Here is a 55,796-nt window from a genome sequence, read left to right as displayed (position 1 = left end):
TTCTCGGCTTCGAGATTGAATTTATTTAAATCCAAATGGTAATAATCAATTCCTTTTGCAATTGGTTTAGATTGCATATCATCAAATCGGAAAGCGATATTTTGTAAATTGACATCATTCAATTTTACCTTCCAACCCAATTGTTTAATGGCGGTTGAATCTAAATTCGGCGTTGTGATCTGTTTGTCTTTTGCACCTAAACGAAGATTTCCTTTTAGATTTTTCACTTCGAAAGAATCAAAATCTAAAAGTTGTTTATTCAAATCGATTTCATTCACAGCCAATTCTAAATTCCCTAAGCGAATTCCGGAATCTAATTTCGAATCTTTATTATCGTACAAAACATCAATTTTTGACAAACTGATTTTGTCTAATTTTAATTTGAAATCCTTTCTTTTCGAAATCGTATCAACCGTTTTTACTGAAACCTCAGCGATTTTTTCGACCAGATCCTGATTCAAAACTAATTTCAATCCGTTTAAATTAATATTTGGAATATTGAAATCCATTTTGTCCAAATCAAACTTTTTGAATTTAGTGTCAAAATGAGTGAGTTTTAACCGAATATCATTTTTAGAAAAATCATCTTTAAAATTGAATTTGACATTATCAAGATTGACTTTTACAACCGAAATTTTGAAGGGTTTGCTATTGGGATCTTTAGGTTCATTTGATTCGAATGCTTTAATAATATAATCAAAATTAAAAACGCCCGATTTGTTTCTCGAAATATTGGCCGAAACATTTTCAAGAGAAATAGAATTAATTTCGAGTTCACTGCTCATCAATTTCAACAAATCAACATCAACTTCTAAACGCTTTCCGGCGAGCAAAACGTCTTTTTTTTGATCTTCAAAATAGAATCCTTCCAAGACAACATCTTTGGGAAATTTTATAGAAATATAGTCTAAAGCGACTTTGGTTTTTATTTTTCCTTGTAGATAAGTAACAGCCTTGTCTTTGACAAAATTCTGAATTGGTGGAGTCTGAATGAGAATTATAAGAAGTAGTAAAAGAGCAATTATAGAAGCCACGCACCAAAGCAACACACGTAGTGTTTTTTTTAGAAAATGAATTTGCTTTGTATTCATGGCTCAATAAAACACGTTTAAAATTAAAGTTGGTCATACATTTCCAAACTACCCAATAAAAAATGAACTACATTTGTTTGCAAGACTTTAACTCAACTTTTAGTATCTAAAAAATCTAATCTATGCTAAGCCAATTAATCCCTTTTGAATTTTCTATTGTTTACTTTGTAAAATAGTTGTTTAATACATACAATTTACAAAATTGTAAAAAATATACTCCAACAGTTTATAGAATTATCCCAAAATGTTCTAAAATTCAACTATTATGTAGTTATTTTCTTTCTAGAAATATATATTTAAATACTTTAAAACTCTATGTGAATGAATTTATCCTGTAAAGAATTCATCTTCTGTTTTAAGTTGAATAAAAATTTCTGGTGCTGTTCAGAATTGGGATTAAAGGGGCGATGTTTCAAACTTTTTTGAATACTTTCTACTGCTTCCATTGTATCAAAAGCCATCTCAGAAATTGACGATTCCTTGAAACGTTTCCAAATATAGTCAATTGCCACCTGACTCGGATGCAGCATATCTTCGGCATAAAAACGGTAATCACGCAGTTCGTCCATCATGATTTCGTAGCTGGGAAAATAGATTTTAGATTGCAGATTGGAGTTTTCAGATAGCAAATTGTGAATCACTGTGATTAAATGTGCTTTACTTCTTTGATTTTCGACAAAACCGTCTTTGAGGTGGCGTACTGGTGAAATGGTGAAAATCAAATTGCAATTTGGATTTAATTTTTTGATTAAATCGATAGTATTTTGAATGGCTTTTTTGATAGTTTCAACCAATAATAATTCTTTTGTGAATTGCTTTTGAGGTACTTTATGGCAATTGGCTACGATGTTATCGCTTTCTATATTTCGATACACCCACGAAGTTCCGTATGTAATGATGATGTGTGTCGCAGCTATTAATTGTTGTCTTGTTGTTTCAAGAATCTGGTTTAAACTTTCAAGAAATTGTTCTTTGTTTGTATTACTCAAATCCGAATGCACTTCGAAACTATGCCAACGTTCGTTATGAAAAAAAATATCTTCTTCGGTAAATGCTTTTTCACTAACCACTCTCTCGATAATTTTCTCAATAGAAACTGGATTGAAAATAATTCCAAAAGGATTAGTCTCACTTTGAAATTTAAAATATTTAAATTTATTACCCATATTCTCGGCAAAACAAGATCCCAATGAGACTATTTTGGAGTTGTAGTCAATTGGATTGGAATTTTTCGGAATATCGATTTTGGTTCGGAAGTTCATTTTTTTTTCTAATCTGTCAATTCTCGGGCAAAGTCATTTGGCAAAGCTCTCTTTTCTCGCAAAGACGCAGAGGCGCAAAGTATAAAGCGGTTTTCTTTGCGTCTCTGCGCCTTTGCGAGACACAAATTTAACAAAATATTACTTTACCTATAGCGAGTAAAAAGACTAAAGATTATTTACGATTCTTGTAATTCCGTTTTTTATCAATGATTCATTGAAATTAATCAGCAATCCTAATTTCATCTCCGTCACTTTTAGATAAGTCAAAAGTTGTTTAGGATGTACTTTTGCAAGCTCTTCAACTGATTTTATTTCTACAATCACTTTGTCTTCAATTATCAAATCAGTTCTAAAGCCGATATCCAAAAATACTTCATCCCAAATAACTGGTAATGGCTTTTGTCTTTCAACATTTAAACCTCGTTTAGTTAATTCATAATAAAGGATTGCCTCATAAACCGACTCCAATAGTCCAGGCCCTAGTTTAGTATGAATTTTATAAGAAACATCAACAATAATCCTAGAAATTTCGTTTTCAGTCATATTTGCATTTCTTGCCAATATACTAAAAATCTTGCAAAAAAATATTAACTGAACTGGAATAAAGAGTTTAAAAAAAATCTCGCAAAGACACAAAGCCGCAAAGATTAAACTTATTCCTTTGCGTCTCTGCGACTTTGCGAGACAATATTTTCAAAAAAACTGCGAGTTATTTCACAAACTCAATCGCTTTTTCCAAAGCTTCTGCAATTCCATCAACATTTTTACCTCCTGCGGTAGCAAAGAAAGGCTGACCTCCACCACCACCTTGAATGTATTTCCCTAATTCTCGAACCACTTGGCCAGCGTTAAGTTTTTTATCGGCAACTAATTCTTTAGAAATATAACAAGACAACGTTGGTTTCCCTTCATGAGCGGTAGCCAATACTAAAAAGATATTTGAACCCAAGTTTCCTAATTCATAAGCCAAGTCTTTAGCTCCTTCCGGACTCAAATCAACTTGTTTGGCTAAGAACTGGATTCCGTTAATTTCTTGTAATTCTTTAGCCAATTCGCCTTTCATATTTTTAGCTTTATCTTTCAATAAAACTTCCAATTGTTTTTTCAAAGAAGCGTTTTCGTCTTGCAGTGATTGAATCGCTTTTACAGGATCTACGGCATTTTTCAATACTTCTTTGATTTCTGCAAAAGATATCAATTGAGATTCAAAAAACTCTTTGGCAGCATCACTTGTAATCGCCTCAATACGACGAATTCCGGCAGCAACAGCTCCTTCTGAAACAATTTTGAAATGCCAAATATCACTTGTATTCGGAACGTGTGTCCCGCCACATAATTCAACAGAATCTCCAAATTTAATCATACGAACTAAATCGCCATATTTTTCTCCAAACAAAGCAATTGCACCTTCTTCAATCGCTTGATCTTTTGGAATGCGTCTTTTTTCAATTAAAGGCAAGCTCTCTCGGATTCTGGCGTTAACAAATGCCTCTACTTCTTTAATTTCTTCATCAGTTACTTTAGAGAAATGAGAGAAGTCAAAACGTAAAGATGCATTACGCACCATAGAACCTTTTTGCTCAATATGTGTTCCTAGTATTTTGCGTAATCCTTGGTGCAACAAATGTGTTGCTGAGTGATTAGCAGAAGTTTTTGCTCTTTGCTTTTGATCTACAACTGCTGTAAAACTTTCGGTTAAATTATCAGGCAACGATTGTGCAAGATGTATCGTTTGATTATTTTCTTTTTTGGTATCAATAATGTAAATGATATCTCCGTTTTGTGCTTCGAGATATCCTTTATCTCCTGTTTGCCCTCCGCTTTCTCCATAAAAAGGAGTCGCATTGAAAACCAACTGATAGATTTCACCATCTTTTACACTATCAACTCTACGGTATTTTGTGATTTTAACGGTGTGTTTCAAACGGTCGTAACCTACAAATTCCTGTTCATCATCTTCAATCAAGATATTCCAGTCACCAGCAGTCACTTTGGATGCTGCACGAGAGCGCTCCTTTTGTAATTGCAATTGTTCCTGGAAACCTTTTTCGTCCAATTCCAATCCTTTTTCAGATAAAATCAAGGCTGTTAAATCAATTGGAAAACCGTAAGTATCATACAATTCGAAAGCTTTTTTACCATCAATAACATTCCCTGAATTGTTATTAATCACTGCATCAAGTAAAACTAAACCTTGGTCTAATGTTCTCAAAAATGAACTTTCCTCTTCGCGAATTACATTCGAGCATAATGCTTTTTGTGAACGGATTTCTGGAAACGAACCACTCATTTGAGTACTCAATGTTTCGACTAATTTGTAGATAAAAGGTTCTTTGGTATCTAAGAAAGTAAATCCGTAACGAATAGCACGACGCAAAATTCTACGGATTACATAACCAGCTCCAGTATTTGATGGCAATTGTCCATCAGCAATTGCAAAAGCTACTGCACGAACGTGATCTGCAATAACACGAATCGCGATATTTACCTTTTCTTCGGCTTCGTCTTTTGCTTTTACAGTATATTTTGTTCCGGTAATAGTTTCGATTTCACGAATTAGTGGCGTAAATACATCTGTATCATAATTTGATTGAACTCCTTGCAAAACCATACAAAGACGCTCAAATCCCATTCCGGTATCTACGTGTTGAGCAGGCAATTTCTCTAAAGAACCATCGGCTTTACGATTGAATTCCATAAATACATTATTCCAGATTTCAACTACGTGTGGATGATCAGCATTTACTAACGATTTCCCAGAAACCAAAGCTTTTTCTTCAGCAGAACGAATATCCACGTGAATTTCAGAACAAGGTCCACAAGGTCCCTGATCTCCCATTTCCCAGAAATTGTCTTTTTTGTTTCCAAGAATGATTCGGTCTTCGTCAATTAATTCTTTCCAAATATCCCAAGCTTCCTGATCAAAAGGCACATTTTCGTCTGGATTTCCTTCAAAAACAGAAACGTAAAGAATGTCTTTTGGTATTTTATACACTTCGGTCAATAATTCCCAAGCCCAGTGAATTGCTTCTTTTTTGAAATAATCGCCAAAAGACCAGTTCCCCAACATTTCGAACATCGTGTGGTGGTAAGTATCAATACCTACTTCTTCAAGGTCATTATGTTTTCCTGAAACACGAAGACATTTTTGCGTATCAGCAATTCTTTTACTTTTTGGTGTTCCAAGCCCTAAGAAATATTCTTTGAACTGCGCCATTCCGGAGTTATTGAACATCAAAGTTGGATCATCTTTAAGAACGATTGGAGCTGATGGAACGATTAAATGTCCTTTGCTCTCGAAAAAATCTAGGAATTGCTTGCGTACGTCTTGTGATTTCATATTTAAATTAGAAAATGTGATAATTTGAAAATGTGGTAATTAAAAAATGTGACAATGTGATAATTAAAAATTATCTAATTATTAAATTGACACATTATCAAATTACCTAATTATTTATTCTTGAAAAAAAGCAGCCAACATCTGAAACATTTATTAATTTTGTTCGACTTACCTTATAACTAATTTGCAAAAATAGGGTATTTTAAAATATGGCGAAAGTAAAATATTATTACGATTCAGTTAATCTGGCCTATCGAAAAATAAAAACCAGAAAAAGAAAAAAATTTGGTTATGCTGTCCTGTTTTTATTGGCTTCGGCGTTGTTTGGTTTTTTGACATTCGTAATACTTTTGAACACACCATATTTTGACACCCCAAAAGATCGTACATTAGAACGTGAATTAGAAAATTTGAAATTGAATTATGCCATTTTAAATAAAAAAATGGACCAGATTGATGATGTCGTTGAAGATCTTGAAGAACGTGACAACAATGTTTACAGGACTTATTTTAATACTGCCGCAATTCCTACGGAAGAGAGAAAATCGGGGTATTCTAAAATAAATCGTTATGCGGCTTTGCAAGGCTACGACAATTCGACATTGGTAATAAATACAACCGAACGAATTGATGCTTTGAGTAAAGAATTAGCGATTCAATCGAAATCATTGGATCAGATTTTGAAATTAGCCAAAGCTAAAGACAAATTGTTATCGGCAATTCCGGCGATTCAGCCTGTAAAAAATGAAAATTTAAAACGAATGGCTTCTGGTTTTGGTTATAGAACCGATCCATTTACCAAGGCTAGAAAAATGCACGAAGGAATGGATTTTACAGCTAAATCGGGGACTCCCATTTATGCCACAGGTGATGGTATTGTGGAAAGAGCTGATAATACCGCTTCGGGATATGGAAATCATATTGTGATACGACATGGATATGGCTACGAAACTCTGTATGCTCATTTAAGCAAATACAATTGCAGACCAGGAAAATCGGTAAAACGAGGAGATGTCATCGGATATGTTGGTAGCACAGGAAGATCGGAAGCGCCACATTTGCATTATGAAGTTCATAAAAATGGAAAGGTCGTCAATCCGCTTAATTTTTATTATGGCAATATTTCGGCTGTGGAATACGTTGCTATTTCAAAAATTGCTAATCAGGAGAATCAGTCTTTAGATTAGTTGTTTAATACTTAGTCCCTAGTTGGATATAATAAAAAGAAAATATAGAATTATAGAATATACAGGTTATAGAATTGTAAACTAAGGACTAATAGCTAAGAACTAAAGACTAGGAACTAAAAAATAACCTCTAAGAACTAAAATAAAAATGCACATAGAATTATCACCAGATAAACGATATTACAGTATAGGCGAAGTAGCCAAAGCTTTTAATGTGAATGCCTCTCTGATTCGTTTTTGGGATAGCGAATTTGATATTCTGAGACCAAAGAAAAATGCAAAAGGAAATAGAATGTTCACTCCTGAAGATGTTAAAAATCTGCAATTAATTTATCATTTGGTCAAAGAAAGAGGATTCACTTTGGAAGGCGCAAAGATTCATTTGAAAGAAGGTCAAAAGAAAACAATGGATAAATTTGAAATTATAAGTAAATTAGAATCCATAAAAATGCAATTAATTAGTATTAAAAACGAATTACAACAATAAATTAAAACAAACAATCAACTTTAAATTTAACAAACATGGATTTTAAAAAATTTTTACCTTGGATAATTGGAATAGTAGTAATTATTGGAATTTACAGCTGGGTCAAAGGAATAAACAACACAGCTGTTAATCTGAGCCAAAATGTTGAGCAATCATGGGGAGATGTCCAAACGGCTTACCAAAGACGAAATGACCTTATTGGAAACTTGGTAAATACTGTAAAAGGAGCTGCCGATTTTGAAAAAAGCACTCTAACAGCTGTTATCGAAGCTCGTGCAAAAGCAACTTCTGTTACTGTTGACCCAACAAACATTACTCCAGAACAATTAGCAGCATTTAATTCTGCTCAAAGTGGCGTAAGCAGCTCTTTGTCAAAATTATTAGTTACTGTAGAAAAATATCCAGATCTGAAAGCCAACGAAAACTTCTTAAAACTACAAGACGAATTGGCTAGTACAGAGAATCAAATTCTAACAGCCCGTACTCGTTTTAACGAAGCTGTTAAACCATATAATACTCATATTAAAACATTCCCGAACTCTATTTTTGCAGGAATGTTTGGCTTCAAAGAAAAAGCATATTTCCAATCAGTTGCTGGTGCAGAAAAGCCTGTTGAAGTAAAATTCTAAAAACCTGACCCCGCTTCGGCGGGGTTTTTAAAACCAATGCGATGTCAAAAGTAGAAGATTTTTTAAGCGCAGAAGATGAACAAGAAATTGTTGAAGCTATTCGTTTAGCCGAAAAAAACACTTCTGGGGAAATTAGGGTTCATATAGAAAAAACAACTTCATTAGATGCCTATGATCGCGCCTTAGAAGTTTTTGAGCAATTAAAAATGGATGAAACCGAATTGAAAAATGGCGTTTTAATCTATTTGGCAATCGAAGACAAAACTTTTGTGATTTGTGGCGATAAAGGAATCAATGATATTGTCACCAACACTTTTTGGGACAGCACTCGTGACATCATGATTGCACAATTCAAACAAGGAAATTTTAAACAAGGATTGATCGATGGTATTATGAAAGCTGGAGAAAAACTCAAGGAGCATTTCCCTTGGCAAGAAGGTGATACCAACGAATTATCTAACGAAATATCAAGAGGATAATGGAAAGAATGCAGATGGCAGTTAACAGAAAAAAAAATACAGCAAGTATAAAACACAAAACAGGATGGAAATTATTTGTATTCCTAGTTTTATTTCTAAATAGTGGTTTTCTATTTGCTCAATTTGATATTCCGGAAAAACCTAGTTTTCAAACTTCGGTTTATGATTATGCTAATGTTTTAAGTCCAGAGGAAAAATCTCAACTTGAAGAGAAACTGATCAAATATTCAGATTCTACCACTACTCAAATTGTAATCATCACAATTGAAAGTTTAAAGAATGAAAACATCAACATCTTAGCCACCAATTGGGGACAAAAATGGGGAGTTGGAGGAACTGCAAAAGATGATAACGGTGTCATTATTCTTTTGGCAAAAAACGAAAGAAAAATAGCGATCAATCCTGGTTACGGCCTTGAAGATCGTTTGACCGCTGGAATTGGTGGAGAAATAATTCGAAATATTATTATTCCAGAATTTAAAGCAGGAAGTTATTACCGTGGTTTAGACAAAGGAACCGATGCGCTTTTTGATGTTTTTAAAGGCAAATATAAAGGCGAACGCAAACAACAATCTAAAGAAAAAGATTTTCCTATTTTTCCGATCATTGTAATTATCATCATTGTTTTAATACTATTATCTAAAAACAAAGGTGGCGGAAGCGGAAATTCTGGAAACCGTGGTGGCGGACCAAGCCTTATGGATGTTATTCTCCTAAGTAGCCTTGGAAGAGGCGGCGGAGGTGGTTTCGGCGGAGGTTTTGGCGGATCATCAGGCGGAGGTTTTGGTGGCGGCGGAGGCGGCTTCGGTGGAGGATTTGGCGGAGGTGGATTCTCCGGTGGAGGCTCAAGCGGAGGCTGGTAAAATCATTACAAATACATATTAAACCATCCAACTCGGATGGTTTATTTGTTTATTACAAAATCACTTTTTTAAAAACTTGAGCATTTATAACTAAAAAACATTAGTTTTAAACCATTAAACAACTACATATCAACTTATGAAAATTTATCTCTTTTTATTTATATTTTGCTCTTGCATGTCTGTTCATTCACAAGATCTTTCCGGAATTGACGAAAAAGAAATTCCACAAGAAATTGAAAGTATAGATGCTCTAATCCTAAAAGAACCAAAGGCTGATAACTATTACATAAGAGGATATTATTATTATCAAATTAAAAATTATTCAAAGGCAATAGCTGATTATGACAAAGCAATAGCAATAAATCCAAACAATTATAAATTTTATTACAGCAAGGGCAATACGAATATCAAACTAAAAAATTACAGGCAAGCGATAGAAGATTACACAAAATGTATTGCTTTAAATGATTCTTTACAAAAAGCCTACTTCAATAGAGCCTTTTCCAAATCAATGATTTATGATTCAAAATCTGCAATAGAAGATTATTCTAAAGCTATTTCGTTGAACTCAAAATATCTACAAGCTTATGAGAACAGGGGAATTATTAAAAGAAAATTAAACTTACACAAAGAAGCCATTAAAGATTTTGACAAAGTAATTGAAATCAACCCAAAATTTGTAGAAGCTTATCAAAATAGAGCAATTTCAAAAGCCATACTTAATATAGATGCCACAACCGATTTTGATCAAGTAGTAAATTTAACGCCAAAAGATCCGGAAGGATATTACAATAGAGCAATCTATTTTATCAATTATAAAATCAAAAGAGATTATTGTTCTGATTTGAAAAAAGCATCAAGCTTAAACTATGAACCTTCAATAGAATTACTAGTTAAATATTGTAAAAAGTAGACATTTTTCCTTATCAAAAGATGATACCCATATCTTAATGTTGCACAATATTAAATATCAAAACTTACTTTGGAAAAAGATAAAAGTCAATAAAATTTAAATTTAAATAAAATTAAAAAAATAGCTATATTTGGCTCTTCAAAAACGAATATCAACAAAGAATTCTAACATTTTGTAATAATTAACACCATTAATTATCCTCTATGCTTTCACATAAAACTAAATATGCACTTAAAGCCTTACTTTATTTAGCACAACAAGATGAAAATCATATTTCTAGAACTATTGAAATTGCAGAAGGCGCCAATATTCCAAAAAAATTTTTAGAGCAAATTCTTTTGGATTTAAAAAGAGGCCATTTTGTAGGAAGCAAACAAGGGAAATATGGTGGTTATTATCTTTTAAAAGATAAAGAAGCAATCACTTTGGCAGATATTCATCGTCTTTTTGATGGTGCAATTGCATTATTACCATGTGCTTCATTAAATTTTTATGAGCGTTGTTCAGATTGTGGCGATGAGGACGAATGCCACTTACGACACGGGTTAATGACGATTCGTGACGAAACTTTGAAAGCTATGCAAGGCATCACAATAGCCTCATTAGTCAAATAATAAAAAAATATTTTTAAAACCCTAGTAACTTTATAGATTAAATTATATATTTGCACTGGATTTAATTTTTGATTAACTAACAAAAAAGAAACATGCAAACAAATCAACTTAAAAAATTTGAAGTCAGGAATACTATTGTCAATATCCATTTATTAGAAAACAATACCCTGAAGTGTTGTATGTGTAGCTGCTAGACGATAAAAAAAATTTAAATTTAAATTCTACTAATTACATATAACATACCTAATAATGAGAACTATTAAATCAATTTCTACTCTTTTACTTATATTATTTTTTTCGAGTTCATGGGCTCAAAGTCAAATCACAGGAATCGTAACAGACAATCAAAAAAATGCATTGCCAGGTGCAAACATTATTATAAAAGGCACAAAATACAATACCACATCTGATGCTGAAGGAAAATTTAGCATTGACACTCACGAAAAACTTCCTATTACCCTAATAATACAATACGTCGGCTATACTAGCAATCAAGTAAAAATTAGCCAGCCAACTGAAGCTCCCTTAGAGATAAGTCTAGCTCCTGAAGGCGAAAATGTTTTAGTTGAAGTTGTTGTTTCTTCCAGACGTAGAATCGAAAAAGCGCAGGATGTGCCAATCGCAGTCTCTGTAGTTACTGGTAAACAGGCTGAACAAGTGGGTGCATTTAACGTAAATCGCATTAAAGAATTGGTTCCATCTGTACAGCTTTATTCTTCAAATCCAAGAAATACAGGAATTAACATTCGTGGTCTGGGATCACCTTTCGGATTAACCAATGACGGTATTGATCCAGGTGTAGGTTTCTATGTTGATGGTGTGTATTATGCACGTCCAGCAGCAACAACCCTGGATTTTATCGATGTAGATCAAATAGAGGTATTGCGCGGACCACAAGGAACTTTGTTTGGTAAAAATACAACTTCGGGTGCTTTTAATATCACTTCACGCAAACCTAGCTTCACTTCTGGAGCTGACTTTGAAGTAAGCTATGGAAATTATAACTATTTACAAGCTAAGGCTTCGGTAACAGGTGGATTGACTAGTAAAATTGCAGGAAGATTATCTTTTTCTGGAACGCAACGTGATGGTATTATTGATAATGTTAGAACAGGAAAACCAACAAATACATTAAACAATCAAGGTATTAGAGGACAATTACTTTATAAGCCAACAGAAAATACAAATATTACGTTAGCAGGAGATATCACAACTCAGCATAATGACGGGTACGCTCAGGTTGTTGCAGGTGTTGCTCCAACAAATAGAGTTCCACAACGTCAATTTAACGCAATTATTGCTGATTTAAACTACCAACTTCCAAGCTTAAATGCTTTCGATCGTAAAATTGACCATGATACTCCATGGCGTTCGAACCAAGATTTAGGAGGTGCTTCGCTGAATGTTGACACAAAAATTGGAAACGGAACTCTAACTTCTACAACTGCATGGAGATTCTGGACTTGGGATCCATCCAATGACAGAGATTTTACAGGTCTGCAACAACTTGCCAAATCACAAAATCCTTCTAGACAAACTCAATTTACACAAGAGGTTCGTTATGCTGGTCAGATTACAACAAAAATTAGTGGTGTTGCTGGTGTGTTTTACATTGACCAAACATCAAAAACAAACGGTACTGAAGAATCAGGAAATGCACAATGGAGATTTGCTCAAGACTCATTTACACCAGCAAATACTGCATTATGGAAAACACCAGGCCTTTTTGAAGGATATGGAATACATACAGATGCTCAAATACATTCTACAAGTGCGGCAGTATTTGGTCAATTAGACTGGGCCATAACAGACAAACTACACTTATTACCAGGTTTAAGATACAACTACGACAAGAAAGATGCAGATTATGACCGTAAAACATACGGAGGACTTCAAACCACTGACCCTGCATTAATTGCGTTAAAAAAGAAAGTATATACAGATCAAAATTTCTCATCTGATAATGACGATACGGACTTCTCTGGAAACATAACAGTATCATACAAAGTAAATAACAAAATCAATGCTTATGGTACTTTCGCAAAAAGTTACAAACCTATCGGGGTAAACGTAGCCGGACTTCCAACTCCTGCTGCGGGACAAACTTTAGGAGACCTTGCAACTGTCAAACCTGAAGATGTAACGCATTATGAATTTGGAGTAAAAACTTCTCCAATTGCAAACTCAATATTGAACTTAACGTACTTTAACACTGATATTAGAGATTTTCAAACTAACGTTCAGGCTGCTGAATTAGGCGTAAACCGCGGATATCTTGCTAATGCTGACGAAGTACGAGTACAAGGTGTGGAATTAGATTTCAGTTTTGCCCTTAACAAACATTTCAATTTCTATGGTGCTGGAACTTATAATGACGGTAAGTATGTGAAATTTACAAATGCTCCACTTCCTCTTGAAGAAACAGGGTCTTCAGTATCCTTTAAAGATGTTTCAGGAACAGCTTTACCAGGAGTTTCAAAATGGGCAGGAAGCTTAAGTAGTGAATATACAAAAGACGCAAAATTCTTTTCAAACGCAGGGAAATTCTTTGTAGCAATTGATGGTTATGCTCGTTCTGAATTCTCATCAAGCCCATCTGCTTCTAAATATTTAGTGGTTCCTGGATATGCAATATTTAATGCCCGTTTAGGTTTCCGTGCAACAGAAGGTCTATCTATTCATGCTTGGGGACGTAACCTTTTAAACAAAGATTATTATGAGCAATTATTACCAGCTGGAGGAAATGCAGGACAATATGCTGCAGTATTGGGAGATCAATTGACTTACGGAGTAACATTACGCTACTCGCTGTAAAAATCTTAAAATTCAAAAATTAGTAAGATGTCTTTTTTACTAATTTTTGTTTTTTCAAATAAATTAAAAGAGAGATGAAAAGATCAAAAAAAGGATTATTAGCATTTATAATTCTGATAATCACAGCAAACTTTGCTCCTACAAAAGCTTCGGCACAAGATTTATCGGGGAGTATAAGTATCTCGGGAGCATTTGCCTTATACCCTATTACAGTAAAATGGGCAGAAGAATTTAAGAAACAACATCCAAAAGTAAAAATAGATATTCAAGCCGGAGGTGCCGGAAAAGGAATCACGGATGTATTATCGAAAGTAACAGATGTTGGTTTAGTTTCCCGTGATTTAAATAATGCAGAACTCAAAAAAAAGGCTTTTGCCATTGCTGTTACTAAAGATGCTGTAATTCCGACCATAAGTGCTAGTAGCCCATTCAAAGCGGTACTTTATAAAAGAGGAATAAAAAAAGAGGCGCTGAATAATATCTTCATCACAGGCAAATACAAAACCTGGAATACTTTGGGATTCACAAGCCCTGCACCAATACATGTTTACACTCGTTCCGATGCTGCTGGTGCAGCCGAAACCTGGGCACACTATTTTGGTAAAAAACAAGAAGATTTACAGGGAGTTGCAGTTTTTGGAGATCCTGGATTGGCACAAGCTGTAAAAAGGGATCCATCTGGTATAGGTTTTAATAACATTGTATATGTTTATGATACGAAAACCAACAAACCAACTAATGGTGTTGTTCCGATTCCTATTGATTTAAACAATAATGGAAAATTAGATCCAAATGAAAATTTCTACGGTGACATCAATCAATTGATAGCTGCTGTTGCTGCTGGAAAATATCCATCGCCGCCAGCTAGAGATTTATATTTTGTTACCAATGGAAAGCCAAGCAATCCAATTGTAAAAGCTTTTATAAAATACATCCTAACAGATGGTCAAAAATATGTTTCAGAAGCTGGGTATATCAAACTTACTAAAGAAAAATTGACTACTGAATTAGCAAAGGTCAAATAACATCATTTAAACGAATTGATTTGGTTAGTTTTTTTGGGAAGAAGTAAGGGACTCTTATTTTGGTTAGGGGAGTCCCGCACTCTTCGCAAAATTTTCCTTTTTTAAAGAAAAAAATAACTGAAATAAAATTCTACGATCAGATGTAAGATAAAAAAATAAGATCATGGCATCATCAACAAATACAATCAGACTCGGATCTTTAAGTAAAAATTCCACGCTAAGACAACTACTGAAAATCGTGAGGCATTTTCAAAAGCTTTTTCGGGTGTTTTATTCCAATTCTTTTAAAAATAAAAGATTACTAAAAGACCGATTGGTAAATAAAACATTTCTGGGTTTTACGCTTTTGTCAATCTCAATTGTAGTGTTAATTGCCATAGGATTGTTTTATAAATCATTGCCGCTTTTAAGCAGCGCATCTCTTTACGATTTATTATTTTCATCAGAATGGAAACCTTTTAAAGCAGCTTTTGGATTTTATCCATTTATTGTTGGGACACTTTGGGTAACAGCAATTTCGATAATAATTGCTTTGCCATTATCGATCCTCACCGCGATTTATCTTTCGGAATATGCTCATGCGCGTGTTCGCAAATTGGTCTTACCGTTAATCGAATTACTTTCTGGAATTCCTCCAGTGCTTTATGGAGTATGGGGAGTCTTGGTGATTGTTCCTTTAATTCAAGATAAAATAGCAACCCATTTTGTAGAATTTTCAACAGGATATTCGGTTTTGGCAGGAGGTATTGTTTTGGCTATTATGATTTTCCCATTGATAATAAGCATTGTCATTGAGGTGTTTGATAATGTTCCTGAAGATTTGCGCAATGCATCATTATCTTTGGGAGCAACACAATGGCAAACCACTAAAAAAGTGGTTCTTCGCAAATCATTCGACGGAATTCTAGCAGCTGTTGTACTTGCTATTTCGAGAGCTTTCGGAGAGACAATCGCTGTTTTGATGGTCTGCGGAAATTTGGCACAAATTCCCCAAAGCATATTTGATTCTGGCTATCCATTACCAGCGCTGATTGCTAATAATTATGGTGAAATGATGTCTATTCCAATGTATGATTCGGCGCTAATGTTTGCGGCTCTGCTCCTATTCGTTATTATCTTTTTGTTTAATACTATTTCGAGAGTTATTCTATATCGAATCGAAAAAAGAAACACTTAATCCCAATGGAAGCTAGAAAAATAGAAGAAAATATTTTCCGAGTTGTAATGATTTTGAGCACTATTGTCATCAGTAGCACTTTGTTCATGATCGTGTATACGCTTTTTTCAAAAGGAGTCGGATCGTTAAGTTGGGATATGGTTTCCAAAATTCCAGAAGGCGGTTTTTACATAGGGAAAGGTGGTGGAATTTTGAATGCGATTGTTGGTTCAATTTACATCACGTTGGGTTCGACTTTTTTGGGACTTTTAATCAGTTTACCGATTGTAATTTATATTAATGTTTATGCTAAAAGAAATGCCACTTTAGCAACAATTACCCGATTGAGTTCCGATATATTGTTTGGAATTCCATCGATTGTGTATGGCGCTTTTGGTTTTACGATCATGGTTTATATGGGATTGAAAACTTCCTTACTTGCCGGAATTATTACAGTGACATTGATGATCATTCCGATATTGGTTCGAGCCATTGACGAAGTAGTTCGCGTAGTTCCGGAAGATATGTCTAATGCGGTTTTTTCACTTGGAGGAACCCGTTATGAATCTGCAAAAATCATATTAAGACAATCTATTCCCGGAATTGTAACGGCAATATTGCTTTCTTTTGGAAGAGCGATTGGTGATGCTGCTTGTGTATTATTTACTGCTGGATTTACAGATAGCATCCCAACATCATTGGATCAACCGGCGGCAACTTTGCCATTATCCATATTCTTTCAATTGAGCAGTCCTATTCAAGAAGTTCAAAACCGCGCCTATGCTGCGGCGGCCATTTTAACAATTATAGTTTTGACTATTAATGTTATTGCCAAAATAGCCAGCAAAAACCTTTCAAAAAATAAAATATGATTATTCAACCACACATAAGTATTCAAAATTTAAATGTTCATATTGGTGATAACCATATTTTAAAGAACATTAATCTTGACATTCCAGATAAGAAAGTAACGTCTTTGATTGGCCCATCTGGTTGTGGAAAAACCACGCTTTTAAAAACCATGAACCGATTATTGGACCGACAAAATGATGTAAAAGTAAAAGGCAAAGTTTTGGTGGATGGCGAAAATATTTATGATCCGAAAGCCGAAGTTACCCACATTCGAAAAAAAATGGGTTTGTTATCGCAAAGACCTTTTCCGTTACCAATGAATATTTATGATAATATTGCTTATGGGCAAAGAATTCATGGTAACAATAAAAAAAGTGACCTTGACGAAATCGTCGAAAAATACCTTCGTGGAGTCAACCTTTGGGACGAAGTTAAAGACAGGTTAAAAACACCAGCAACCCGATTATCGATAGGGCAACAACAGCGATTGTGTTTGGCAAGAGGACTGGCTATTGAACCCGAAATAATTCTGGGAGATGAACCAACATCAGCATTGGATCCGATTTCGACACAGTATATTGAAGAATTATTTTTGGAATTAAAAGATAAATATACAATCGTTTTGGTTACACACATTTTGCGTCAGGCAAGAAGGGTTTCTGATTATATTGGTTTTGTTTACATGGGAGAAATTATTGAATTTGGCCCTACAGAAGAAATACTTTTGAACCCAAAAGAGAAATTGACACAGGATTATGTGAAAGGTTTTTTGGTTTAGCGAAACTGTTTCGAATGTTGCCCGGGGTTCGGGTAACAAGATTGCAACGGATAGCAGGTATCAGCTCCAAATTATACTGATAGACTATTAATTTTGCCATTGTTTTTGAAACCTTCTTAAACAATTCGATTCTCTATAGAGTTTGCGTACATTTGCGAAAAAAATTGAGAATCCTTAATGAGAACTATCAAATTATTTGGCTTATTGTTTGTAGGCTTTATTGCTAATGCTCAAACCGAAAAAAATATAGATCACCAAAGTTTACTGTGGACACGATATTATAATCAATTGGCAATAAACAATAAGTGGGCAATACATACTGAATTTGACAATCGGATTTTTATAAATCCTGTTAAGCAAAATCTCTTTGTATTTCGAGTACAAGGGCGTTATAAAATTAGTGAAAATGTCGAGGTTGGTGCGGGATATGCTTACTTCTCAGTGGCAACTCAGAATCCAGATGTTATTTATAACTTTAACACTCCGGAACATAGAGCTATCCAAGATATTAGTTGGAAACATGACCTAAGTAATCGTATTGTTTTGAGTAATCGATTTCAAGTTGAGGAACGATTTATACAAAATTATGATAAAGATGGATTATTTATAGGAAGCACTTTTAATTGGAGATTCAGATACCGTTTGCAAGGAGATTATTTGTGTTGGGAAAAAGAAAATCAGTATCTGAAAGCAATTGTATATGACGAATTGATGATTAATGCCGGAGAAAATATTATAAAAAACACTTTTGACCAGAACCGAATTTACGCTGGTTTTCAATATGGAGTGAATAAAAATATTGCCTTAGAATTAGGGTATTTAAAAAGTTTTCAGCAACGCGCAAGTGGCGTAGATTATTACGATAGAGATATTATTCGATTTACTTTTTATCATAAAATAAGACTAAAACAAAAACAGCCGGAATTAACTAATTAAGCGGATTCAATTCTGTTTCTTGTTTTTTCATTTATGAAAAAAGTATCATTATCAAAAATGGGAAACAAAATACATATGGATACAGAAAAACCAAATTATACTTTACTTGATTTAATAAAATACTTCCTGAAATTAGGAACCACGGGCTTTGGTGGACCTGTGGCATTGGTTGGTTACATGCACCGCGATTTAGTTGAAAATAAAAAGTGGATTAACGATTCTGATTTCAAAGAAGGATTGGCTCTTTCGCAATTGGCGCCGGGACCTCTGGCAGCACAACTCGGAATTTACATTGGGTTTGTGCACTTTGGCGTTTTGGGAGCCACTTTATCAGGGTTAGCATTTGTGTTGCCTTCGTTTATAATGGTGATTTTGCTTGGAATTGCGTACCAGGCATTTGGAGGTTTACCTTGGATGCAGGCTATTTTTTATGGAATAAGTGCGGCTGTAATCGGAATAATTGTTTTGAGTTCTTACAAACTTACTGCCAAATCGATTAGCAAATTTGAAATTGCTGCCATAAAAAGCAATTGGTTACTTTGGGTGTTTTACGTTACTTCCATTATTCTAACTGCTGTAACCCAACAAGAGGAACTACTTTTGTTTATAACTCTTGGTTTTATTTATATGCTTGTAAAAGCACCGCCGGCATGGGTAAAAAAACCTAAAATAGCTTCCTTTTTTTTATTGACTACCGCTGGATTATCTTCTATTGATCTTGGAAAATTGGGAGAACTTGCGTGGTTTTTCATTAAAGCTGGAGCTTTTGTTTTTGGAAGTGGACTGGCAATTGTTCCTTTTTTACATTCGGGTGTTGTCAATGAACATCATTGGTTAACCGAAAATCAGTTTGTTGATGCGGTCGCAGTAGCAATGATTACTCCAGGGCCTGTTGTCATTACTGTTGGTTTCATCGGTTATTTAGTTGCTGGAATGACGGGAGCGACCATTGCAGCTTTGGGAGTTTTTCTTCCTTGTTATTTATTTACTGTAATTCCTGCACCTTATTTCAAAAAGATTGCTCAAAATAAAAGTATCAAAGCTTTTGTTGACGGAATTACCGCTGGCGTGATTGGCGCTTTGGTTGGTGCTGTGGTTGTTATTGCCTTACGAACCATTATTGATATTCCGACAGCGCTCATTGCAATTGGAACAGTCATTACTTTATTATATGTAAAAAAAATCCAAGAACCTCATATTATTGTAATTGCAGCTATCATAGGTGTTTTAATTAAGTTACTTTAGTTTTAAAAGAATTATTTTAATTTAATTGTTTTCGATAGTTTAATTTTACCAAATATTTGATTATCAGTTAACTAATTTTTTAAAAAATAGACTGTAACTTTGATATAAAGATATAGTCATGAAAAATTTTGCAATCAAATTAGTGTGGATTACCACAATCTATGTCATTGTTTTCACTGCATTATGTCAAACTGAATTATTTTTATTTCTCCCGGTCATAATGTCGATGTATTTCATTGGTGTAAGCTTGGTACTCCTTATGGTTTATACCGTTTTACGTGATGAGGCGTATAAAACCTCAAAAAAGTTTAAAGACTGGTATGGTGATTATCCTAAAGAAAGTTTTTCGAAGTAAGAATTTTTTTAAAACAAACAATAACCAAAAATCCCAAGCATAAAGTTTACGCTTGGGATTTTATAATTTGAAGACAAAAAAGAATTAGTTTTCTTCGTTATTTCCCATATTGCCACCATTGTTTCTATCTCCACCATTATTTCCACCGCCCCAATTATCTCTGTTTCCCCAATTTCCGTTTCCTCGATATTCTCTCATTTTTTGTCTTGCTGCCTCTTCGTTAGCTTTCATTTTTTTAAATTGCTCTGGTGTTAAAATTGCTTGAAATTTGGCATCAGTAGCTTTTTTGTCATCTTCTCTTTTCGTTTTGAATGCTTCTCTTTCTTCTTTCGTCATTTCTTTTCCATTTCCATTCATACGTTCGGCACGTATTGCTTCCATTTTGGCGCTTTGCTCAGCAATGATTGGTTTTATCTGTTCTTGCTGTTGGGCAGTTAGAGTCAATTCGGTTGTCATTTTGTCTAACAAAGCTTGGTTTCTTTGTTCTGGAGTTAGCTTTTCTCTTTTAGGTTTATTTGATTTTTTATCGCCTTGAGCTTGCTCTTGTGCAAAAGATGAAATACTAACGACCAACAATGCTGCAATAATTAATTTTTTCATTTTTTTATATTTCTAAGATTATAACTATAAGACTATCAGTATTTAAAAAGGTTTAATCCGAGTTGGAAAAACGAGATACGAAACCTAATTTATGATCACTTAACTATAGATTTCTGATTCACCAATTACAAAAAAACTAGTCCATATCTGAATCTCTTCTTGGTCCTCCTTCGCCATAGCGTCTCTCTTTCGGCGGTTTACTAAAACTTCCAATATTATAAGTTAAAGAAAACATTGCATATCTTTTTAAAACTGTATTTTCTTCGTCACGGATTGTGGTTGGCGAAATGGTTCTTGTGGCGCTTTGATTTTGATTTAAAACATCATAAACTTTTACTTTTACAATCATTTTTTTCTCAAAAAAACCATAGGACAAACTCGTGTTCCATAGATAAAAATCTTTTTTGAAATCATCTGAAATATTCGAATTGTATGTATAACCAAAATCATTACCCCAAATCCAGTTTTTTGGCCAGTAATTGGTAGTTTGAAGATTTACTCTGTGCACCACATTTGAACTAGCTTTGATCGACGAATTGTCATATCTAGATTCATTGTAAGTCAAACCATAAGACGGCGAAATAACGAGTAAATCACCATATTCGTAACTAAATGAAACTCTTGGTGAAACTCCTAGTGATTTTGAACTATACAAAACCGCATTGGTAAACCCTTTGTCCAACGAATAATTTCCGTTTAAACCTAAACTATATCTAAAAACATGAGCATCATTTTTTACTGTTCTACTCCAGTTTCCTCCAAGCGAAGTTGTATAAGTTCCTGTGACATTTTTGTAAGTGGTCGTTCTTTTTCCGCTATCGTCATAAATTGATGAAGAAACGACTTGGCTATCAAAAAAGTCTCCTCGCACAAACACACCATAACCTGAACGAGTGCGCATATCAAAATCTCTATAACTCATATTGACGCTGCTTTTTTTATTGAGATTCAAATCTGGATTTCCAATAATTGTATTCAAAGGATTTGCTAAATTGGCAACTGGCAACAACTGAGTGGCAGTCGGCAACGTATTTGAATATTCATATCGGAAAGTAAAAAATTTTGTCTTTTCCAATTTATACCTGATTTGGGCTCTTCCATAAGGCAAAAAGTAATCTCTATTCAAATCTGTAGCCTTATTTAGATATAAAGAGTGATTATCAAAACCAACAATTGAAGTATTTGAATTCAAATTGAAAGTGAAATTATTTTTTTCGAAAGAGAGTCCCACTTTGGGAATTATAGCCCTTTGACTTGAAGTGGTGTAATTGGTCTGCAAATTATTTAGAATAGAATAGCTATTCGAACTATTGTCGTAATCAAAAGTTCTCACATCATTTACTTCGTTTTGCCATCCAAATTCAGATCCAACCCTAATTCTTAAAGAATCAGTAATTGGTTCTGTATATTCAATTTCAGCCGAATAAGAATCATAAGTATTATTAGATAAACCATTTTGATTCCTTACATCATCAGGTTTGTTGCCTTGATGAAAAACAGTATTGGACTGATTGATTGCATCCGAATCGCTTTTATTATTGGTATTACTAAAAACAAAACTCAAGTTACGCGCTCGCCTTTCAAAAGCCTTATTGAAGTTGATGGTATTGCTAAAATTAGTTGATGAGTTCTCTTTATAGGAATTCGAATCACTTTCGTTCAAAGCCGCCCCTGCTTCATCTTTAGAAGCACTTGTAGATTCTGATAAACTATTGGTTCTGGACAAATTGAGATTTGGCGTAACCACCAATCGGGTCATTGGATCTAATTTATATTCAAGCTCAAAATTAGCTTTGTTTTCGGTGTTTTCATTTCGAGTTTTCGAATCAGCCTCAGTAAAAATAGTTCCTGTTGGTAAGAAATTCGCCTGATTGGAATTTGATTCATTTTTATTTATTGTATTGGCAAAATTATAACTTGCTTTTGCGTTTAGATCCTTCACCCATTCATCTATATAATTAAAACCAAACAAATTAGAAGTTGTAATTCCTTTGCCATTACCGGTTGCTCTTGCGCTTGATTTTGTATTTCTACCACCTCCCATATTATCAAAAACTTCGTCCATAGAAAATCCGGTAGAATTGATATTATTGGAAGATCCCAACAAGCTTATTTTTTGTTTGTCATTAAAATAATTCAATAAAAAACTCGCATCATAACGATCATCTGTTCCGTAACCTGCTGAAGCTTTTCCGAAATATCCTTTATTTTTCTTTTTATCGACTGTAAAATTGATGCTGGAATCATCGGAGCTGGCTTCTTGTCTGGATAACTCTTCTTTTTTGGTTTTTAAATCCGAAACCTGAACTTTGCTAATCATATCGGCAGGCATATTTTTCAGCAATATGGCTCCGTCTTTATCAAAAAAGGCTTTCCCGTTTACTAAAAATTGTGACACGGCTTTTCCATTTACAGTAACATTTCCATCGGTATCCACCTCAACACCTGGCAATTGTTTTAATAATGTTTCGACATTGGCATCAGGACGCACTTTGTAGGAAGCAGCGTTAAATTCTAAAGTATCTTTTTTGATTAAAATTGGTGGTGCTTCGCTTTTTATCACGACCTCATTTAATACGGTTTCATTTTGCAGTAAATATATTTTTCCAAAATCTTTGTCTTCCAATAATTTATTTTGCTCTTCAGAATAGGTCTGATATCCCATAAAATTTATCTTTAGGAAAACTGGTTTATCGTACTTTTTTGTATTAATTCTAAAATTGCCATTTTTATCGGTAGTTGTATATTCTACAACCGTTGAATCTTTGATATTAGAAAAATAAACCATTGCAGATTCCAATGGTTTTTGGGTATTAATATCATAAACTGTTCCCTTAATAACGATATTATTATTTTGTGCAGTAGCAGCAAAAAAGAATAGCACAAACAGTAAAGAAGAGTAAATTTTGGACATAAAGTATTTTAATTAAATAAAGTAATGAGATACTTAAATCCGTAAAAGGTTTAATTGCAACAAAAAATTATTTGGACATCTTCTCCAATTTGGTTTTAAAAAATCTTAAAAATGAAGCATAAAAAAATCCCGATTGCTCGGGATTTAAATTTTATTTTTCTCTTATATAAATATCTATCGGCACTCCTGAAAAGTCCCAATTTTCTCTAATCTTGTTTTCAAGATAACGTTTGTAAGGTTCTTTTACATATTGAGGCAAATTGGCAAAGAACACAAATTGAGGTGTTGTTGTTGGTAATTGCATACAATATTTAATTTTTACATATTTCCCTTTTGTTGCTGGCGGCGGATAGGCTTCGATTACTTTCAACATAAACTCATTAAATTTTGAAGTCGGAATACGTTGTTGTCTATTTTCATAAACCTGAACTGTAGTTTCCAACGCTTTCAACAAACGTTGCTTAGTCAAAGCCGAAACAAAAAGAATAGGCACATCAGTAAATGGCATTAATTCTTTCTTGATTTTCTCTGCATAATCACGGGTTGACATGGTATCTTTTTCAACCAAATCCCATTTGTTTACCAAGATTACAACTCCTTTACGGTTTTTCTCAGCTAGCCAAAAAATACTTTGGTCCTGTCCTTCAAATCCACGAGTAGCATCAATCACCAAAATACAAATATCAGCATGCTCAATTGCACGAACCGAACGCATTACTGAATAGAATTCTAAATCTTCCTTAACTTTCGCTTTACGACGAATACCTGCCGTATCTACTAAGTTAAATTCAAAACCAAAGCGGTCAAATTTTGTATCGATAGCATCACGAGTTGTTCCCGCAATGTCAGTAACCATAAAACGATCTTTACCAATAAGTGCGTTGATAAAACTAGATTTTCCAGCATTAGGACGACCTACAACTGCAAAACGTGGCAACACAACTTCCTCTTTAACTGGCTCAGGTTTTACTGGAAAAGCATCAATTAAGGCATCCAATAAATCTCCCGTTCCGCTTCCAGAAATACTGGCAAATGTATAATATTCTCCTAATCCTAGGTTGTAAAACTCAATGGCATCTTTCTCACGCATCGCGTTGTCTACCTTATTTACTGCCAATAAAACCGGTTTTGTTACTTTACGCAACAATTTTGCAACCGTTTCATCCATTGGAGTAATTCCTTCTTCAACATCAACCACAAATATGATTACATCAGCCTCATCGATAGCCAACTCTACCTGTTTACGGATTTCACCTTCAAAAACATCATCGGATCCACGAATATATCCACCCGTGTCAATCACAGAAAACTCTTTTCCGTTCCACTCGCTTTTACCATAGTTTCTGTCGCGGGTAACCCCAGACACTGAATCTACAATAGCTTCTCTTCTTTGTATCAGCCTATTAAAAAGGGTTGATTTCCCTACATTAGGTCTTCCTACTATCGCAACAATATTGTTCATAATCTAAATTAGATATTAATTTTTCCAAAGACTGCTTCCCAGTTTCGGCCCGCAAAGGTAGTGTATAAAACCATGAATATCAATTTTTTTGGTATATTCGCCACAACCAACTAACTTAAACCATTCATTTCGAAAATTATGGATACCAATAATGAGATTCGTTTGCGATTGCGATTCTACAAAGATGTGGATCAAAATATAGATTCGCTACGACAAAAATTCATTCATTTTACCACCACAAAATCTCCTGATTTCATTTTAAAAATAAAAGAATACCATATTTGGATTAACATTAAAGGTGTCAAAAAAAGATATTGGTCACCTCATCTTCACTTAGAAATGGAATCCAAAGGTGAAAATCAAACTCACATTCGGGGATTGTTTGGTCCTGATCCTAATTTGTGGACTTTTTTCATGTTTCTGCATTTTATGATAGCAGGAACTTTCATTATTTTTTGTGGAATTGCCTACTCCGACTACGTTCTGAAAAAAAATACTGCAGATGACTTCTTAGTAATGCTCTTAATGGTTTTCGCTTGGTTTTTGCTCTACGTAATCGCCAAACAAATCCGAAGCAATGGCGAAAAACAAATGAACGATATCGAAAAAGTTTTTTTGGAAATTATCGAATCTTAATTAAAAATATCACAACCCGTAAAAAAAAAGCATCAGAATAAATTCCAATGCTGATTAAAATATTTTTATATCGACTAAAAGTAATGCAATTTACTGAACACTAAAACTGCAAACTGCCTAGTAATTAACTACTGATTATACCCAAAACGCTTCAATTGATTAGCGTTGCTTCTCCAGTTTTTATTAACTTTTACATACAATTCAATGTGAATTTGTTTACCAAAGAATTTCTCTAAATCCACACGAGCATCCATTCCGACTTTTTTCAAAGCTGCTCCTTTGTGACCGATGATAATTCCTTTTTGAGTATCGCGTTCTACCATAATCAAAGAACGGATTCGGATGATATTGTCATCTTCCAAAAATTCTTCGGTTACAATTTCTACTGCATATGGAATTTCTTTGCTGTAATTCAATAATATTTTTTCACGAATCGTTTCGTTGACGAAGAAGCGTTCCGGTTTGTCCGTTAATTGATCTTTAGGGTAATACGCTGGTGATTCTGGCAACAACGAAATAATCCTTTGAAACACTTCTGGAACATTAAAATTCTGTAAAGCTGATATTGGATAGATTTCAGCATTTGGAACTTTTTCAGTCCAAAAAGCTACTTGTTGTTCTAATTGTTCTTGATTGGAATTGTCAATTTTATTCAGCAACAACAAAACTGGAATTTTAGAATGGATTATTTTATTAAAAAAAGCTTCGTCTTTCAACTCCTGCTCTCCTATTTCGACCATATAAATTAAAACGTCAGCATCTTCAAACGCTGATTTCACAAAGTTCATCATTGATTCCTGCATTTCATAAGCTGGTTTGATAATTCCTGGAGTATCCGATAATATTAATTGAAAATCTTCTCCATTTACAATTCCAAGGATTCTATGACGAGTTGTTTGTGCTTTAGACGTAATAATTGATAATCTTTCACCAACGAAGGCGTTCATTAGCGTTGATTTACCAACGTTTGGATTCCCGATGATGTTTACAAAACCTGCTTTATGTGACATTTGAATAAAATTTATTGTGCAAAGGTAGTTATATCAAGTCAATGCAAGAAAAAAACATTTTTTAAAGTTTTTCTTGTTTTTCTCTAAATTCGACGTATCTTTGCACCCGAAACATCGCGGGATAGAGCAGTAGGCAGCTCGTCGGGCTCATAACCCGAAGGTCACAGGTTCGAGTCCTGTTCCCGCTACTAAGGTAGCCTTTATTGAGATTACAAAAACGCACATCGCGGGATAGAGCAGTAGGCAGCTCGTCGGGCTCATAACCCGAAGGTCACAGGTTCGAGTCCTGTTCCCGCTACTAGAAAAGCTTCAGAGAAATCTGGAGCTTTTTTTATGAAGTAAAATCAAGGGTTTACAATACTTCCCGATTTTTATTTTTCAAAATTTCTACTATTATTTTGAAATTTTAGGTACATCTATAGGTACACATTTTTTATTTTCTTAGGTACACAATTTTTAATTACCCACTTCATACAATTATTTTAAAACATTAAATCAAGCTAATAGACACATATTAAGGTACACATCAAGGTACACATTAAAAAAAATCTAGGTACACATTAAAAAAACAAGTCATTATGAACCCTAACATACTGAAAGTCTTATTCTTGATTAACAAGACAAGAATAAATTCAAAAGGAGAAGCCCCTATAAGATGTAGAATTACATTTAATGGAATAAGGAAGATATTCTCCACAGGATTATTTATAAATCCAGATAATTGGGAAAACACATTGCAAATAGCAAATCCTCCTAATGATCCTAATAGCTATATTAACACACAACTAAGCCTGATTAAACAAGAAATTAATCAGGCTTTTTTATTTCTAAAAGTTCAAAAAAACACATTTGATGCAGATGATATTTACCTCCAATACAAAGGAGAGAACATTAAAGTTGAAAAGAAATTAATTGAGGTTTTTGAAATGCATAATGATTCCATGAAAAAACTTATTGGTATTGAATATTCCAAAAGCACTCATTCTAAATTCATTGAAGCTAAAAAACACACTGAGGATTTTCTAAAATTTAAATACAAGAAAAAAGACATCAACTTAATAGACCTCAATTTAAAGTTTCTACATGAGTTTGAAATGTATCTAAAGTCAGAAAGGAAACACAAACAAATCACAATTAATAAAAGCATACAGAGGCTAAGGAAAATAATTAAATTAGCTCTTTCAGAAGGATTTATAATTACAGATCCTTTTTTACTTCACAGACCAAAAAAAGTTGAGAATCAAGTTGTTTTCCTTACTCCAAAGGAACTTCAGGAACTTGAAAATCATAAATTCACACAAACTAGATTACAACAAGTATGTGATATGTTCATTTTTTGTTGCTACACAGGCTTAGCCTATAATGAAATGTCAAGTTTAACTAAAAAGAACATAGTAAAAGGATTTGACAATAAACTTTGGATTGATATGTATAGACAAAAAACTAAAAAGCAATTTAAAATACCCCTATTACCTAAAGCAAAGGAGATATTGGACAAGTATAAATCCAATATTTCTAGCCAAAATAAATTATTACCAATCATTACTAATCAAAAATTCAATTCCTACCTCAAAGAAATTGCGGAAATATTAGGTTTTGAAAAGAACCTGACTCATCATATCGGGAGAAAAACTTTTGCTACTACAATACTCTTATACAATGATGTACCTATGGAAATTGTTTCTGAATTGTTAGGGCATTCAAAGATGAGTGTAACACAAGCACATTATGCCAAAGTAGTTCAAAGTAAAATAAGTGAACATATTTCTAAATTAAATTTAAAATTGAGCATGAAATAACTTAATATTTAACTGTGTTGTCTATTTTTACAATGCAGTTAAATTTATTTTATGGAATTACTAAACATACATTTTCAAAATTTCCCTATAGAGTTTAAAGAAATTAATCCAGATGATTTTCCTCATTTTGATGTAGAGAATAGCAGAGAAAAAATTATTATTGAACCTAATGAAAACGGTTTTATTAATGAAGCTTTGCAAGCTCAAATATCACTAGCACATAAAAATACTGTTGTAGTAAATGCAGGAGTAGGCAATGGTAAATCATATGCAATTATTCAAACTATTAAAAGATTTTATGAAGACGAACAAGATTATTTAATATTTGTAGCATCCCCATTTGTAAGTCTAGTAGAACAATACTATCAAGAGATTTTAGACAAAACTGACATACCAGATTCTCAAATCTACAAATACAATTTCATTGGAGAAACAACTGACATTAATCCAATAGGAAGAAAAATTCAAATTATTACAGTAAATACTCTATTAGGTAATCCAGGTGAAGATGCTTTTGTTAATTCTGAAAAAAAACGAATTTATCTAAATAGCCTAATAAGCCATTGTCAAAGGAATGACATAAAAGCTGTATTCATCTATGATGAAATACATGATGCATACCATAACTTCAAAGAAAAGTATGTATTTAGTTTATGGAAATGGAAAAACATCATACACAAAAATATCATCTTAAGTGCAACATATTGTGAAGCTTCAAAAGTTGTTATAGAATACTTAGCGGAATTAACAGATAACAAAATACAAATAATAGAATGCGCGAGAACTAGATTTTTAGAAAAACAAAGCTCTTTACATCTACATTATGACCATGCAAGAACATACTCTAATACATTAGGCAGTCTAATTGGATTAGTTGAAGACATAATTGATCGAGGATTAAATATAGATATACTTTGTTATTCAAAAAAATTAGCGGAAGAAATCTGCATCAATAAAACTAGTGGTGTTGGGGAACTATTGTTTAAGAAGTATGGATCAAACATCAATAAATGCGTATCAGATTTAACAGACAATCAAAGGACTGAAAGAGGAATTCCAAAAAGTAGATACAGAAAAGACAAAATTAATGTAGGTACTAATTTCAAAACAGGAGTTAGTATAGAAAAAGAAGACCACGCTTTTGTAATAATATTTCCTCCAAACGGAACAAAAAATGAGTTTAAAAACTATTATGGAATTTTCTCAGGAGGAACAAATTCTATAGTTCAGGCACTAGCTAGAAAAAGAGCAAAAGGAGAAATCCATATTATCCTTCCAAAGCCTGATGAATTTGAATATGATACCCTACCTTTTGATGATTCTACAAAAAAAGAAGCTTTTATAACTAGTTATAATTTAGTTCAAAAGAAAGACAAAAAAGACAGTAAAAAATCAAAAGTTAAATATATTCCTTTAAACTCGCAAAATGCTCTATTAGAGAATTTCTACCTAAATATCCTAAAAGCCAACATACAAGATACTTTTGGATACATAAGAGAAACAAATAGGGATAACAAAGTAAGATTAGATTTTCCTGAATATAAATTATTCAAATTAGATGAGGGAGAAGATTATTTAGCCAACAAATTTAAATTCTTTGGTGGAGACTTATCTTCTTACATTACCTATTGTGCTTTTACAAATCAATTCATAAACTGTAACCTTGCATATATTAATACTAAACCACCAGTATATTTTACGGAAGGCAAAATACAATGGCAACTAGAAAAATTCTTTGAAAACTATTTTGATGATAAATTTGTATATCTATTCCAAAGCACAACAGATAAGTACATGTATCACACATTTTTAGACGAAATATTTTCAAACCACACAGTACTTTTTAAAACTAGTTCAGAAGAAAGACACACAGTAATAAGTCAAAATTCTTCAAAAATATTGGAAACTCAAATTTTAGCATTTATACAAAAAAAACTGTATCCTAACAACTCCATTTTCAATAATAGAATTGATATTAGAGATTTTTTTATTGATTCAATATATAGTAGGGGAAAACACTTTAATAGCTGTATTGCCCATTCCTTAAGAATAGATGAAACTTCATCTGAATTTTCTCAAGCTACAAAAGAATTAGTAATAGCATACAAAACACTAAACTATTTTAGACAAAAAGTAATTAACTCAATTCAGTCAATAATTATTGCGAGAAAAACAATAAACTATATCCCAAACAAACCTTCAGAAGATTTCATTCACCCAATTGAAGAATCAAAATTCAATGATATGATATCTATTTTAATAGAATCTGATTATTGCATAAAAAATGATTTTTTTGATTTTAGATACAGCTTTGAAAGAAGTCAAAATCAAACACAGGGAAAGAAAGCTTTAGCATTTTATAATTACTTAAAAGAAGATTTCTTTATCACTAAAGCTAGGAGAATTAATAATAGTCAAACTAATACTAATGTAACCGAGATTTTAAAAGTATTAGATTTACCCGACTCAAGTTTAGTAATAAATCTAGTCAATTGTAATGATTTTACAATTCCAGAAAACAACTTCCAAACTATGAGCATAATAGAAGGGCAAATAGTCTATTCATAAAAACTTAAAACTAAAATTCCTTCCAGTCTTGTATTCCTCTTATATAGATAAGAAAACAAAACTGGAAGGAATTTCTCTTTAAATTACAACTTTATAATCCTAGAATAAATCTTTTTCTAGGGATATCTTATAATAAGCATACTCCACAACTCACATCGCTAGGTCTGAACAAATAACATTGCTTAACCCAAGATACCTATTTTTCTAGAAACCTATATTAATTATTCCTAGCCACAATAATATACCTAGAAATAACTTTTTCAAAAAAATTAACAACAAGGGTTTCTTTTTAAATCTTTCCCCACATTAAAATCTTGGATTTAACAACGCACGAACTTGGAGGAGGAAGCCTGCTAAGGACTTAGCTTTTATTTCCACAAAGATAAGGATTTTAAAATTGGCATTCAACACTTTACACCATTTCAGAACACTTTAAAGCTAATAGCCAAATCTTCAATTTGGCTTTTTTTATTTATATCTCATCTCAATATTAATCATTTTAAACATTTTTATTTATGCAATTAAGACATTCAGAAAGGAAGAAAGCTAAAATCAAATTAGCTCTTCAAGGTTCAGCAGGCTCAGGTAAAACATATTCAAGTTTACTCCTAGCACAAGGTTTAACTAATGGAGACTTCTCTAAAGTAGCCATTATAGATTCAGAAAATGGAAGTGCAGATTTGTACTCGCATTTAGGACAATATAATGTATTAACATTAGCACCTCCATTTACACCCGAGAACTACATTAAAGCTATTGATGTGTGCGTCAACGCAGGTATGGAAGTAATCATTCTAGACAGTATAAGTCATTGCTGGGATTATTTACTTGACTATCATTCTAATCTAGCAGGGAACTCTTTTACAAATTGGGGCAAAATCACTCCAATGCACAAAGCTTTTACTGATAAAATGATGCAAGCAGATGTTCATATTATTGCTACTATGAGAACTAAACAAGACTATGTTCTAAATCAAAAAGATGGTAAGTACATCCCAGAAAAAGTAGGATTAAAAGCTGTGCAAAGAGATGGTTTAGATTATGAATTCACAGTAGTATTTGATGTAGATATAAAGCATTTTGCTGTATCCTCTAAAGACAGAACAGGAATGTTCATGGGTAAACCCGAATTCATCATTAACACATTTACTGGAAAGAAAATTCTAGAATGGTGTAATAGTGGAACCAATTTACAAGAGGCTAGAGAAAAGATTAAAAGCACTAAAACTGTTGAAGAACTGAGAAAGCTCTACAATCAATATAACAGTTGGCAAAAAGAATTAGAATATGATTTTAAACTTCAAAAAGAAACAATCAGTGTAAAAGAAACATTATTAAACCCAATAAAATCTAGCATCAATGGAAGCACATATCCTTGAAATTGAGCCTGAGCTACAGTTAAAACCTGTTTATCAGCAAAGCACAAGTAATTATATAGAAATAGAAAGCAGTATTAATCCAAAGCCTCTATTTGTTCCTAAACCTTTTATTGAGGCAAATACAAGTGAAATTAATCTTGCCCATTTGAAGAACGATTGCGTAATACCTGTATTCTCTAAAGACAATGAAAGAACGATAGCTCATCAGGAATTTATAGAAATTGTACAAGATTGTGCTAGCAGAGTATTTCCTCATCATGCATTTGACAAACCTGAGATAAGAGTTTCTCACGAGATTAAAGGCAGAATTCCAGATGCAATTCATAAAAATGCTAGGGATTTGTTAGACCACGAGAGAACCCAATACTTTGAAAGAATGGCTTTCATAATTAGGATTCCTAGCATTGTAGATTCCATCAATGGTAATGAAATAGCTTTGACCATTGGTGGAGTAAGATCTTATAATCTAGAAAATTTATACAACAAGAAATCTTTTGAAAAATTCAAGTTTTTTATTGGTTTCCAAGTTAAAGTCTGTTGTAATCTGGCAGTTACTAGTGATGGATTTGTAGAAGAAATGCGTGTTAGTTCTTATCAGGAATTACAGAGCAAGATTCTAGAAGTGCTACAGAATTATAATGCAGAGAAACAACTAAGCCAAATGAGGCAACTTTCTGAACATTCTTTAACAGAGCATCAGTTTGCTCAATTATTGGGTAGAACTAGATTGTATCAACATCTACCTAAAAAAGAGAAATTGGGTATTCCTGCACTATCTTTTAATGATGGTCAAATTAATACAATTGCTAGAGACTATTATGAAGATGCTAGTTTTAGCAGAAATGAACAAGGTGACATAAACCTTTGGAATGTATATAATCTCTTTACTCAGGCTAATAAATCAAGCTATATTGACACGTTCCTGGATAGGAATGTAAATGCCTTTGCCTTTTCAAATAGCTTGCTAAAAACACTAAATGGTAGCTCTAACTTCCATTGGTTTTTGAGTTGAGAAAAAACACCCTGCATTTTACAGGGTGTTTTTGATTATTTTTATAAAAAATTATTTATGAGTGCTATTTCAGCTTTAAAAGGTTACAGAACACAATTCTTATATTCTTTAAAGAGAATACTAAATGAATATGAAAATGGTTTTATATATCAACCTGAAGGAAAATTTGAAGATTTAGATATTCTTTCTGAAGAAGGCAACTATATTGAAATTGTACAAATAAAAAACAAAACCGGTCAATTAGTTTTTAGTGATTTATTCTCTAAAGAAACTTCATTCTTTAAAAGAGCAGAGAAAGCTATTTTAAAAGACAACAATACCATATTAAAACTTGTTTCCTATGGAGAAATAAGCAATGAATTAAAAGACAAAAAAATTCTATCAAAAAAACTTAGCAATAAAGGTTTTAAAGATAATTCTGTAAAAAAAATAATTGAAAATTTTACATTTGAAACTGTAGATGAAGGCACTTTAACTACTGAGGTTTTAGATTTACTAAAAAAAACAAGCCTCTTTTCTGATCCTAAAGTTGCATTAGAATTACTAATTTACTGGTTATATACTCTCGGTGAAAAAAGTAAATCTATTCGAGCAAAAGAATTAATAATAAACCTCCAAAGGATAGGGAAATTTATCGGAGAACAAACAACTTTTAATACTTCATATAATAGTACAATAGTACCGTTAAGTACTAAATCAGTAGAATATGATGATTTGGAAACCTATAAATCGAACTTTTACTATGGCGTTTCAGCCAAATTTGAGCACATATTATACAACCTAGACATAGTTAGGGAAAATAAGTTAAAACTAATCACTAATGCATTCATTGATAATAACATTGTCTTTATTCATGGAGCATCAGGACAAGGCAAAAGTACTTTGGCATATAGATATTTAAAAGATTATACTAATGAAAATACCGTATATGAATTAAAAATATCTGAAAATTTAAAAGAGACATATGATACGATTAATAGTTTAGAAGCACTTTCAAAAGGATTAAAGTTTCCAATTACTTTGTATATTGATATTAAGCCACAAAACACAAACTGGAATGAGGTCATAAAAGAATTATATGGAAAATTAAATTTAAAATTTTTAATTACTATTCGAGAAGAAGATTGGAATAGAGCTAATAACTTGGAGCAGTACTACAATTTTAAAGATATTGAGCTAACTTTTGATAAATCGGAAGCTAAAATAATTTATGAAAACTTATCTCAATATAAAACTGATTTAAAATTCACTGATTTTGAGGAATCATGGAATAGATTTGGAGAGAAAGGTCTATTACTAGAATATATTTATTTAATAAATCAAGGAGATACCTTAAAAAGTAGGTTAAAAGAGCAAATTCAAAACATCCGAAATAAAGTTTTAGAGAAGAAAACAGACGAATTAGAAATTCTAAGATATGTTTGTTTATCCGATTCTTTCAATTCTACAATCAGCTTTAAAAGGATTGTTCAATATTTAAAAATTAAAGAGCCTATTAAATATATCCAAGATTTACAAAAAGAATATCTGTTGCAGTATTCAGATAACAAAGAATATTTACTAGGCCTACACCCAATTAGATCCAAAATACTATGTGAGATTCTATTTGATGAAGATGAGTACATTGATATTAATGATTATATAAGTAATTCAATAGCACTATTAAATGAAGAAGATTTACACAGTTTTTTATTGAGTTCATTTGACAATGGCTATAATGTCAAAACTTGTTTAAAAACACTTGAAACCATAGATTTTAAAACTTGGACAGGATATAATAATGTTCTTAATGCCCTTATTTGGAAAGGAACATATGATTTTACTTTTGAAAAAAATTTTAATGCTTTCAATAAATTGAAAGAAGTTTTGGGAGATGGATGGTTAATAGGACTTCCTATAAATTTTACAGATGTAATTGATGGAAACATTTATGATCTTTTTAAACATTTATTTTCAGAAGAAAAAAGTCAAATTATTTTAGAAATACATAAAGAAATTTACAAAGAAAGAAGATGTATTCGAATACTCTCATTCTTGGCTTAAAAATAGATCTGAAATAACTCAAACCACTAATACTAAAAATGAGTTAAAATCTTTAGGAGAATTTCTCTTTTGGAAAAACTATTTAAATGAACTTGTCCACATAAATTATAATGAAAAGGAAATTTTGCTTTTAGTAGAAAATGATAATAATTTAGAAGAAGAGTTGTGTCTTTTTATTTACGCGTTACAATTAAAAATAAATAATAATTCTAATTTTTTAGAAACACTAAAAACCAAGGCTGTTGAATTGCTAAGAATAAAATATAATATAGTTTTTCTAGAAGATTCAGAAAAAAATATCGATTCTAAATATTTCTTCAATAGTCTAAATATGGACTCAAAATACTTCTACAATAGTTTGAATATTGATAAAAAAGACTTTCAAAAAGAAACAAATTTTCTTAATGAAACTTCGGTTAAAATTGTTCAGCTGATGAGATATATATATCCGAATAAAGAGCAATATTCTACTAGCGCAATAGCAATAACTAATTACTTTGGGATTGAATTACTGCATAATCCAAGTGAAAAAAATATCAATAGAAAATATTTGCCTATTCCCTTCTTAGCAAATATAAATTCATTAATGATTAACTTATTTAATACAAATAATACAAATTTGGTTTGGACAAATTATATAAAAGAAGTCACAGAAAGGCGGGTATTATATATAGAACTAACAGGTATTTTAATAAAATCTTTTTCTGAATATTTCAAAACAAATAATTATAAAGAATTTGTTACTCCTATTGGAATTATTGAGTCTAAAATATATAATTTAGGTGAGATTAGAGTTCCAAGTACTGAAACGTATAATAAATGGGGATATAAACAAAATATAGAAAAAGATTCTTTTTTGGATAGATATTCTGAATACAAAGATTATAAAAAGAAATATTTTAATAGTATTGAAAATTTCCTGCGTCAAATAGGTCAAAATATATTAAAAATATACACAAATCGAACTACAATAGAACAAACAGAGTACAATCCTAATATTGCTTTTTATAATATTAAAGAAGCTTTTAAATATAATATCTGGTTTAGGGAAGAGTATGAAAGATTCTTTTCTAAGTATGATGATGTTTCAACTGAATACAAAGAACTAATAGAGACTGAAATAAAAAACATACAAGCTTTATTTTATTGTTGGAATAAATTTTACAATCAAAAAACTAAAATTGGTCATAACGTATTTAAAGATTCAGATAAATTATTAATTAATGAAAAAAATAATTTGACCCAACGCTTTCTCATAGAAAGAAAAAAAATCTTAAAAAGATATGGGTTATCTTTTAACATTGAGTTAAACCAATCTCTAGAAAAGAATCTTGTAATTACCTCTGAGGTTCCTGGGGATTGCTATTTAGTTTCTTTAATTATAGCAAGAGAATTTGTAAAGAGTGTTTTACATACAACTAATTACTTCAGTATAAAAAAGACTTTTATCGAAATAAATGTTCAACATGTAATTTTTATACCGTTGTTAAATGGATTTCCTATTAATAGAAAGGCTATAGAAATTAACTTGACACATTTAGACCAAGATATTAATGAGGATTTTTATAAATATTTTAATTTTTCAAATAACATATCAAGTTCAATAATAGAATATTATGGTCTTGAATTTTGGAATGAAAAATTAGATTTAATAAAAGACTATGAAGCTGTTATGGGAGATATTTTTAATATTAATTATTTTAAGAATCAACTAAGCAGCATAAAAGAAAATTTATCTGTTCTAGACACAGTAGGAATAAACATTTTTGAAGAATATAATAATTCAGTAAAAGTATTCTTTGAAAATAGAATTCTTTATGACATAGGTTTATTGGTCAAAATAGGAGATTACATAGAACACAACAAATTAATGACCGATACTTTGTATGTTTTACAAGATTATAATAATGCTGAAATTGATTCTAATGCATTAAAGACATTACAAGATGAACTAACTAATTATTACTATATATTTTCAGAGAAAGTTATTTCAGAAGGAATAGGATAATTTTTGCAATACAGCAATAACATTATTTGTGACTGGTATAAAAACTATGAATTATATTATAAAAAAAAGACAGAGTCTCTACCTCTGTCCATAAAACCTTAAATAAGATTTTGGGGCTTGTGTGTGCTAATTCCTCAACTAGTAAATGGCGGTTTTAGAGTCTCTAATAAATTAGAAATTGCCCCCTATTTTTTAATAGACCATATGTCCTCTTTTTGTATTTAGTTCCTTTCCAAAATCTTTATCTATCCACTTGGTAAACCAACTATCACGGAATTGTATAATATTATTTAGAACTTGTTCCTGCTCAACAGGAGTTTCGTTTGAATTAAAAAATTTTATTTTATTTAAAATTTTAAGTCTAAAAATTTTTACTTTTTCATCTGTTTCATCAACATATGGACAAGACAATAAATCAATTACTAACAATACATCTTCAGTTTTCTTTTGCTCAAAATTATCTAATTTTTTTTCAACGATATTTCTTAGCATCTCTCTAAGATTATTATATTTTCTATCTCTTTCAATATGATTTAATATCGAAATAATCGTAAAATATGTTAAATCAGATTTTGAATCATTGACATCAAAATGTTTGTTTAAAACATCTTCTTCTAGGAAATAATGCTTCCCCAATTGATTTATTATTGGCAACAAATATAATGTTTCTATTTCAACGTATTCAGAAGCTTTATCTTTTTTTAGTACTCCTAATATTCCATCAAAAATCATTTTAAATATTACATGCTTCTTATCAAAATCATAACTCAATAAGTCATCATACTCGCTTATCCCAGTTTTAATTTGAAACTTTAATTTTGTCTTTTCTTGGTTTTTTATGAAATCAATAATTATGAATAAAATATGGCATACCTTAATTGAGTAAGTCACTCTAGGTAAAACTGAATATACAAAAAACATTAACTCAATTATCTCAGTAATATTTTTATACAAGTTTCTTTTAGCTGAAACTAATTCAGTAACATCTTCATGAATTTCTCCCTTTAAAGTCAACAGATGTTCTTCTAATTTATTAATCTCATAATTTGAGTTTAAAAATGGAATTCTATCCTTAATTAATTTTTCTTGAAGCAATTTATTATAAAAATGACTGAAATCTTTTTGATTTTTTTCTGTTTTTTTCTTTAACTTATTAAAAATTACTGCCAAAAAATAATTTTGCAAATCTTTATATGAAGTAGAGGTTTCAGACAAAATCAATTTATAATTAGTTATTATATCTTTTGCAGAATGATACCTCACTCCAGATTCTATCTCATTGTTAGTAACATTAAAAATTGTACTGTTTTCAATTAAAATTCTTATTTTTTCTTTAGCAATTGATATCTTAGTAATTATAGGCTTACAATAAATTTCTGTTTTACTTTCATTAAAAAATAAATTATACTCTTTAAGCTTTAACTTATAAAGGCTCTGAACTTCATTTTTAATTTTTTCATCATTAAAAAAAACAAAGAAATCATCTACATATCTGTAGATTTCATAATCCTTTTTAAAAATGAATTTCTTTAAAAATAATTCTTCTTCTACATTTTTATCTATCCTTTGCAAGATAAGTTCCGCAAATATCCTTGAAAACTCTGGTCCAATAACAATTCCATTTGTTTCATTATAATTCATTTTCTGCATTATGACATCAAACAAACCTCCGAAAGAATTAGCATTTGTTCCTAAATTATCTTTGACAATCTTTTTATTAGATAATGCCCAAGGCAATGTGTGTGAATATATACTATCAAAACATCTTGAAATATCAAATTTTAAGAGATGATCAAATCTCTTCTCTGCTCTATGAAAATCATACGACTCATAAAATTTATATATATTACTATAATCTTTATACGAAAAAAAAGTTTTTAAACTATCATATTCCTTACCAACTGTTTCAATTATTTCGAAATCAGAGTCTTGACTTTTATTCTTTTTATTTGTTGAATCTTTAAAATATTTTAATGAGGCAACCTTGTATGGCTTTCTTAATGAAAACCTACTTACATTACTATAATAAAGAATAAGATATTTATACTCATCATAGAAAGTTAGTATTTTTAACTGATTAATTGGATGAATTAAAGTAAGCTCTCTAAAGTCTTTATCTTTGTGTGTTATTCTAAATTTGAAAGGAATTGTAACTGTATCTTTTAATTTGAAAAAATCATAATCATCTGTTAAACACAAGGGTGTTTGCCAATTAATACCAAAAACTAATCGTATTAATCTTTCGAGTGTCTTTGAAGAATCTTTCTTAAACTGTAATTCATTATTTTTTATATTAATTTTATTCTCAACTAAAAAATGATAAAAATGTCTATTAGAAAACATTGGAGGCACTTCATATGGAAGTATATCAGAGAGAACTACACGTTCTTTTTTATAATCTATTTTCTTTTTAGTTTTCTTCATACTAATATTTCCATATTGAATTTATTTCTGTTAACCCATATTGCAGTACTCCTCTATTGCGATTATTAATAAAATCTCTTTTCTTAGAATTTTGACTTTTATAAAGCATATTATTCAACGGAAATAAAATAAACTTGCGTAGTCTGAAACCTATGTTAAAATTGTTTTTTCTTAATTTATCTTTTAATTTATCTTCAACTTCTAATCCATCAATGCAATTAATCAAATGGTTATCTAACCTTTCAAGTGCATTAAAATTATTCAAAAAAATATTCGAATAGTAAATACCAACAAAAACTCTGTTCTTACTATTCCGCAATTTTGTATTACAACACAGGAAGTTCAATCTTGCTTCCAAAAGTTTAAAAGTTTTTCTATTATTATATTCTGTACTAGCAGCTTTAAACACTTCAAAGGTTTTATCAATTTTATCGATATATTTATCCTCTCTTCTTTTTGACATATCAATAGATAATTCAAATTCTCTAGCTTTTTTGCATGAAGATATTTTATATCCAAGGAATTCTATGGGATTTACTTCTAGATAACTTAATCCATTCAATAAATTATATTTAACTGTTTTGTCTTCATTTAAAGCTAAACCTCCGTCCTTTATAATTTTTTCAACACTACTAAAATATGTATCATGGACAGTATCTTCTTTCCTATTAGGGACTAGAATTACAACAATATCATCAACGTATCTCCCGTAATAAACAACATCTTTCAAAGCTTTTATTTCATTATCTATCTTTCTCATAAATAATTCAGATAAATAAGCACTAAAACCAATTCCTCTTGGAATTCCTAATGGATTCTCATCATTTTCTTGACCTTTCAGCACATTATAGCTGATAAAGACCTCATTAATAAATCTTTTTGTAGTAATACTTAACAAGTTATCATTATTTATTTTATTAAGTATTTCCTTTTGCGGAATAGTTTCATAAAAACTTGCTATATCAGTTCTAATTACATACTTAGGGAATTTGTCTTTTAATAAGTTTAGAAGTTCACTTAATATTGAAAACCTGCTAGAGGGTTTAACACTATATATTGCTTCTATATTTTCTTGAATCTTTTTGGAAATAAAAAAATTTTCAATTGTATTCTCTAAATGATAGCTCTGTTTTCCATAAACTTGACCTTCAAATAAATTTATAGCATTTTTATTTTTTGCTATTCTGAAAGAAGCATTATTAAGTGTTGAAATTATTTTTCTTTCCCTTTCCTTTTTATATACTTTCCTTTTCTGGTATAAAATACTCTTAATGTTGATATTCCTAGTAGCTCTAATGTTTTTATTAATAGCTTGTAGTTCACTTAAATCCTTTAAAGATTCTGCGAAATCATTTTTGAATCTATTCTCAATATTTTTTCCCTTTCTATTTTCTTTATCAAAAATCTCTAGAAATGTTTTTGATGTAAATGATTGATCAAGCATATATTTAAAATAATTTTAGTCCTTAAAGATAATTTTTTTTATAAAAAAATTACTATTTATTTTAATATTGCTCAAACGTACACTTCCCTACAAACACCCATACTACTTTTCAGAAAAGAAAATCTCCCCACCCATTTTTAAACCATTTTATTTTTTGACCCGAGAATAAATTATCCAATTTAAATCTACAGGCTATCTCATAGTTTCCTAGGGCTTTAAAGTGTGGCTACAATTGTTAGTTTAACCATGTACACCTTCGTAAACCTTACAATATATAGCTTAAGCCATGACTGATTGTATAGTTAAAGCGCTAAGGCTACTAAGACTATAAATCTAAATAGGTATCTCTTCTATCTTTTTCTAAACCCCCACACACTAATTACCCCCACTTATGCTGGCAGTCCGCAGGGATTGTGTTTAATACTAATTCCTTATTTATAGGCTTTATAAATCCAAGTTGATAGCTGTGATTTTAAGTCTATCTAGTGTATTAGTTTAAGCAAATGTTCAACTCAAAAACAAAAAACAATGGTAAGAATTATTGACTACAAACAAAGACAAACAGAGAATGGTAGAGCGTTCTTTGTATTAGAAATTTCAGCAGGAATTGAAATGGTAAAATCCTCAACAAATCAGTTTTATGCAACCTCAAAGAAAGCATTTATCGCATCTACATTTGATGAACAAACTTGCAAAGCACTCATTGGCACTGAAATGCCTGGCAACGTGGTTAAAAAAGAATGTCAAGCATATGAATATGTTGTAAAAGAAACAGGGGAACTAGTTACTCTTACTCATAGATTTGTATATGAGCCAGAAGAGTCAATCTCCAACAAAGAAGACAAAGCTATTCAAAGGCTTCTAGCAAATGAAAATTCATTCTCTAAGAATGGACATCATAAAGAAGAATTTGTAATGTAAAATCTTTAACCCTTCCAATTCTGTTTCCATAGCTATATAGTCAAGAAACAAAACTGGAAGGGTTTTGTTTTCTAACTTATGGAAGTAGCAGAAATTAAAGTTTCCTATTCAAATACTAATCTTGAAAGGGTAAAAATCACTAATAGCCAAATTATGTATGATTTGATTTTACAGCATTGGGATTTAGGAATTATTGAATATCAGGAACAAGTAAAAGTAATATTGCTTAACAGAGCAAATATTGTATTAGGTATTTATGAATTATCAAAAGGAGGAGTTTCAGGAACTGTGGTTGACATAAAGATTATTCTAGCAATTGCTTTAAAATGTAATGCATCTAGTATTGTGATTGTACACAATCATCCCAGTGGAAATTTAGAACCAAGTCAACCAGATAAGTCAATTACGCAAAGACTTAAAGAAGCTAGTAAAATACTCGATCTAACCCTATTAGATCATTTAATTATTACTAAGGAAGGATATTATAGCTTTAGTGATAATGGTATTTTATAAATACCTAGCATTGCTCTATATTCTGTTGGCAGTTTTTATAAAAAAGCAAAAGTGTATGCGTGTTATTATCTGAACCTATTTAATACAAAATGCACTTTTTACTTTTTTTATAATATATAAGTATAGCCAAATTATATTGTGCGGGACTCATGTTTAACCAATTCTTCCAATGAAACTTCTAGAGCTTGACTAATTCTGTAAAGTGTGTATATAGTAGGATTGGTTCTACCTGATTCAATTCTAGAAATATTAGTTGTATCTATTTTTCCTTGCATCTTTCCTACTAAATCAACTTGGGATAGTCCCTTACTCACTCTAACATCTTGAATGCTTTTACCTATAATTTTTAGTAAATCAGATTTCTCCATACTTGACATATTTGACAAGTCAAAAGAAGTAGTATATTAGCATCATATAAATGCCATATATGGCAAGTTGAAATTTAATTTAAAGCATATAAACATGGATTTTGGTCAACAATTGGAAAGATATTATACTCTAAAAAACGAACTCGATAATTATACAGTGAATAGACATGAGAAATTAAGTCCAGATAATGAGCTTAATAATATCCGAAAATATCTGTTTGACATATATATGGTAACAAGATTAAATGCAGGTCTTGACAAGGGCAATGAGTTTGATTTTCAAACTTGGGTTAACAATGAAATTGAACAGAATAATTACATCAAGAATTTAATGTTAGAGGATGATCTGGATGATCTGGATGAACCAGCTGAACAAGTTCAGAGCTTTGATAATCTAGGGTTCAACAATAATTTTCTTATAAATTGGAGAGAGAACATATTTCAAGAATTAAAAAATTCGGGAGTAGTAATTTCTGATTTTTACTTGTCAGACCTGAACAAAAACAATAAAGACCTTTTAGAACATATTGTTTTAATGCCGGACACTTTTAATCATTTAAATAACAAAGGATTATTAAATGTAGGGTATTGTCCAATAACAGGAGAGAAAATAGGAATATCAAATAGTTACAATATGTATGGTAGGCATATTTATCTTTCTAAAACTGGTTTAGAAATTTGTAAAGGAGTTAATAAAAATGATTGGAAAGAAAATGATATCAGTTATGATGAATTTGAAAGACTAAAGAATAAAAGTAGAGAAAAGAGTAGAAAACAAGCAAGTTTTGTTGTGATTACATTAATAATCTTGTCAATTTTTATTTCTTGGAATATAGTTTCTCCTACAGGATTTTTATCTTTTTTAAGTTTTGTTCTAATTGGATTTGTTGTGTTTTTTATTCTAGGATGGTTATTTAATTTTTTATGGGATTTTTATAGAAACTAAATGACACTTCAAACTTACCTAGAAAAGCTTCAAAATAACCAACCTCTAAAATTAGAGTACATTAATCATTGGCTAAAGGAAAACAGTACCAATTTTAATATAGCAATAGAAAAAACAGAATGTTACAAATGGAAGAAATGGCAAAGAGATAATTCAATATTTATACTTCCTTGTTGTTGTCCAACTCGTAATGATGAATGCGTTTTTATTGAAACATACAGAGAACTAGAAAACTATATACAAACAATAAAAACTGAAGCTTTTTACAAGAATTTGCTAGAGCAATACTATAGAATTCAACACAGCCAAAATGCTGTATTTGAATGGATACAAGATATTAAAAAGTATGGTAATGAATTAATTTTAATATGTTCTACAATTAGAATTAAGATCACATCAAGACCATATTATCGCGAGAAAATTGAATTAGAAGAAAGTGAATTGCCTTACCTATGGAAATTTAAAGAAGTTTTTATTCAATACTTCAATTCAGATGAATATGAAGAATATACAAAATTATAAACACACTAATTAATAACATTTAAATTCAAGTCTAAAATGAAAAAACTTATTACTCTATTATTGCTAGCTAGTATTTCACTAGTTGGTTGCACATCAACAGAAAATAAAAATAACGAGGATACACCTTGCTTCACCTATTTAAACACTGAAACTAGTAAATGTGGTGTTCTGAAACTCCACTTCTATGAAGGCTTTAATACTACAACTGCTGAATTAATATGTTATCAAGCATCAAATAAACCAAGCATATTTACACAAACTTTAACTATAGCATATCCAAAAGGAGCTAATAAATTTCTTCTTAATGGCAACCCTGTAAGTTTTGGAGATGTTTTAGATAACCGTATAATAGTTAATCTTAATGGGATTAAATATGAAATATCATTAAATAGTGGTGCTATTGAGCATAATGGTATTTGCAAAACAGCGTTTACAATCAAATCAGAAGATAAGAGTGAAATGTATAATTATGCTTACATTACTTATCCTAACCAACAATAAATAGTTAAAAACTTATTCCAATACCAAACTAGATAACTTAGCACTAGTTAGCTTTAACCAAATTCAACCACCAATAGCAAGGTGGTTTTTTTATACCTAATTACTAATGAAACAGCTAAACATACCTTTTAAACTAGGCATGCAATATGAGGACTGGGAATTTGAATTAGAAATGATAAAAGACAGATTTCAGGGTTGTGATAGCTATAAATATGAGGGTACAGAATTAAATAAATTTCTGAACAAACATTCAGATGAAACTGAACTACTTTTTACCTTAGAAATATTAGAAGCAGTAATCTTAACCTTCAAAGATAAAAGTCCACAATTCTATAAAAACATTCAGCTTATTATTACTAGAACAAATAAATTGAAAAGTAATCTTTGTATTGATGAATATACCAAATATAATGTCCAAATATCCTATTTTTACAAAAGGAATAACGTATATATTATTTATGCTAGAAACAGCTTAATTAAAGACCTACTAAACTCTATTAGATAAAAAAGGTATACAAATAGGCATACATAAATTTTCAAAGCTTATAAAGTATTGATATTACTGCCTGAAGTGTCACAGGTTCGAGTCCTGTTCCCGCTACTAGAAAAGCTTCAGAGAAATCTGGAGCTTTTTTTTTTCGATTTTAGATTTATAAAACAATGTCTGATTCAGATTGCAGGTGCGAAGTCGGAGACATTCGTACAACCTTTCGCAAGAACTCTTTGGGGAGCAAAGGAGATGTTTCTTTTGGTCGACGGAATGATAATGAATATATAATAATACATATATCATTTATTTTCAATTATAATGTTTTGAGACATTAAATGATTGAAATTCAAAATTTTGTTTGCTTTTTCGATAGAAATAGCCTTGCCATTTTCATATAAATATATATCAGAATAAATAAACACATGAGATTTATCTATTTTATAATATTTTAGACAAAATAAGGAGTTTGCTACTGCTTTTTCAGTGTTAAAATCATAACTAAGCTGATATCCAACAATATAATTGTTTTCTTTTTTTAGAATAACATTATTTGTATTTTCATTTACATAGTCCTCAATATCAAAATTTGCTTGATCAGTAGAAACCCAAACTGTAAGTTGCCTTAATCCATAATCATTTTCAGGGTCTAAAAAATCATAAATTTTAGAATTATCCTTAAAAGTCCCAATTTTTATAGCATCAAACACCTGGTTTTTTATATCGCCAGATTCTTTTAATTTAGTGTATTGAGGAATTTTCAATACAATGTTTTGTCCTTTGTCATTTTGTATTGTATCTTTTTTAAGTGGGAGTTTTACGATTTCATTTAATTTTATCTGAGGTTTTAAAACTAAATCACTTTTTAAAATATTTATTTTTTGTTTTACTCCTTCCGCATAAGCAAGCTCCTCCTTGATATCATTTTCAAATTTCTCTTTTGAAATCTGACTAAATTCAATAATAGTGTTTTTTGAATTTGAAAAGGTTGCCTCATCTTTAAACTTTATTTTGAATGTTTGACCACTAAAAACAAAATCATACATGTTAAGCAAATTGTTAGTTTTTATTTTTATTTGTTCCAGACTGTTAAAATCTTTGAGATTTACATTAAATTTTTCAGGTAATTCAAAATAGAGACTGTCATTTTTTTTTATAAAATGAAAGTTATTATCAAGTATTTCTTGCATATAGTAACCTGTCAAACCTTTAAATTCTTCTTTATCTTCTCTATAAATATTGGTTATTTCCCAATATGTTTCTTTGTTTTGTGAATTGCAACTTATAATTGTGACCGTAAGAAATATTATTAATATTAATTGTTTGAATTTCATTTTAAAATTTTTATGAATATAAATGCTTCTCTCGTATCCTAACGTATTACTTCTAATTTAGCTCCTTCCTTAGGTCGATAGAAATATTGAGGAAAGAAATCAGAGTGACCTTCTTTATAATTTTCAGTTAACGTATAATTTCTAATTCCCTAGAGCCCTTAGGAATGTGCAAAAATAGATCAATAAAAACTTGACGCTTCATTCCATTTTGATTAATGTCTTCATAGCCAAAAGCAGAGTTTCCTTTGTTAGGGCCAACTGATTGTACAAGTCTTACAATCCTATTATTACAATCAAATTCTATTTTAGCGTCTTTTAAGGAAAACATCTTTTGTTCGTACAAGCTTGTATTGTCCTTTGTTGTTGATATTGCTTTCCCTTTACGCCCCTCTTTGGATTGATATTTTTTAATGATTTCTTTTGAAAAATATTCAGATTGATACCATTCAGTATCTGCATTTAAATAAAGAGTATTTAAGTAATCATAATTTTTTTCTTTAAAGGCATCAATGGCTGTATAATAAAAATTAGAAATGTTATTCATTAACACCTCTTTGTCTATTTTACTTAGATCTTCACTTTCTGACCAACCTTTTAATTCATAAGGTACTTCTGCTGTAAATGTAAACTCTTTAATCACCTGATTTTGCCCACTATAATCGATAGGCTTTTCGTAATCAGGTTCGTCATTATTATTTGTTTTGTATTTTGGGAGTTCGTATTTTAAAATTGCTTTAGGTTTTTCTAAGTTGCCGTTTTTATTCCAAGATGTTTGCTCGATTTCCAAAGAAAAGAAATCTTTATTTGTGAGATATTCATTTTGAATGTTTTGAGAATTGTAACTTGGATATATTTTAATTTGTAAAGTTTGAATGCCACTTTTTAAAATAGCTGAGTTAATATTGAAACCTATTTTCCCACCCATTTTATCAAAATAAGTATAAACAGGAAAATCATTTACTAATATCTGATAGCAATTTTGCGTTTTAACCTTTATTTGATATAAGGGTTCATAATCATATTTTTTTATTTTACTTGATATATATGATAATCTTTCGTCGGTAGTCATTTTATTTTCTTTTTTTCCTTGTGAGTTGCAACTCACAAGAAAAAAAAGAAATAAGAAACTTAATTTATTGATAATTTTCATTTAACGTATAATTTCTAATTCCTTAGATCCCTTAGGGATGTGGAGATACAAATCGAGTGATACTATTTTTTTATTCCCTTCTTGATCTATTTTTTCATGTAAAAAGAACGATTTCCCTTTATTTTCTATATCAGTCCTCTCAATGCTAATTATTCTATTATTACCATAAAGCAATATTTTATATTTACTTAAGGGGATAAAATTGTTTGTAAACTTATCTTTATTGTTATTCATGGCATTTTGATATTTTTTTATAACATCAAGTTTTAGGTATTCAGATTGATACCATTCAGTATCGGCTTTCAAATATTCTGTCTTCACGTAGTCAAAGTCTTTCTCTTGATATTTGTCAACTAATTTTTTACAGAATTCTAATACTTTTTTGTGTAAAATTTCTTGATCTATTTTACTAAGATCCTCACTATCAGACCATCCTTTCAATTCATAAGGTATAGTAGCTGTAAAATTAAAATCTTCAATTAATATATTTTGTCGGCTATAATCAATAGGCTTACTGTAATCATAATCTCCCTTATCATCTAATTTATAGTTAGGAAGTTCATAGTTTGTAACTATCTTAGGTTCTTCTAGATTACCATTTTTATCCCATGCAGTTTTTTCAATTTCAAACTTAAGTCTCGGATTTTTAATAAAAAAAGGATTTGGTGTTTGTTTATCTTTGTATGAAGGGTAAATTTTTATTTGTAACTGTTGTTCACCGCTTTTAAGGATAGCATAATTAATAGGAAATACAAGAGTTCCTACATCACTGTTGATTTTTTTGGCAACAGGAAGATCATTAACCGTTATTTCATAATTAAGATTTGTTTCTATCTTGATTCTATACATTGGCTGGTAATCAAAATATTTTATTTTATTTGTTATAGCAGATATTCTTTCTTCTGTATTCATTGTGTTATCTATTTTTTCTTGTGAATTGCAACTTATTAGGCTAACATTCAATACTATTGCTAAAATTATTTTTTTCATTTATAAAGATATTAAAGGTAATTTCCAACCTGTTTTCCATTCGTAAGGGTCTAATACAACTATTTTTCCTTCGCCCTCATAATGAAGACCGCTTTGTTCTTTTAATTCTTCAATACTACTCCCTTTCGCCCCATCCTCTTCCACTGCTCCAAAATTCGCATTTCCTTTTAATACAAGACCGTCAAATTTTATGGTTGGTTCTAAATAGATTCCGTCTTTATCTGCTTTAGTGACGCCTTCTATTGATACTCCACTAACAATAGAAGCTTCTAATTCTCCGTATATTGAATAATTTCCGAAAACTAAGTTTTTGTAGGTCGCATTTGCTTGAATATATCCTTTCAAATTTATTTCTACTTTTCCTTCTAATTTACAAGGAGAATCATCATCATCTTTCATTAATCTTTCAGAATATTTACTTCCTTCCGCGGTATTTATAGTTCCCTTAAGTGCGCCACTTATTTGCGAGGTTATTATTAAGTCCAGATTAATATCAAAATTATCTCCTAGTGCTTCGTCTAAAATATCTAATGTTGCCACAACCGCTAATACTACAGGATGATTGATTTTGTATAACAATTGATAAACATCATACTTAATTTCGAATCCAAAAAGAGGGTCAAGATCTATAGCCCCTTCTATCATAGTTCCCATAACTGGAGTATATAAATCTTTTGGAGGATCAGCGTACCAGCTTACCGATACTCCCACACTTGGAGGGATAAACTCAAAACTCCAATTACTCTTTTTAGTTGCTTTGCTTTTTTCTAATTTTTCTTTTAATCTTTTTGATCTATTAGCTGTTTTTTTGTCTTCCTTGGGAGAATTCTGAGTGGTTTCTTCATTTTTGCCATTACATATACTTTCAACCAAATCTTTAATATCACCTATTTTTTTTAAGAAATCGGTTATTTCAGGCATACCCGATGATAATTCTAAAGCATGGTGAGGACGGTCAAATTCGCACATAAGCGAAAACTCACAATCAATTAGCCCCAGATTTGTAACATTACTCATCATGTGTGAAGCTTGGCTTCTATAAGATTGTTTTCTTTTAGCTTGAGCAGCAGCTTTTTTAGCTTTTAATCGCTCTTGTTCTCTTATTTTTTGTTTCTTTTTTTGATAATCACTAAGATTTTCAGAACGTCCTTTTAATTTTTTTAGATCAGCTTTTGCTTCCAGTTCCTTAAGTTTCCATTTATCATGATAGATGTCTCGCAACTTATTAAATTCTTCGCCATCGTAGTTAAATGCCAATTGCAATGTCCACTTAGTATCTGGATAAACCATAATATCCAAAGGCAAATTAGGACAGCATGTATGCAAACCAACAGGGTATTTTTGCGCTAGATATTCACTATTTGGCCATAAAGTTGAGAGCAATCCATTTAGCGGAGTGACTGTTTTACCGTGAGTAAAGTCATATCCTACCTGCAATTCTAATTTCTCATCAGTTGGAGGCTGTAGAACAAAAGGCTTGTGATCTTCTAAAATTTTAAAAGAGGCTTGCGATTTTATAGATGATATACCATTTATAAATTTAAAATTATTTGTAAAAGTGCTGTCATCAGAGCCATGATTTTTAACTTCTACATTTGGGTTATCTTTATCTGGACTGTTACTTTTATATTCTGCTAGTCTCCATTTTTTACTTCTTTCCCCTTTACCGTTTTCAATTAATTTCTCAATTTTAGAAATATCTATTACGTGTCCTGTATGTGTTTTAGCAGGATCCTCAGCATAAATACATTCTTTGGTTTGCAAACCCTCTAATTCTACTTTAAAATCTTTTCTGGATTCTTTAATACCGGCTACTAATGGAAAAACTAATTTGGTTAAATTTAAATTGTTTTGAACATTATAGATTTCGATTTCAACGGTATCTTCGCCTTTTGCATATTTACCAACAGCTCTGTTAAATCTACAGGGTAAAAAGTTAGCAATATTGGTTTCTATGGTACCGGCAACCAATACTTTGTTTCCTTGTGGTTCTAAAACAGTTTTTTCAGATGTTCTGCCTAATACTCTTACAAGAGGCTGATTGTCGGAATTATTTATTCTTAAATATTGGTTGTTAACCGCCGTAAATATATAAGCTTTTATCTCAATAGAATTGTCGGTACCTTGAGAATTGTTTTTTTCTTTATTCACAAAAAAAGCCCAAAGAGGATCTACATAAATATCTACAATACACTTTTGTACATATTTTTTGGTCTTATTGTTGTTTTTCTCGTCTGTTATATTTAAAGTATATAATTCACAGTCAATAACTCGATCTTGCAAGTCGTTGTGTACTTTTACTTCTCTTGTTAATGTTTTATTAGATATAGGGGCGTTTTTTTTATTAATTTCCTCTTTAGGTCTAGGTACATTTTGATATACACCGTTATCTTTTTCAAAAAGAGGTAAATCCTCATCTTGAAATTGCACATCATAAAGATCAATTAATATTTCGTCTCCATACAAGCCTTCTGTATAGATATGGAGCTGTATGGTTTCTCCATATTTAATATCTTTTTTAATAATCGCTCCATTGTTTCCCGATGAATATTCCCGCCATTCGTAACCGATTACTTTTGGGGTTGTTTTAGCCGATACAAAAAGACCATTTTTTGGATTCCCTGTTGGCGAACTTACTCCATAAATATAAGGTTCTAACCAGGCTACTCCATTACCACTATAAACTTTTGGAAGGTAAAATTTTCCGCCTGAGTAGCCTTTACCTATAAATTTATTGTAGTCGTTATCTTTAAATGATAACTTGTTCTCTACTAAATTCCATATCCAGACCGTTTCTTTTTTTTCAGAGTCTGTTAATTTATTCCAATTTTCTATTACAACATTAACAAAAGGATTTTGATTTTGTGGTTTAGTTTTGCTATCCGCATTTGGTTTGGATTTTCCAATTTTAATAAATGAATTATTTGGATTGTAAACATCATTAATTCCGGGATTAACTTTTAATTTAAATTTTGACATAATACTAATCTTTTATTGGGAGTTGTGTATTTTCTATTTCCAAATTACTCAAATCTATTCCGGGAAATATTTGCGCGTTTATTTCACTATCGGTATTTTGTACATTTTTTTTAGAAACTTCTGCAACTTGTCCGTGATCTTTGATTGTGATACAATCAGGACCTCCTATAGGACAAGTAGCTTTACTGTCTTCAAGTAATATTTTGCCTTGATTAGACAAAGTCACCTTATCATAGAAACCACTCCATTTCGTAATTGTAGCCTGACATGGTAGATAATCACCGCTTCCATTGGGTTGCATTTTGCATTTCCCAAAAGTATTTTTCTCTAATGTCTGTCCAATTTCTTTATCAGTGCCAATGAGTTTTTCCTTTCCGTCTTTATCATTTGCATAATGCTTAGAATGCGTTTTAACTTTTAACTTGTCAACTTTGGGTTCAACACTAAATTTACATTCACATGTCGCTCCTTGTACAACAAAATGTTTTTCAGCCATAATAATCAGGATTAAATTATCTTATTTTTTAAACATCCCTAAGAATTTCTCTAATGAGGTTTTTCTTTGGAGAGTTGGAATTTCTTCTACAAAAAGACTTATTTTTTCAGAAGATTCTTCTGAATTCGAAATATGTTTAAAACCTTTTAATCTTTCACTTATATCAATAATGTCTTCGTCTCCCATAGTTTGAAAATTCTGAAATTGTTCATGTGCCTTTCGTACTTCAAGGTCAGAGTCAGGTCTAAAATTTTCATCTTCTACTAAATGGAATAATGCTATTTTTTGTACTTTCTTTTTGGTGTTATTTATTTTAGTTTCATAAGTGGAAATAATCGAAAATATTGATCTGTCCTCTCCATAGAGTTTATATTGTACTTCCATTTCTGATTCTAAAGTTTTGTAGTCCATGCCTTGTAATTTGGCTTTGGGGTAATCGATTCCTTTTAAAACTTCTTCGATAGACCGCTCATCAATGCTTTTACCTTTAGCATTAATAATTATTTTATCTGTAGAAGTATAATATTCCTCAACAACATGATTTACTTTATAGTCTACAGACTGATTACCTAAAATAGGCGATTTCCATAAATATATTTGTGGCACATCTAAAGGATAATTAATATAGAGAGGACTAAAATATAGATGAAAAAACCAATCCTTATTCAAAGACCTTTTAAGTTCTACTTTGTTTAAAATCAGTTGTTGGACTTTATTCAATATTTTATAAGCAACATCACTGTAATAATAAGAACCAAGATGTTTTTTTAATGAGCGCCATCTTTGTATAATTTCCTCATGATTATCTATCTCTGATATTGTACCATCGTCAGCAGGTATAATTCTTATGGGGAAAATTGCTTTAGCACACTTATCCAACATTTGCTCTACCAATAGACTTGGCTCCTCATTGTCAATATATACTTGTTTACGATCTATTTCAAAAACAAAATCATTATATGTATTACGGGTTTTACAGCTTATTTCGACTTCGTAATGCACTTCTTTAAGAAGTTTTTCATTTTCAAAGTCTTGATATCTATGTCCATATTTTCTTACTTCATGAAAACTGCTGTGCTGTAACTCACGGTCATTATAAAAGTTTATTTTTTCCAAACTGAATATTACATTAAGAAAAGGCTTGTTATTTTTTTGCGGTAAATGTAAGTTTTTGTTTTCAAAAAAAGTGTTCTAATGGAAATTTTAACAATGAATTTCAGAAATTAAATGAAGTAATAATGTAGTACTATATAAAAAATTATGATATTACAGATTGCGGTACGAAGTTAGAATCCATTCGAACAGCTTACATCCAGAAATCTTTGGTTAGTGAGTCATTTTTAGTTAATCATTTCTTAATCAATAAAAGAAACAATCGTTATTACTATAAATTCGCTTCATTAATTCGTGTGAAATAAGTTATGTTTAAAAATTGGCTAAACAAGATGATGTCCCAAATCAAAATCTAAAAACAACTAACTTTTATTTTAAAAAAATTGATTTATACAACACTTTTGAATATTGCGATTTTTCAGGGAATAGTATTAGGCTTATTTATTTTAAAGTCTTCATTATTCAATAGTAATTCGAATAAATATCTGGCATGCTTACTATTTACACTCTCAATTATTTTACTGAATCATGTTTTTGAGATTGAAAAAACATTTAATTCCTATCCTTTTTTAGGCTTTATTGAGGGTATAGAATGGGTGTTTCTATTACCTGTCTTTATATTCCTTTTTATAATAAAGAGGATTGATGACAAAGTAAAAAGCAAACCAAATTTTCATTTATTATTTATTCCGTTTGCCTATTCTGCTGTTCTGAGTATTGCACAGGATCTTGATCGCATTGCAGGAATTTATACGATCCCAAAATCAGCTGCTAATCTAATCGAAATACTAGGTCTGATACATCTTGTTTTAGCCGTTACATTCATTCCATTTTTACTTATTTACTCTTATTTTAAGATAAAACATTTAAAAGATGCAGAGGAAAAAAAATGGATAATTACCCTATTAACTATTATTACATCACTGATATTCGCTTATATTATTACCGCTCTTGCTGGGTCAATCCTTCACTTCGACATTTCTCCTACAATGAACATTTTGGCTTTATCTGCAACATTTATTATTCATTGGACAGCTTATATCGGTATTTACAAATACAAATTGGCCAAGGACAAAGATGTTATCAACTATTTTTTAAATAAAGATTTTGCTATTTCAAATACTAATCTGCAAATTGCTGAAAATAGCATACCAGAAGAATATAGAGAATCAATCACGGCAGATAATCTTTATTTTCAAAAGCTTGAGCTTCTTTGCAAAGAGCAGCACATTTATACTGACAGTACATTAAACAGGGAAAAAGTCGCTGAAAAACTAGGCATAAGTGCCGGATATGTTTCTCAAATTGTAAACAAAGTAACGGAAGAAAACTTTGCCCATTATATCAATCGATATCGTGTTGAAGCTGTCAAGGAAATGATCTTAAATGCTGAATATGAAAACTATAATTTGTTGGCGATGGGATTAGAATCTGGGTTTACTTCTAAAACAACTTTTTATAAAGCCTTTAAAAAAGTTACTGGTCTGACACCAAATGAATACAAAAACACCATTAAATAAGTACCATTTTATACATTTTTAAGCTTTTGAAACCTCTTTCAATTTTTCTTATGTGAATTTTGGATTTAAATAATTCAAATCAATTTTTATGAAAAAAATTTTATTACTAGCTGTTGTTACAGCTTTAGGATTTACAAACGTTAATGCGCAAGAAATTAAATTTGGCGCAAAAGCAGGTTTCAACTTGGCTTCCATCAGTGGAGATAATACGAAAGGAACTGATGCCGTGACATCATTTAATTTTGGTGTTTTGGCAGAAATTCCAATTTCCGAAAAATTCTCTTTTCAACCTGAATTAATGTATTCGGGTCAAGGGTATAGTTTCAATGACAATACTGTTGCCTTAAATTATCTAAACGTTCCTTTAATGGCAAAATATTATGTAGCAAAGGGATTGAGTATTGAAGCTGGACCACAAATAGGTTTTTTACTTTCTGCTAAAAACGAAAGTACCAATGTAAAAGATTCGTTTAACACTTTTGATTTTGGCCTTAATTTTGGCTTAGGTTATAAATTTAAAAACGGATTTAATTTAGGTGCAAGATATAATTTGGGATTAACCGATATAAATAATTTGGAAGGCTCGTCAGCAACAAATAAAAACGGAGTATTTCAGTTCTCTGTTGGTTAT

47 protein-coding genes and 2 tRNA genes are annotated in these 55,796 nt (G+C 31.1%); 32 read left to right on the top strand and 17 right to left on the bottom strand.

Annotated elements, in window-relative coordinates:
- From VLC96_RS13305 to alaS, 4 genes are all read right to left on the bottom strand, one after another.
- Window positions 1-1,091 (bottom strand): DUF748 domain-containing protein (locus VLC96_RS13305; protein WP_491700820.1); only part of this gene is annotated, 1,091 nt, incomplete at its 3' end.
- Between the two features lie 305 nt (window positions 1,092-1,396).
- Entirely contained in the window at window positions 1,397-2,353 is a 957-nt protein-coding gene (locus VLC96_RS13300) for a GSCFA domain-containing protein (protein WP_325263640.1), read from the bottom strand.
- Between the two features lie 165 nt (window positions 2,354-2,518).
- Window positions 2,519-2,896: a GxxExxY protein gene (locus VLC96_RS13295; protein ID WP_325263638.1), complete on the bottom strand. Its 378-nt coding sequence runs from the start codon at window positions 2,894-2,896 to the stop codon at window positions 2,519-2,521.
- Window positions 2,897-3,062: 166 nt separating this feature from the next.
- A complete protein-coding gene (gene alaS / locus VLC96_RS13290; protein WP_325263637.1) occupies window positions 3,063-5,693 on the bottom strand; it encodes an alanine--tRNA ligase in 2,631 nt (876 codons plus the stop codon).
- 209 nt (window positions 5,694-5,902) lie between these two features.
- Here alaS and VLC96_RS13285 point away from each other — a divergent pair, with 209 nt between their 5' ends.
- From VLC96_RS13285 to VLC96_RS13215, 15 genes are all read left to right on the top strand, one after another.
- Window positions 5,903-6,880: a peptidoglycan DD-metalloendopeptidase family protein gene (locus tag VLC96_RS13285; RefSeq protein ID WP_325263636.1), complete on the top strand. Its 978-nt coding sequence runs from the start codon at window positions 5,903-5,905 to the stop codon at window positions 6,878-6,880.
- Window positions 6,881-7,028: 148 nt separating this feature from the next.
- Window positions 7,029-7,367 carry a MerR family transcriptional regulator gene (locus tag VLC96_RS13280; protein WP_325263635.1) on the top strand — a complete coding sequence of 113 codons (339 nt, stop codon included), beginning with the start codon at window positions 7,029-7,031 and terminating at the stop codon, window positions 7,365-7,367.
- A 35-nt stretch (window positions 7,368-7,402) separates the two neighbouring features.
- Window positions 7,403-7,996, top strand: coding sequence for a LemA family protein (locus VLC96_RS13275; RefSeq protein WP_325263633.1), 594 nt, complete (start codon window positions 7,403-7,405; stop codon window positions 7,994-7,996).
- 41 nt (window positions 7,997-8,037) lie between these two features.
- Window positions 8,038-8,475, top strand: coding sequence for a TPM domain-containing protein (locus VLC96_RS13270; protein WP_325263631.1), 438 nt, complete (start codon window positions 8,038-8,040; stop codon window positions 8,473-8,475).
- A gap of 14 nt (window positions 8,476-8,489) precedes the next feature.
- Window positions 8,490-9,338, top strand: coding sequence for a TPM domain-containing protein (locus tag VLC96_RS13265; RefSeq protein WP_325263629.1), 849 nt, complete (start codon window positions 8,490-8,492; stop codon window positions 9,336-9,338).
- A 175-nt stretch (window positions 9,339-9,513) separates the two neighbouring features.
- On the top strand, window positions 9,514-10,251 hold the full coding sequence (locus VLC96_RS13260; protein WP_325263627.1) for a tetratricopeptide repeat protein: 738 nt from the start codon (window positions 9,514-9,516) through the stop codon (window positions 10,249-10,251).
- A gap of 203 nt (window positions 10,252-10,454) precedes the next feature.
- Window positions 10,455-10,865, top strand: a complete 411-nt coding sequence (locus tag VLC96_RS13255) for an RrF2 family transcriptional regulator (protein WP_325263625.1) — start codon at window positions 10,455-10,457, stop codon at window positions 10,863-10,865.
- 249 nt (window positions 10,866-11,114) lie between these two features.
- Window positions 11,115-13,679: a TonB-dependent receptor gene (locus VLC96_RS13250; protein WP_325263623.1), complete on the top strand. Its 2,565-nt coding sequence runs from the start codon at window positions 11,115-11,117 to the stop codon at window positions 13,677-13,679.
- A gap of 74 nt (window positions 13,680-13,753) precedes the next feature.
- Window positions 13,754-14,704 (top strand): PstS family phosphate ABC transporter substrate-binding protein, encoded by a 951-nt coding sequence (locus VLC96_RS13245; RefSeq protein WP_325263622.1) that lies wholly within the window; start codon window positions 13,754-13,756, stop codon window positions 14,702-14,704.
- 163 nt (window positions 14,705-14,867) lie between these two features.
- A complete protein-coding gene (gene pstC / locus VLC96_RS13240; protein WP_325263620.1) occupies window positions 14,868-15,881 on the top strand; it encodes a phosphate ABC transporter permease subunit PstC in 1,014 nt (337 codons plus the stop codon).
- 5 nt (window positions 15,882-15,886) lie between these two features.
- A complete protein-coding gene (pstA, locus tag VLC96_RS13235) occupies window positions 15,887-16,732 on the top strand; it encodes a phosphate ABC transporter permease PstA (RefSeq protein ID WP_325263619.1) in 846 nt (281 codons plus the stop codon).
- The gene (pstB, locus tag VLC96_RS13230) at window positions 16,729-17,490 is read left to right on the top strand and encodes a phosphate ABC transporter ATP-binding protein PstB (protein ID WP_325263618.1); all 762 of its coding nucleotides are present in this window, start codon (window positions 16,729-16,731) and stop codon (window positions 17,488-17,490) included. Before pstA ends, pstB begins: the two co-directional genes overlap by 4 nt.
- Before the next feature lie 177 nt (window positions 17,491-17,667).
- Window positions 17,668-18,426: a DUF2490 domain-containing protein gene (locus VLC96_RS13225; RefSeq protein ID WP_325263616.1), complete on the top strand. Its 759-nt coding sequence runs from the start codon at window positions 17,668-17,670 to the stop codon at window positions 18,424-18,426.
- A 57-nt stretch (window positions 18,427-18,483) separates the two neighbouring features.
- Window positions 18,484-19,671: a chromate transporter gene (locus VLC96_RS13220; protein WP_325263614.1), complete on the top strand. Its 1,188-nt coding sequence runs from the start codon at window positions 18,484-18,486 to the stop codon at window positions 19,669-19,671.
- Window positions 19,672-19,789: 118 nt separating this feature from the next.
- Entirely contained in the window at window positions 19,790-20,026 is a 237-nt protein-coding gene (locus VLC96_RS13215; RefSeq protein WP_325263612.1) for a hypothetical protein, read from the top strand.
- Between the two features lie 84 nt (window positions 20,027-20,110).
- Here VLC96_RS13215 and VLC96_RS13210 read toward each other — a convergent pair whose 3' ends face one another.
- The 3 genes from VLC96_RS13210 to der form a co-directional block, all read right to left on the bottom strand.
- Window positions 20,111-20,626: a DUF4890 domain-containing protein gene (locus VLC96_RS13210; RefSeq protein ID WP_325263610.1), complete on the bottom strand. Its 516-nt coding sequence runs from the start codon at window positions 20,624-20,626 to the stop codon at window positions 20,111-20,113.
- Between the two features lie 136 nt (window positions 20,627-20,762).
- Window positions 20,763-23,540 carry an outer membrane beta-barrel protein gene (locus VLC96_RS13205; protein ID WP_325263609.1) on the bottom strand — a complete coding sequence of 926 codons (2,778 nt, stop codon included), beginning with the start codon at window positions 23,538-23,540 and terminating at the stop codon, window positions 20,763-20,765.
- A gap of 151 nt (window positions 23,541-23,691) precedes the next feature.
- Window positions 23,692-25,002: a ribosome biogenesis GTPase Der gene (gene der / locus VLC96_RS13200; protein WP_325263608.1), complete on the bottom strand. Its 1,311-nt coding sequence runs from the start codon at window positions 25,000-25,002 to the stop codon at window positions 23,692-23,694.
- A 138-nt stretch (window positions 25,003-25,140) separates the two neighbouring features.
- On the opposite strand from der, the gene VLC96_RS13195 reads away from it, so the two are divergent.
- On the top strand, window positions 25,141-25,638 hold the full coding sequence (locus VLC96_RS13195; protein ID WP_325263607.1) for a GTP-binding protein: 498 nt from the start codon (window positions 25,141-25,143) through the stop codon (window positions 25,636-25,638).
- A 128-nt stretch (window positions 25,639-25,766) separates the two neighbouring features.
- Here the strand turns inward: VLC96_RS13195 and era are convergent, their stop codons facing one another.
- On the bottom strand, window positions 25,767-26,648 hold the full coding sequence (era, locus tag VLC96_RS13190) for a GTPase Era (protein WP_325263605.1): 882 nt from the start codon (window positions 26,646-26,648) through the stop codon (window positions 25,767-25,769).
- Between the two features lie 115 nt (window positions 26,649-26,763).
- Between era and VLC96_RS13185 the strand changes: the two genes are divergently transcribed.
- The 8 genes from VLC96_RS13185 (at window position 26,764) to VLC96_RS13150 (ending at window position 37,457) form a co-directional block, all read left to right on the top strand.
- Window positions 26,764-26,836: transfer RNA gene (locus tag VLC96_RS13185), tRNA-Met, on the top strand.
- A gap of 37 nt (window positions 26,837-26,873) precedes the next feature.
- Window positions 26,874-26,946 (top strand) — tRNA-Met (locus VLC96_RS13180).
- 280 nt (window positions 26,947-27,226) lie between these two features.
- Window positions 27,227-28,447 (top strand): site-specific integrase, encoded by a 1,221-nt coding sequence (locus VLC96_RS13175; RefSeq protein WP_325263604.1) that lies wholly within the window; start codon window positions 27,227-27,229, stop codon window positions 28,445-28,447.
- 51 nt (window positions 28,448-28,498) lie between these two features.
- The gene (locus VLC96_RS13170) at window positions 28,499-31,015 is read left to right on the top strand and encodes a DEAD/DEAH box helicase (RefSeq protein WP_325263602.1); all 2,517 of its coding nucleotides are present in this window, start codon (window positions 28,499-28,501) and stop codon (window positions 31,013-31,015) included.
- A gap of 515 nt (window positions 31,016-31,530) precedes the next feature.
- Window positions 31,531-32,394, top strand: coding sequence for an AAA family ATPase (locus tag VLC96_RS13165; protein WP_325263600.1), 864 nt, complete (start codon window positions 31,531-31,533; stop codon window positions 32,392-32,394).
- On the top strand, window positions 32,375-33,406 hold the full coding sequence (locus VLC96_RS13160) for a DUF3871 family protein (protein WP_325263599.1): 1,032 nt from the start codon (window positions 32,375-32,377) through the stop codon (window positions 33,404-33,406). The genes VLC96_RS13165 and VLC96_RS13160 overlap by 20 nt, the downstream gene beginning before the upstream one ends.
- Window positions 33,407-33,463: 57 nt before the next feature.
- Complete coding sequence (locus VLC96_RS13155; protein WP_325263597.1) at window positions 33,464-35,449, top strand: hypothetical protein; 1,986 nt, start codon at window positions 33,464-33,466, stop codon at window positions 35,447-35,449.
- Between the two features lie 124 nt (window positions 35,450-35,573).
- On the top strand, window positions 35,574-37,457 hold the full coding sequence (locus VLC96_RS13150; protein ID WP_325263595.1) for a hypothetical protein: 1,884 nt from the start codon (window positions 35,574-35,576) through the stop codon (window positions 37,455-37,457).
- A 192-nt stretch (window positions 37,458-37,649) separates the two neighbouring features.
- Here the strand turns inward: VLC96_RS13150 and drt3b are convergent, their stop codons facing one another.
- Both drt3b and drt3a read right to left on the bottom strand, forming a co-directional pair.
- Window positions 37,650-39,881: an antiviral reverse transcriptase Drt3b gene (gene drt3b, locus VLC96_RS13145; protein ID WP_325263594.1), complete on the bottom strand. Its 2,232-nt coding sequence runs from the start codon at window positions 39,879-39,881 to the stop codon at window positions 37,650-37,652.
- 1 nt (window position 39,882) lies between these two features.
- A complete protein-coding gene (gene drt3a / locus VLC96_RS13140) occupies window positions 39,883-41,325 on the bottom strand; it encodes an antiviral reverse transcriptase Drt3a (RefSeq protein WP_325263593.1) in 1,443 nt (480 codons plus the stop codon).
- Window positions 41,326-41,853: 528 nt separating this feature from the next.
- Here drt3a and VLC96_RS13135 point away from each other — a divergent pair.
- Together VLC96_RS13135 and VLC96_RS13130 are read left to right on the top strand one after the other, a co-directional pair.
- A complete protein-coding gene (locus tag VLC96_RS13135) occupies window positions 41,854-42,246 on the top strand; it encodes a hypothetical protein (protein WP_325263592.1) in 393 nt (130 codons plus the stop codon).
- A 78-nt stretch (window positions 42,247-42,324) separates the two neighbouring features.
- Window positions 42,325-42,759, top strand: coding sequence for a JAB domain-containing protein (locus VLC96_RS13130; RefSeq protein WP_325263590.1), 435 nt, complete (start codon window positions 42,325-42,327; stop codon window positions 42,757-42,759).
- 131 nt (window positions 42,760-42,890) lie between these two features.
- On the opposite strand, the gene VLC96_RS13125 is transcribed toward VLC96_RS13130, so the two are convergent.
- Window positions 42,891-43,127, bottom strand: a complete 237-nt coding sequence (locus VLC96_RS13125; protein ID WP_325263589.1) for a helix-turn-helix domain-containing protein — start codon at window positions 43,125-43,127, stop codon at window positions 42,891-42,893.
- A 94-nt stretch (window positions 43,128-43,221) separates the two neighbouring features.
- On the opposite strand from VLC96_RS13125, the gene VLC96_RS13120 reads away from it, so the two are divergent.
- From VLC96_RS13120 to VLC96_RS13105, 4 genes are all read left to right on the top strand, one after another.
- Window positions 43,222-44,073 carry a hypothetical protein gene (locus VLC96_RS13120; protein ID WP_325263588.1) on the top strand — a complete coding sequence of 284 codons (852 nt, stop codon included), beginning with the start codon at window positions 43,222-43,224 and terminating at the stop codon, window positions 44,071-44,073.
- On the top strand, window positions 44,074-44,595 hold the full coding sequence (locus VLC96_RS13115; RefSeq protein ID WP_325263587.1) for a hypothetical protein: 522 nt from the start codon (window positions 44,074-44,076) through the stop codon (window positions 44,593-44,595).
- Window positions 44,596-44,631: 36 nt separating this feature from the next.
- Window positions 44,632-45,096: a hypothetical protein gene (locus VLC96_RS13110; RefSeq protein ID WP_325263585.1), complete on the top strand. Its 465-nt coding sequence runs from the start codon at window positions 44,632-44,634 to the stop codon at window positions 45,094-45,096.
- 139 nt (window positions 45,097-45,235) lie between these two features.
- Window positions 45,236-45,601: a hypothetical protein gene (locus VLC96_RS13105; protein WP_325263583.1), complete on the top strand. Its 366-nt coding sequence runs from the start codon at window positions 45,236-45,238 to the stop codon at window positions 45,599-45,601.
- A 284-nt stretch (window positions 45,602-45,885) separates the two neighbouring features.
- Here the strand turns inward: VLC96_RS13105 and VLC96_RS13100 are convergent, their stop codons facing one another.
- The 6 genes from VLC96_RS13100 to VLC96_RS13075 form a co-directional block, all read right to left on the bottom strand.
- Window positions 45,886-46,629, bottom strand: coding sequence for a hypothetical protein (locus tag VLC96_RS13100; RefSeq protein ID WP_325263581.1), 744 nt, complete (start codon window positions 46,627-46,629; stop codon window positions 45,886-45,888).
- A 415-nt stretch (window positions 46,630-47,044) separates the two neighbouring features.
- The gene (locus tag VLC96_RS13095) at window positions 47,045-48,067 is read right to left on the bottom strand and encodes a hypothetical protein (protein WP_325263579.1); all 1,023 of its coding nucleotides are present in this window, start codon (window positions 48,065-48,067) and stop codon (window positions 47,045-47,047) included.
- The gene (locus VLC96_RS13090) at window positions 48,068-49,057 is read right to left on the bottom strand and encodes a hypothetical protein (RefSeq protein WP_325263577.1); all 990 of its coding nucleotides are present in this window, start codon (window positions 49,055-49,057) and stop codon (window positions 48,068-48,070) included.
- Window positions 49,058-52,036: a hypothetical protein gene (locus VLC96_RS13085; RefSeq protein WP_325263576.1), complete on the bottom strand. Its 2,979-nt coding sequence runs from the start codon at window positions 52,034-52,036 to the stop codon at window positions 49,058-49,060.
- 4 nt (window positions 52,037-52,040) lie between these two features.
- Window positions 52,041-52,532, bottom strand: a complete 492-nt coding sequence (locus tag VLC96_RS13080) for a DUF4280 domain-containing protein (protein ID WP_325263575.1) — start codon at window positions 52,530-52,532, stop codon at window positions 52,041-52,043.
- Window positions 52,533-52,553: 21 nt separating this feature from the next.
- Complete coding sequence (locus VLC96_RS13075; RefSeq protein WP_325263574.1) at window positions 52,554-53,648, bottom strand: hypothetical protein; 1,095 nt, start codon at window positions 53,646-53,648, stop codon at window positions 52,554-52,556.
- 380 nt (window positions 53,649-54,028) lie between these two features.
- Between VLC96_RS13075 and VLC96_RS13070 the strand changes: the two genes are divergently transcribed.
- Window positions 54,029-55,165, top strand: a complete 1,137-nt coding sequence (locus VLC96_RS13070; protein WP_325263572.1) for an AraC family transcriptional regulator — start codon at window positions 54,029-54,031, stop codon at window positions 55,163-55,165.
- Window positions 55,166-55,253: 88 nt separating this feature from the next.
- Window positions 55,254-55,796, top strand: a 543-nt coding sequence (locus VLC96_RS13065) for a porin family protein (protein WP_325263569.1), incomplete at its 3' end; no start/stop codon positions are given.

The sequence above is a fragment of the Flavobacterium sp. genome, assembly GCF_035456085.1.
GTDB lineage: Bacteria > Bacteroidota > Bacteroidia > Flavobacteriales > Flavobacteriaceae > Flavobacterium.
Note: the sequence above shows the minus strand (reverse complement) of the source record. Positions and strands in the feature narration are given on the sequence as shown.

What these genes read in the sequence shown, in the direction of transcription:
- VLC96_RS13225 (WP_325263616.1), top strand. Translation starts at nt 17,668, where the DNA reads ATGAGAACTATCAAATTATTTGGCTTATTGTTTGTAGGCTTTATTGCT.
- VLC96_RS13115 (WP_325263587.1), top strand. Translation starts at nt 44,074, where the DNA reads ATGACACTTCAAACTTACCTAGAAAAGCTTCAAAATAACCAACCTCTA.
- VLC96_RS13120 (WP_325263588.1), top strand. Translation starts at nt 43,222, where the DNA reads ATGGATTTTGGTCAACAATTGGAAAGATATTATACTCTAAAAAACGAA.
- VLC96_RS13160 (WP_325263599.1), top strand. Translation starts at nt 32,375, where the DNA reads ATGGAAGCACATATCCTTGAAATTGAGCCTGAGCTACAGTTAAAACCT.
- VLC96_RS13130 (WP_325263590.1), top strand. Translation starts at nt 42,325, where the DNA reads ATGGAAGTAGCAGAAATTAAAGTTTCCTATTCAAATACTAATCTTGAA.
- drt3a (WP_325263593.1), bottom strand. Translation starts at nt 41,325, where the DNA reads ATGCTTGATCAATCATTTACATCAAAAACATTTCTAGAGATTTTTGAT.
- VLC96_RS13095 (WP_325263579.1), bottom strand. Translation starts at nt 48,067, where the DNA reads ATGAAAATTATCAATAAATTAAGTTTCTTATTTCTTTTTTTTCTTGTG.
- VLC96_RS13210 (WP_325263610.1), bottom strand. Translation starts at nt 20,626, where the DNA reads ATGAAAAAATTAATTATTGCAGCATTGTTGGTCGTTAGTATTTCATCT.
- VLC96_RS13260 (WP_325263627.1), top strand. Translation starts at nt 9,514, where the DNA reads ATGTCTGTTCATTCACAAGATCTTTCCGGAATTGACGAAAAAGAAATT.
- VLC96_RS13165 (WP_325263600.1), top strand. Translation starts at nt 31,531, where the DNA reads ATGCAATTAAGACATTCAGAAAGGAAGAAAGCTAAAATCAAATTAGCT.
- pstB (WP_325263618.1), top strand. Translation starts at nt 16,729, where the DNA reads ATGATTATTCAACCACACATAAGTATTCAAAATTTAAATGTTCATATT.
- VLC96_RS13300 (WP_325263640.1), bottom strand. Translation starts at nt 2,353, where the DNA reads ATGAACTTCCGAACCAAAATCGATATTCCGAAAAATTCCAATCCAATT.
- VLC96_RS13135 (WP_325263592.1), top strand. Translation starts at nt 41,854, where the DNA reads ATGGTAAGAATTATTGACTACAAACAAAGACAAACAGAGAATGGTAGA.
- VLC96_RS13205 (WP_325263609.1), bottom strand. Translation starts at nt 23,540, where the DNA reads ATGTCCAAAATTTACTCTTCTTTACTGTTTGTGCTATTCTTTTTTGCT.
- der (WP_325263608.1), bottom strand. Translation starts at nt 25,002, where the DNA reads ATGAACAATATTGTTGCGATAGTAGGAAGACCTAATGTAGGGAAATCA.
- VLC96_RS13175 (WP_325263604.1), top strand. Translation starts at nt 27,227, where the DNA reads ATGAACCCTAACATACTGAAAGTCTTATTCTTGATTAACAAGACAAGA.
- VLC96_RS13105 (WP_325263583.1), top strand. Translation starts at nt 45,236, where the DNA reads ATGCAATATGAGGACTGGGAATTTGAATTAGAAATGATAAAAGACAGA.
- VLC96_RS13280 (WP_325263635.1), top strand. Translation starts at nt 7,029, where the DNA reads ATGCACATAGAATTATCACCAGATAAACGATATTACAGTATAGGCGAA.
- VLC96_RS13170 (WP_325263602.1), top strand. Translation starts at nt 28,499, where the DNA reads ATGGAATTACTAAACATACATTTTCAAAATTTCCCTATAGAGTTTAAA.
- VLC96_RS13155 (WP_325263597.1), top strand. Translation starts at nt 33,464, where the DNA reads ATGAGTGCTATTTCAGCTTTAAAAGGTTACAGAACACAATTCTTATAT.
- VLC96_RS13195 (WP_325263607.1), top strand. Translation starts at nt 25,141, where the DNA reads ATGGATACCAATAATGAGATTCGTTTGCGATTGCGATTCTACAAAGAT.
- VLC96_RS13220 (WP_325263614.1), top strand. Translation starts at nt 18,484, where the DNA reads ATGGGAAACAAAATACATATGGATACAGAAAAACCAAATTATACTTTA.
- era (WP_325263605.1), bottom strand. Translation starts at nt 26,648, where the DNA reads ATGTCACATAAAGCAGGTTTTGTAAACATCATCGGGAATCCAAACGTT.
- VLC96_RS13265 (WP_325263629.1), top strand. Translation starts at nt 8,490, where the DNA reads ATGGCAGTTAACAGAAAAAAAAATACAGCAAGTATAAAACACAAAACA.
- VLC96_RS13100 (WP_325263581.1), bottom strand. Translation starts at nt 46,629, where the DNA reads ATGTATGATTTTGTTTTTAGTGGTCAAACATTCAAAATAAAGTTTAAA.
- VLC96_RS13285 (WP_325263636.1), top strand. Translation starts at nt 5,903, where the DNA reads ATGGCGAAAGTAAAATATTATTACGATTCAGTTAATCTGGCCTATCGA.
- VLC96_RS13245 (WP_325263622.1), top strand. Translation starts at nt 13,754, where the DNA reads ATGAAAAGATCAAAAAAAGGATTATTAGCATTTATAATTCTGATAATC.
- alaS (WP_325263637.1), bottom strand. Translation starts at nt 5,693, where the DNA reads ATGAAATCACAAGACGTACGCAAGCAATTCCTAGATTTTTTCGAGAGC.
- VLC96_RS13270 (WP_325263631.1), top strand. Translation starts at nt 8,038, where the DNA reads ATGTCAAAAGTAGAAGATTTTTTAAGCGCAGAAGATGAACAAGAAATT.
- VLC96_RS13215 (WP_325263612.1), top strand. Translation starts at nt 19,790, where the DNA reads ATGAAAAATTTTGCAATCAAATTAGTGTGGATTACCACAATCTATGTC.
- VLC96_RS13085 (WP_325263576.1), bottom strand. Translation starts at nt 52,036, where the DNA reads ATGTCAAAATTTAAATTAAAAGTTAATCCCGGAATTAATGATGTTTAC.
- VLC96_RS13255 (WP_325263625.1), top strand. Translation starts at nt 10,455, where the DNA reads ATGCTTTCACATAAAACTAAATATGCACTTAAAGCCTTACTTTATTTA.
- VLC96_RS13250 (WP_325263623.1), top strand. Translation starts at nt 11,115, where the DNA reads ATGAGAACTATTAAATCAATTTCTACTCTTTTACTTATATTATTTTTT.
- pstA (WP_325263619.1), top strand. Translation starts at nt 15,887, where the DNA reads ATGGAAGCTAGAAAAATAGAAGAAAATATTTTCCGAGTTGTAATGATT.
- VLC96_RS13110 (WP_325263585.1), top strand. Translation starts at nt 44,632, where the DNA reads ATGAAAAAACTTATTACTCTATTATTGCTAGCTAGTATTTCACTAGTT.
- VLC96_RS13080 (WP_325263575.1), bottom strand. Translation starts at nt 52,532, where the DNA reads ATGGCTGAAAAACATTTTGTTGTACAAGGAGCGACATGTGAATGTAAA.
- VLC96_RS13295 (WP_325263638.1), bottom strand. Translation starts at nt 2,896, where the DNA reads ATGACTGAAAACGAAATTTCTAGGATTATTGTTGATGTTTCTTATAAA.
- drt3b (WP_325263594.1), bottom strand. Translation starts at nt 39,881, where the DNA reads ATGAAGAAAACTAAAAAGAAAATAGATTATAAAAAAGAACGTGTAGTT.
- VLC96_RS13125 (WP_325263589.1), bottom strand. Translation starts at nt 43,127, where the DNA reads ATGGAGAAATCTGATTTACTAAAAATTATAGGTAAAAGCATTCAAGAT.
- pstC (WP_325263620.1), top strand. Translation starts at nt 14,868, where the DNA reads ATGGCATCATCAACAAATACAATCAGACTCGGATCTTTAAGTAAAAAT.
- VLC96_RS13090 (WP_325263577.1), bottom strand. Translation starts at nt 49,057, where the DNA reads ATGAAAAAAATAATTTTAGCAATAGTATTGAATGTTAGCCTAATAAGT.
- VLC96_RS13275 (WP_325263633.1), top strand. Translation starts at nt 7,403, where the DNA reads ATGGATTTTAAAAAATTTTTACCTTGGATAATTGGAATAGTAGTAATT.